We start from the raw sequence: 55,789 nt of genomic DNA, 5'->3' as shown, positions 1-55,789 counted from the left end.
GGCGACCTCGGCGACACCGCGATTGAAGTCTACGTGCACCGCGTGCGCAAAAAGCTCGAAAACTGCCGCGTCGAGATCGTCACGGTGCGTGGCTTCGGCTATCTGTTGCAGGAAATCCGTCAGGCCGCATAATGGCCATGAAGGTTGGGACCATGGCCGCCTGCAAGGCTGTTCTGGTCCGCTGACCTGACGGCGCCGGGGCCGGGATTGCGCATTCATCGCATGAATGCGCAATCCCGGCGTCCCGGCTTTTAGCGGTTCCCTTGCCGCTTCGCCTCTTTCTCGCGCGTTCGACCATGCCCCACCCGGCCGCGAATAGCCTGCGTCGCACGTTGCTGCGCCGCCTCGCTGCGCCCCTTTCCCTGCTCGCGCTGATGAGCGGCCTGATTGCGTACTGGCTTGCGTGGCAATACACGCAACACGTGGTCGACCGGTCGCTGGCCGACCTCGCCACCGCCATCTCCAAGCAGATCCAGATTGCCGGCACCGACGCGCCGATCACCGTGCCGCCGCTCGCCCAGGCGATGTTCTCGGACCCGGTCGAACATCTCGTCTATCGGATCAGCAATGGCGAAACTGAAATCGCGGGTGATCCGAAACTGCCGCTGCAAGGTACCAGCGTACGCCGCATGCATTATGCGTATGTGTTCGAGACTACCCATCAGGGTGTCACCGTGCGCGTCGCCCAGGTGCGGGTAGATCAACCAGTGGGCAATCCGATCGTCGTCGAGGTCGGTCAGCCGGTCCAGCACCGCTTCGAGATTGCCGCCGAGTTCCTGATTGCCATCATGCTGCCGCTGCTGCTGTTGCTGCTGGCAGGCTGGGTAATCGTGTGGCGCGTCGTGAACCAGCAGCTCAATCCGCTGACCGACCTTGCCGATTCGCTCAACCGGCAGACGCATACGTCACTGGAGCCCGTGGACGAGACTTATGTGCCGGTGGAAATCCGGCCGCTGACCGGCGCGCTGAACGCGTTGCTCGATCGTCTGAAGTCCGCACTGGATGCGCAACGCAAGTTCATCGCCGACGCGGCTCATCAATTGCGCACGCCGCTCACTGCCGTCAAGCTGCATGCCGAACAGGCAGCGACCGCTCGTGATCCGCAGCAAACGCTCGCGGCAGTGCGTGAACTGCGGGCAGCGGCTGATCGCGCCGTGCGGCTGTCGAACCAGTTGCTGTCGCTTGCGCGCGCGGAGCCTGGCGAGCAGGCCGCGCGCTTCGTGAACGTCGACATGGCTGCGCTCGCCTTCGAAACCGGCGCTGAATGGGTGCCGCGCGCACTCGGCGTGCGCGTGGACCTCGGCTTCCAGCGCCTCGACGACCCCGCCAATGACCGTCCGTTGATCGCGCGCGGCAACCCTGTGCTGCTGCACGAGGTCATCGCGAACCTGCTCGACAATGCGCTGAAGTACGTGCCGCCCTCGCGCTTCGACGGCGGCCGCATCACCGTGACGGTTTCACAAAGCCTGATCGAAGGTGTGCCGTTCGCAGAGATCATTGTTGAAGACAATGGCCCTGGCGTGCCGCTGGTGCAGCAGGCAGACCTCTTCAAACGCTTTTTCCGTGGCGACGGCCAGAGCGAAAGCGGCGTCGACAGCGGCGCGGGTCTCGGCCTTGCGATCGTTCACGACATCATGGTGCTGCACAAGGGCAGCGTGCATTACGAAGACTCGCCCGACGGCGGCGCACGTTTCATCGTGCGGGTTCCGCTCACTTCACTCGATACGCCGCGCGATACCAACCCACGCGACAGCCGGCGCGCGCCAAAGAAATCGGCGCACCAGGCGCCGATCGATATCTGATTCCGCAATGAGTCTGCCGGGCTGCCGGGATTCGACTCCCGCAGCCCGTGCGTTATTTCTTCTTCTTGCGTTTCTTTTCCGCCTTTTCGGGCGGCGCGAGCATCGTGCCGCGACACTTGCGCGCGCCGCAACGGCACTCGTATTCCTTCTGCAGCTTCCTGGTCTGGCGCGCGTCGATCACCAGACCGTAGTCGTAGAACAGTTCTTCGTCGGCCTCGATATCGCGCAACGCGTGAACGTAGACATGCCCGTCAATTTCCTCGGCTTCGCAGTTCGGCGCACACGAGTGGTTGATCCAGCGCGCGCTATTGCCGTTCACTTTGCCGTCGATCACTCCGCCTTCATCCAGGGCGAAATAAAACGTGTGATTCGGCTCTTTCGGATCGTGCGGATGACGTCGCAAAGCTTCCTTCCACGAGATCCGTTCGCCTTTATATTCGATCAGGCGCTCGCCGGCCGCAATCGGTTCGAGGGCAAACACGCCTTTGCCATGCACTCCCGAACGGCGCACGACGATCCTGCGTGAACTCATTGAATGAATCCTTGTGAAGAACTGGGGATGAACATCTCTGCTGTCGTCAAAATCCGTTTCATGCTGCCCGCCGGATTTCCTGACGCGAATAGCAAACGCGGCGCCTTGGGGGCGCCGCGTCAACTTGCAACGCGCGTGCGTCACAACCGGCATCGTACACGCTTGATATGGCTTCGTTCAACCGTCAAAAAGCCATCAGCGCGCGATGCGCATTAAAGCCGCGTAAAAGTCGCGTGCATGCCTAGCGTTGTCCGAATGAAATATCGCCGAACAGTGCCTTTTGCTCGCGGGGCTGGGAGCGCCAATACTGCGGCGGCGCTTCGACCGTCGCGCCCAGCTGGGCCGCTGCGTGCCACGGCCACCGCGGGTTGTACAGCAGCCCGCGAGCCAGCGCGATCAGATCGGCATCGCCCTCTTCGATCAATTGTTCCGCGTGCAACGGATCCGTGATGAGACCCACGGCGATCGTCACGAGACCCGTGGCCTTTTTCACCGCATGGGCGAACGGCACCTGATAGCCCGGTTCAAGCGGGATCTTTTGCAGCGGCGACACGCCGCCCGACGACACGTCGATCCAGTCGCAGCCGCGCTTCTTCAACTCCTGAGCGAAAGCAATCGTGTCCTCGAGCGTCCACCCACCGGCGACCCAGTCGGTCGCCGAGACACGCAGGCCTACCGGCTTGTCGGCCGGAAATGCCGCGCGCACGATTTCGAAGATCTCCAGCGGAAAACGCATGCGGTTCTCGCGCGAGCCGCCATATTCGTCGCTGCGCTGATTGGCAAGCGGCGACAAAAACTGATGCAGCAAATAGCCGTGTGCAGCATGGACTTCGAGCGCATCGATCCCGAGCCGCGCCGCACGCCGCGCCGACGCCGCGAAAGCTTCGCGGACCCGGTTGAGTCCGGCCGTGTCGAGTGCAAGCGGCGGCTCTTCGCCGGCTTTGTGCGGCAATCCCGATGGCGCATGCGGCAACCAGCCACCTTCAGCGACGGGAATCAGTTGACCGCCTTCCCAGGGCACATGGCTCGATGCCTTGCGGCCCGCATGCGCCAGTTGCATCGCGACGGGAATAGATGAATGTTTGCGAATAGCCGCGAGCACGGGCACGAGTGCGGCTTCTGTGACGTCGTCCCACAAGCCGAGGTCGCCGGGTGTGATGCGGCCTTCGGGCTCTACCGAGGTCGCTTCGATGCACAGCATGCCCGCGCCCGAAAGCGCCATGCTGCCCAGGTGGATCATGTGCCACGCGGTTGCCTCGCCGCGCTCGGCGGAGTACTGACACATTGGCGACACAACGATGCGATTGGCAAGCGTCACGCTACGCAGCGTGAGCGGAGAAAAAAGCGCGCTCATGGAAGAGGTCCAGGGAAGGCGGGGGAGCGAATGAGCATAGCACCGCGGATGGTCCGGTGCATGACAAGGCGTCGTGCGGGGCGGCCGGCTCCGGTCGCGTCATGCTTCACGCCAGACGGCGTAATGTTCGAAAGGATAGTCGTGCAGAGCTTTTTCGCGGACGCCGGGAAGCCTGCTTTTAGCTTGCTGATTGTCGTTCGCGCCGTTCTTGCGAAGCCGCCCTCGCCTGCTTATGGCTTCTTCTTTTCGACCTGGTCGAGCCACTCGCCGAACATCTGACGTGCGCCTTCTTCGAGGCGCGGACCGAAACGCGCGGTGTCCGCACGTAACTGACAGACGTCGATGCCATGCGCGACGAGCTCACCGGCATTGCCGATCAACCATGGCTCAAAGCGGTCGGCGCGGATTTCCGGATGACATTGCAGCCCCAGCACGTGGTCGCCCCACGTGAACGCCTGGTTTTCGCAGGCTGGCGTCGAGGCGAGGCGGGTTGCGCCGGCAGGCAGATCGAAGGTATCGCCGTGCCAGTGCAGCATGGAAGTAAGTGCGCCATCCAGATGACGCACGGGCGACGCGCGACCGGCATCGGTGAGCGTGAGCGGCGTCCAGCCCAGTTCCGTGTGGGCCGCCGGATAGACCCGTGCGCCCAGCACCCTTGCAATGATTTGCGCGCCGAGGCAAATGCCCAAGGTGGGCAAACCCGCCGCGATGCGCTTTTCGATCATGGATACCAGCGGCAGCAGCGTGGGGTAGCGCAAATCGTCTGTAGCACTAATCGGGCCGCCAAGCACCACCATCAAGGAAGGCGCGACGGGGTCCGGCGCCTCGATGCGCGCAAAGCCGACGTCAAGATAGCGCACTGGCCGGCTGCGCTCGCCCAGCACCAGCTCGAGGCTGCCCAGATCCTCGAAGTGCACATGGCGAATGGCCAGAACTTCGTGATTCATCGGCACAGCCCACCCTCACTTTGACAAAAGACACGCCGCCACACGCCACGGACCCGCCTCGCCGACGGCATACGCCGCCGGCCAGACCAGCCGTGCCGTGTAGCGGACGGCGCGTTACTGCGCGTAGATCTTCCAGATTTTCTTCTGAGTCGCGACGTCAGCGGTTTCGTGCACCGAGCAGTCGAGGCGCACATCCGTGTCGGACATCTTCAGTTCGAGCAGCTTGCAATGATGCGGCGTTTTCTTCGGATTCTTGCTCGGTTCGAAATGCACGCACGTCAGACACATCCGGTGCGGCGGAATATCGTCCTGCGCTTCGAGCTGACGCACAGTCTTCAGCAGCGTGCGGTAGAACACCGCCTGTTCGTCGTCGCGCAGCGTGCCGACCGCCTTCGCGAGGAAGTCCGGCCATTGCGCGGCGCGCTTGGCCGCCGTACGGCCGCGGGCCGTCAGACGCACCGCGAGTGCGCGGCCGTCGTCGAGCGCGCGGCGCTTTTCGACCAGGCCTTTGCTTTCGAGTGTGCTGACCGCATCGCTCGTGGTGGCGGCAGTCAACGCCGTTTCACGTGCGATTTCGCCCAGACGCATGGGACCCTTGCGTTGCATCAGCAACACCAGAATCTCGCCCTGGGTGGGCGTGAGACCCGCACCTTCCGCCCATTCCCATGCCTGGCTCCGCATGGCCGTGCTCAGTCGCAATAGGCTGTGGGTGACACGCCCGGTTGCCTGCTCTCCGTATACGCCTTCGCTCATAATCTTTCGTTGGTTATTGACAGCATGCCGCTGCTTAGCTGGCCGTCGGGCGTGAACACGCCGGCAGCCTGTGGGGGCAGCCTCGTCCAACATCGGACGGACTGAACTTCTATCTCGAAAATGTACCGCTTCACACGTCAGTTCTGACGCCTTCTACAACACTTTTTTGCGTGGCCCCATCATCGCCGCGTCCTGTGACACCGACCGGCAGCGCAACGACGTCGAAGCTGCGAAACCGACATTCTATGCGAGAGCGGAGAATCGTACAGCTAACTTATCCAACGCCCCCTGTGGATAACCGCGGGAAAAGGCCGCTGACTGGGTGTGCACCGATTCTTGATAAAGTGTATTGCCAATCTTGAAGCGCCATACTTATCCTGACTTCCCGGCTCCGATGCACCTCGGAACCGCCTACTTATAGTTTACGCAGGACTATGACTTTGCAGGGAATTATTCAGTTGTCCACAGGCGAGTGCAATGCTTGTTAACTACTACTACGTTTGTATACGTAAAATTTAGAAACCTTTAGGGAAGCCCGATCTGGAAACGGGACAACGAAAAAAAACCCGCAAAACCGAAGTTCAGCGGGTTCCTTTGCGGTAGGTGGGCCACGAAGTCAGTCGTAATCCCAGCGGCGGAGCATCAGGCGCGCCATTGCAGACACTGCTGCCGCACCGCTTCATGCAGCGACTTCTCATGTTCGAACACCGTGCGCACCCAGGTTGCGTCATTCACCTGACCACGCGCGATCGACCCCACCTCTGCCAGCGCCTTGCCTGAACCCAGCGCGTCCGCATGCGGCGCGATCCGTTCCAGCGTCTCCAGAATGTCTTCCGAAATCGTCTTGCGCTCCCCGCTCTGCGGATCGATACAGGTGCCGGCCAGCCCGAAGCGGCAGGCTTCAAAGCGGTTGAACGTGTAGACGAGGTAATCGTCTTCCTTCGGCGTGAGCGGTTTGTCGAGCAGCAAATGACGAGCGAGGGTCTGGATGTAGCAGGCAATCGCTGCGGCACGATCCACCGACAACGGCGTGTCCATCACGCGCACCTCGATGGTCCCGAAGCCAGGCTTTGGACGAATATCCCAGTAAAAATCCTTCATGCTGTTCACGACGCCCGTGTGCACCATCTTCGAAAAATATTCTTCGAAGCTGTCCCAGGTCAGCACGAACGGCGCGCGGCCGGAAAGCGGAAATGCAAAAACAGAATTGAGGCGCGCGGAATGAAAGCCCGTGTCGACACCCTGCACGAACGGTGACGATGCCGACAGCGCGATGAAGTGCGGAATAAAACGTGACATGGAATGCAGCAGGAACAGCGCGCTGTCTGCATCCGGACAGCCAATGTGCACGTGCTGCCCGAACACCGTGAACTGCTTCGCAAGGTAACCGTAGAGTTCGGACAGATACTGAAAGCGCGGCGTATCCACAATCTGGCGGTCGCTCCATTGCTGGAAGGCGTGCGTCCCTCCGCCGCACAAACCGACGTTCAGACGATCGGCCGCGGACACGAGCGTGTCGCGAATCGTGCGCAGGTCGGCAAGTGCCTGTTCATGCGACGTGCAGATGCCGGTCGAGAGCTCGATCATGCTTTCGGTGATTTCCGGCGTGATGTTGCCGGGGATTTTTTCATCCTTGATGAGCCGCAACAGATCGGATCCGGCTTTGGTCAGATCATAGTCATGGGTGTTGACGATCTGCATCTCGAGTTCGATACCGAAGGTGAACGGTTTCGAATCGACGAAGCGTTCGAGTGACATGGCGTCCCCTGATTCAAGTCGGCCGGACGAGTTCGATGCGTCCAGCCGTTTTCACTGTCAAATTCAATGTCGACGAGGCGTGCGGAGCGGACCAATCCGCTCACTCGCATGCTTCATTCGCGTCGCTCGCCGACCAGAGCGAGACTGCGATACACGAGCCATGGTCCGACGATCTGCAATACGACGATCGAGCACATCATGATGGCGCGCAGGCTCGGATCGAAGTTCGGATAGAGGCTGTAGGTGTCGTCGACGAGCAGATACGCGAGTGCCGACATCGGCGAGAGCGACAAGCCAAGCGCCACGCCCTGCTTCCAGTTCAGGCCGCTCGGTTTCGCAAATGCGAGCACGCCGATCAGCTTACCGGCGAGTCGCGCAACAATCAGACCCAGCGCGGCGAGTCCGCCTATGCCGATGTCTTTCCATTCGAACGTCGTCAGCGTCAGCACGAACAGGATCACCGTCAGCAGCCAGCCGGCCGTGCCGAAATGCTGCGGCCACAGTTGCGGGCGCGCTTCCAGATTTTTCACGATGATGCCCGCCGCCAGCAGACTGAGAATCGTCGAGAGTTTGAACAGATGCGCGATGGCGATGGCGAGCAGCACGAGACCAAACAGGGCGACGAAGGAATGTTCGTCTTGCATGTTCATGCGGCGATAGAAGAACGTGCAGGTGCGCGCAAGCGCATAGGCGAGAACCAGCGAGCCGATCAGCAGATAAAGCGGCTGCAGAATGGTCGCGAACACGTTGCCGTAAGCTTCCTGATGCAGCCAGCTGGACGCCAGCTTTTCAATGACGACGGCATACATGCTGTTGAGCGCGGTCAAGGTCATCAGGCGTTGCGTGACCTGGCCTTCTGCGCGCAACTCGGTTTTCAACTGAATCACCATTGCGGGCGATGTGGCCATGGCGATGGATGAAAGCACGAGTGCGACGATGGTTGGAACATGGAGAAACAACAGGACGGGCAACACGAACACGAAGGTCAGGGTGGCTTCCGCGATGCTCGAAAGAATCAGCCATGGGTTGCGGCGAATCCAGCGCAAATCGAGCCGGCTGCCGAGTTCGAACAGCAGCAGGCCGAGCGCGACATCGAGGAGGGGCCGGGCTGCCCTGGCCGAATCGGCATCGATCACGCCGAAACCTGCCGCACCGGCGACCAGACCGATCACTGCATAACCGGAAATACGAGGTAGACGCCATGCGCGGTAGCACAATTCGCCGCAGAGCCCGGCAACGAGCAGTGCGAGCCCTGCCCAGAATATGGCATCAGGGGAGAGCGGCCAGGCTGGAAAAAATGAAAACGCCGACTTCATCGGGATGAGATCTCCTTTGTCGACCGGAGTTGGCGCTTTAGCGCCTACTCCGGTCCCATGCAGTTGTAACGCGGTCGACCGGAGCTAGTGCTTCAGCGCTTACTCCGGTCCCATGCAGTTGTAACGCGGTCGACCGGAGTTAGCGCTTCAGCCGTCGACCATGCGAAGCCCTTACTCCAATCCCACTCAACATAGTCGCGCCCGGCAACAGCAGGCGACACGAACCGGCGAAAACACCGGCGACCACGCAAACGCACGATGGATTGTTTGCTGCGTTCACTTTGCGTCGACCAGCCTTGCGAACTGACAACGATCGGGTGAAAACTGAACGCGTCGGACCCACGCACTGTCACGCGGTGAATTCGAACGTGCTGCTGCAGCGCGACACGGGTGAAAGAACGCCGTCGACTTGAATCAGAGTCTGATGGACCGGCACCGTTCCGTTGGTACGTCAGCCCTTTGACGACAGGCATGACGCGGAAAGAACGGCGATTGTGCCATAGCTTTTCCGGTGTGATGGAAAACGCTCGAACTAGCCCGCGAAGCGGTAAAAATGGGCTTCTTTAGCCGAAGAAGAAGAAAAATCGACCGCTTCCGATCACTGCAGTATCGCTGTGACGGTTGCCGGCGATGGCGCATGTCCCGTCCGCTTCCCCTGCTTCACAGTGCTTTTGAATCCGGCTGTTTGCTTCATTGATGAACGTCGAGGCGCGACGGCCTTTCTGTTTATATGTTTACCTGTATGTATACGTAGTAGCAGTTAACAAGTCTGCCCCATTTCTGTGGATAACCCCGGTTTACCCAACCGAATCAGTGCGTTGCCGAACGCACAACCGACTGCACAGCGTGTGCGGCCACGGCTTGGATCCTTGGGTAACTTTTTGCTGTTTTGCCGCGCGGCAAAGTTACCCCGTTTACGTCCACATGCCGTCCACACGCGTTTCACTCGTAAACAGAGCGGTTATCCACAGAACGGCGTGGATAACTTTTATGCGTTTGACGTTTCGCGGATTTGACGGGGAGGTGTTTCAGCGAGCCGTACCCTGCCGCAGCGCGCGCAGGAGGAAACGCGCGGGGTCGAGATCTTCAGCCAGGTCGCGTTCAAGCGGCCACGGCTCCGCTTCGATCTGCGACGCAATCAGTTCGGCGCCCAGAGCGGCCCAGACGAGGCCGCGCGAGCCGTACGCAAAGGCGCCGTACAAGCCGGCAGCGCGAGGCAGATCGAGGGGCCACGCACCGCGCAGACGGTCGGCGTCGTGGATGGCGGAGGCTTCGTCGGCCAGTGCGCCGATCATCGGCAAGCGATCGCTCGTGACGCAGCGAAACGCGACACGCCCGGGCAGCGACGCAGCATGCTGCGTGTCGATGGTTCGAGTGAAAGCGGGCAGCATCCGCGCGATGCGCTCGAGATTTTCGATCTGCCCTGCGGTTTGAACTGAGCATTCAGGGTCGTCGATATCGTAGGTCGCGCCGGTCAGCGTGACGCCATCCGCCAGCGGTACGGCGTAACCTTCGCCGACCACCGGAACATTCAACGACGCCGGCGACGCCACGCTGTCCGCAGGCAGCAGAGTCAATTGGCCGCGCACGCTGCCGGTCGGGGCGTAGTTCAAACCGGCGACACGGGCAGCGTCATGTGCATTGGCAAAGATCACGACCGGCGCGCGAACGACCACTTCGCCGCTGAGATCCAACACGTTCCATTGATCACCAGCGCGTTCAATGCGCGCGGCTTCGACGCCGAAACGTCGCTCGAGCCGCTCCCCGGCGGCCGCGCATTGTGCAGCGCAAAGCGTGGCCGGATCGATCCAGCCTCCGTGCGGAAAAAACCAGCCGGCTTGCGCGACAGGCAAGTTCGCAATCCTCTGCGCTTCTGCGCGCGTAACCGGCGTGACGTAGTGCGCCGGATATGCGAAGGATGCCAAAGCAGTTGCCATCATGTCGGCCTCCTCTTCACTCGCGGCGAGCTGAAGCAAGCCTTCGCCACCGCGGGTGGGGTGATGTCCCGCCTGCGCGAGTGCTGCCCACCGCCGCAGCGCAAAGAGGAAGCCGGCACGTGTGATGCGCGAGGCCACGCTATCGTCGCGTGAGAGCATCGGATGAAACACGCCCGCTGGATTACCCGATGCATCGCGAGCGAGCGCCGCATGCCGTTCGAGCGACGTGATGCGCCACCCGCGTGCTGCGAGCCGTTCGATCACCGCACAGCCCGCGAGCCCGGTGCCGATCACCACTGCATGCCGCTCGTTCACCGCGAGCGCTGTCGGCGGCTCATGCCGGCGCACCCGCCAGCGCGGTGCAAAGCGGCCCGTCAGCATGGCGCGCTTCCAGCCGAAGCCGTCGACTTTACGGTATTCGAAACCGCACTGGGTCAGCGCGCGTTTGACCTCGCCCGCGCTCGTGTAGGTGGCGAAAGTCGCATCGTCGCCGGCAATGCGGGCGAGCGATCTGAAGATTGCCGGCGCCCACAGTTCGGGATTTTTCGCCGGCGCGAAGCCGTCCAGATAGAACGCGTCGGCACGCATCCAGAGCGTGGGGAGTGTTTGAGCGGCGTCGCCGAAGACGAGTGTTAGCGTGACGCGGCCGTCCTCGAATTCGAGCCGGTGCGTGCCGGGCACGAGCATCGGCCACGCGTCGGCGAGCGTGCGCCCGAGCTCGGCGATCGACTCATCCGTCATGGTCGCGGCGTAGGCCTTCAGCAGATCGGACCTTGTAAACGGGTGTTTTTCTGTCGAAACGAAGTGCAGGCGCTCGCAACGAGCAGGGTCCTGGCGCCATAGAGCCCAGGTCATCAGAAAGTTGATGCCCATGCCGAAGCCGGTTTCCAGCACCGTGAAAACGCGTCTGCCCTGCCACCGTCCGGGTAGGCCGTTGCCTTGCAAAAACACGTATTGCGCCTGGGCAAGACCGCCCACCGCGCTGTGATAGATGTCGTCGTAACGCGGTGAAAACGGCGTGCCGTTGTCGCGAAACGCGAGCGTCGCGGGGATCAGCGGATCGGTCATGCGCGGCAAAAAATCATCGGACGAGCGGGAAAAGGCTTGCCGGACGGGGCATGCCGGCCGTCGCGCCGAGGGCCTTCACGGGCTGATTCGTGCCGCGAACGTTGGCAAAAACCAACGCCAGCCTCCTGTAAAGCCCTGATTGGACGGGGAGTTCGAGTCCGGCAATGACAAAAATGGTAATTTCCCGAATAGCTCGGGCAAACAACCGCGTAATTCTTCGAAACCCTTGTCCTGCTTGGGTTTGCGCTGCGCTATCATAGCAAGCGCCGCGAAGCTAAGCGGCAGCACGACTGTCATGCAGCGACCTGCCCGACGTGTTGGTCCGGAATGCTCCGGAGCCGTTGCTGCTCGACGGCGCGGCCCGCGCACGTATAATCGGCGCGTTCGCGCTGTTCGTGTCAACCTAAACCAGAAAGGAACCTTAATGAACAAACAGGAACTGATCGACGCCGTCGCAGGTCAGACGGGCGCCAGCAAGGCTCAAACCGGCGAAACGCTGGACACGCTGCTCGAAGTGATCAAGAAGGCTGTGTCGAAGGGTGATGCGGTCCAGCTGATCGGTTTTGGTAGCTTCGGTTCGGGCAAGCGCGCAGCACGTACGGGCCGTAACCCGAAGACGGGCGAAACCATCAAGATCCCGGCCGCCAAGACTGTCAAGTTCACGGCTGGTAAGGCGTTCAAGGACGCCGTCAACAAGCGCTAAGCACATCACTGCTTGGTTGTTGACACCCGCCACAGGGCGGGTTTTTTTTCGCCTGGAGATTTTTCACTTCAGTGATGGCGATGGATGATTTCACCTTCGCCGTGATCGTGGTCATGATCGTGATCGTCTTCAGCGTCGAAATCCCATACCGGGAAGGGGTCCTTGAGATGCTCCCAGGCGTGCGGCCCCAGTGCGAATTCGTCGTCGTTCAGCAGACACGCATCGAACTTCGCGCGCCATGCGTCGGGATCGATACCGACACCGATCATCACCAGTTCCTGACGCCGATCGCCGATGCTGAAATCGTCGGCGTCGCCATACCAGTCCGCCGCGATTTCCGCTGACAGTTCGTCATCGCCCGCGGGCCATTCGCTGCGATCTTGCGCAGCCCACCACATGCCCGCCGGACCGTGGCGACAGGCACCGCCCGCTTGCGAAAGCGAGCCGGCAATGTCGTTGCGCGTGGCCAGCCAGAAGAAGCCTTTGCTGCGCAGCACGCCTTGCCATTCCTGATGCAGCAGCGCCCACAGACGCTCCGGATGAAACGGCCGGCGCGCCCGATAGATGAAATTGCCGATGCCGAACTCGTCGGCTTCGCCGCTGTGATCGTGTTCGTGATGCAGCGAGGTGAGCCAGCCCGGCGCGCTCGATGCCTCGTCGAAGTCGAAGCGGTTCGTGTCGAGCACTTCATCGAGCGGGACGACGCCAAAGCGGCTCACGACTTGCACCGCGCGCGGATTGATGCGCGCAAGAATGCGCTGCAAACGCGTGAGTTCTTCGGCGCTGACGAGATCGCTCTTGTTGACGACCAGCACGTCGCAAAACTCGATCTGTTCGATCAGCAGTTCAACCAGCGTGCGGTCGTCTTCTTCACTCGCGGCGATGCCGCGTTCGGCGAGCGCGTCGGCCGAGCCGTAGTCGCGCAGGAAATTGAACGCGTCGACCACGGTCACCATGGTGTCGAGGCGGGCCACGTCGGAGAGCGACACGCCGTCGTCATCGACGAAGGTGAAGGTCTCGGCGATCGGCATCGGTTCGGCAATACCGGTCGATTCGATCAGGATCGCGTCGAAACGCTGCTCGGCGGCAAGACGGCGGATTTCGGTCAACAGGTCGTCACGCAGCGTGCAGCAAATGCAGCCGTTCGACATCTCGACGAGCTGTTCCTCGACATGCGAGAGCGCCGCGGCATCGCGCACCAGGGTGGCGTCGATATTGACGGCGGCCAGATCGTTGACGATCACGGCGACGCGCAGCCCCGCACGGTTGGCGAGAATGTGGTTCAGGAGCGTGGTCTTGCCGGCGCCCAGAAAACCGGAGAGCACGGTGACGGGCAGTGGCGGCTGGTTCATTGCAGTACGGAAACGGAGAGGATTAGGAGGCGTGCCGGGCGAGGAGCCGGAAAGCTCAGGCAGCGGCAGCACGAAGCCGCATTGTGCATCAAACGGGCGTGGGCCGCGCGGAGGGCCGCTCAGGAACCGCTGGGGACGTATCGGTCAGCGTGAAGCCTGCAGCAGCTTCCACTTTTGCAGGATCGCCACGATTTGCTGCGCATACTGGTCGCGCAGCGCAGGCGTTTCAGAATGATACGCACCGACCGCCCGCCAGGTGTTGCCGTATTTGTTCATCTGCTGGCGCAGATGCCACGCGGCAATGTAGACGTTCTTGCACGGCTCCATCAGGGTGCCGCTCGAGATACCGTATTGTGCGAGGGTGGGCAGATGGACCGAATTGATCTGCATCAGGCCGTAGTCGGTCGAACCGTTGGCATTCTTGTGAAGCGCGTCCGGCCGGTTGTGCGACTCCTGCCAGGCGATGGCGCGCAGAATCAGCGGATTCACCTTCTGATACTTGGCAGCCTCATCGAAACAGTCGGCGTGTGCAGGCTGCGCGGCAAGCAGCGCGGCGAGTACGGCGGCGACAGTCGTGAGCTGGGTCGGTTTCATCGGTCAAGACGACTAAGCAAATGGCACGTGAAAGATCCGGTAAGGCAATTCGGCCCGGCAAGAATGCGCCGGAAAAAGGCTGGAAGCCCGCCAACACCGAGCGTGTGCCGGACATCGGGGAAAACCCGCGTAGGCCGTGCGCGTCCAGTGGAAGTAACCGCTCGTATCATACCGGCAGGTAGTAAAGCGGCAAAGTTGGCTAACCGACATAAGCGCGAAAGATTGCGGCCCTAGCGTCTGCACTTCGTACCCGATTTCTCCGAAAGCTTTCAAAACATTAACAATCTGCAGCGGTGATTAGAGTAATCGCACCGGAGCTGTTGTTTTGTGACAAATCCGACATGAAAAACTGTTACTGTTCATTTTTTTTGGACATAGCTTGGAAGGCAGACGGGATTGCTGGCGTCCGTGGGGATGCTGGCCGACCGAGGGAACTGCCCGCGTGCACTTATGTCCGCTGCGCTTGACAGTCGATTGCTTCGGCAATTGGCATCGACATCACACTCCATGAGAAGAAATCGTATGGCATTGCGTCGCGTCGCAACGGCGCTGCTGGTGGCTGGACTGATCACCGCGCAGATTGCACAAGCCCAGGTGACACTCAATTTCGTCAACGCCGACATTGATCAGGTGGCGCGAGCGATTGGCGCAGCAACCGGCAAAACGATCATCGTCGACCCGCGCGTGAAGGGTCAGCTGAATCTCGTTTCCGAGAACCCGGTGCCCGAAGACCAGGCGCTCAAGACCTTGCAGTCCGCCTTGCGGATGCAGGGCTTTGCGCTGGTGCAGGATCATGGCGTGCTGAAGGTGGTGCCCGAGGCCGACGCGAAGCTGCAGGGCGTGCCCACCTATATCGGCAATGCGCCGGTGGCGCGCGGCGACCAGGTGATCACCCAGGTCTTCCAGCTGAAGAACGAATCGGCCAACAACGTGCTGCCGGTGCTGCGTCCGCTGATCTCGCCGAACAATACGGTGGCCGCCTATCCGTCCAACAATACGATTGTCGTGACGGACTACGCCGACAACGTGCGCCGGATTGCGCAGATCATTGCCGGCATCGACACGGCGGCCGGCACCCAGGTTCGCGTGGTGCCGTTGCGCAATGCGAATGCACTCGACATCGCGCCGCAGCTGGCCAAGATGCTCGACCCGGGTGCGATCGGCGCCACCGACGCCACGCTCAAGGTCTCGGTCACCGCCGATCCGCGCACCAACTCGCTGCTGCTGCGCGCGTCGAATGGCGCGCGCCTCGCTTCGGCGGTTCAGCTTGCCCAGCAACTGGACGCGCCGACCAGCATGCCCGGCAACATCCACGTCGTGCCGCTGCGCAACGCGGACGCGGTGACGCTCGCGAAGACCCTGCGCGGGATGCTCGGCAAGGGCGGCGAGTCGGGCTCGTCGTCCGGCTCGAACGACGCCAATTCGTTCAACCAGAACGGCAGCGCAGGCGGTGGCGGCGGGCTAGGCAGCAATTCGACCGGTGCCTCGGGCACGCCGCCGCTGCCGTCGGGCGGCCTCGGCAGCGGTTCGACTTCGTCGCCGCTTGGCGGCAGCGGCGGAGCATACGGCTCGAGCGGCAATTCCGGCTCCAGCGAATTGCTCGGCGGCGACAAGAACAAGGACGACAACCAGCCGGGTGGCATGATCCAGGCGGACTCGGCCACCAACTCGCTGATCATCACGGCAGCCGAGCCGGTGTACCGCAACCTGCGGGCGGTGATCGACCAGCTCGACTCGCGGCGCGCGCAGGTTTATATCGAGGCGCTGATCGTCGAGCTGAACTCGAACACGGACGGCAATCTCGGCATCCAGTGGCAGATCGCGAACAATTCGCTGCTGGCCGGCACCAATCTGGCGGCCGGCACCGGCAACAGCATCGTCAATCTGACGGTGGCGGCCGCGGCAGCCGGCGCCACCGGGGCCACCGGAGGTCTCGCTGCGGGGATCGCGAACCAGGGTCTCCAGCAAGGGCTCAATGTCGGCTGGATTCACAACGTGTTCGGTGTGCAGGGGCTCGGTGCGTTGCTGCAGGCGCTGTCGCAGACTTCTGACGCGAATGTGCTGTCGACACCTAACCTCATCACGCTCGACAACGAGGAAGCCAAGATCGTGGTCGGTACCAACGTGCCGATCCAGACGGGTTCGTATTCGAACCTGACGAGCGGTACCACGAGCGCCGCGTTCAATACTTTCGATCGCGTCGACGTCGGTCTGACGCTGCACATCAAGCCGCAGATCACCGACGGCGGGATTCTCAAGCTGCAGCTCTACACGGAAGACTCGGCGATCGTGAACGGCACGACCAACGCCACGACCAATCCGGCTGGCCCGGAGTTCACCAAGCGTTCGATCCAGTCGACGGTGCTCGCCGATAACGGCGAGATCATCGTGCTGGGCGGCCTGATGCAGGACAACTACCAGGTCAGCAACAGCAAGGTGCCGCTGCTGGGCGACATCCCGTGGATCGGGCAGTTGTTCCGCTCGGAACAGAAGACCCGCAACAAGACTAACCTGATGGTGTTCCTGCGCCCCGTGATCATCAACGATCGCGCGACCGCGCAGGCCGTGACGGCGAACCGCTACGACTACATTCAGGGCGTGCAGGGTGCGTACAAGTCGGACAACAACGTGATGAAGGACAACGACGATCCGGTGGTTCCGCCAATGCCGATCGGTCCGAGCCAGGGCGGCTCGGCGGCCATGAACCTGTTCGATCTCGACAAGATGCGCCGTCAGCAGCAAACCCCGCCGCAAGCCGCGCCCGCTCCTGCTCCCACGGCGGCGCCGGTCACGAACGGCGCGGTTCAGAGCAACCCTGTACCGACGGCGCCGGCCACGGCGACGCCAGGAGCGCAGCCGTGAGCACGCCGTCTACGCCGCCGTCAGCTTCAGCGTCGTCGGCAGCGGCGCGTGCCACCGCGCAAGCCGGGCAGATTCCGCCTGCGGTCGTGACGGAGCATGCCGAGCGCGCGCCGTCGTCGGCGGTTGCGGCACGGCTCGTACCCTACGGCTTTGCTCGCAGCGGGCAGATTCTGGTCGCGCATCAGCACGCCGACAGTCTCGAAGTCTGGATCAGCGAGCGCACCAGCGACGCCGCACTGGCCGAAGTGGCGCGCAACTTCGGCGCGCTGACGGTGGTACGTTTGCCGGCGGACGAACTGGCGCTTGCCATCAACCAGGCTTACGCGCGCCACGATGGCAGCGCGGCGCAGGTGGTGGGCGAAGTGGAAGGCGAAGTCGATCTGTCGCGACTGATGCAGGAGATTCCGGAAGTCGAGGACCTGCTGGAGTCCGAAGACGATGCGCCGATCATCCGTATGATCAACGCCCTGCTCACCCAGGCTGCGCGCGAACAGGCTTCGGATATCCACATCGAGCCGTTCGAGAATGCGTCGGTGGTGCGGTTTCGCGTCGACGGCACGCTGCGCGACGTCGTGCGGCCGAAGAAGGCACTGCATGGCGCGCTGATCTCGCGCATCAAGATCATGGCGCAACTCGACATCGCCGAAAAACGTCTGCCGCAAGATGGCCGCATCACGCTGCGGGTGGGCGGCCGGCCGGTCGACGTGCGGGTCTCCACGTTGCCGACCGGGCACGGCGAACGCGCGGTGCTGCGTCTTCTGGAAAAGGACGCGTCGCGTCTGAATCTCGAAGCGCTGGGCATGGGCCCCGATACGCTCGTCAAATTCGACAAGCTGATCGGACGTCCGCACGGCATCGTGCTGGTAACGGGGCCGACCGGTTCGGGCAAGACGACCACGCTGTATGCGTCGATGTCGCGGCTCGAAACCGCCACGGCCAACATCATGACCGTCGAGGATCCGATCGAATACGACCTGTCGGGTATCGGTCAGACGCAGGTGAACGAACGCATCGGTATGACCTTTGCGCGGGCGCTGCGCTCGATTCTGCGGCAAGACCCGGACATCATCATGATCGGCGAAATCCGCGACCTCGAAACCGCTCAGATCGCCGTGCAGGCCTCGCTCACCGGTCACCTGGTGCTCGCCACGCTGCACACCAACGACGCGGCGTCGGCCGTCACGCGTCTGACGGATATGGGCGTCGAGCCGTATCTGCTGGCGTCGTCGTTGCTCGGCGTGCTGGCGCAGCGTCTCGTGCGCCGGCTGTGTCCGGTGTGCCGCGAACAGCGCACCGACGAGCACGGCCATGTGCAATGGCATCCGGTGGGCTGCGAGAAATGCGGCCACTCAGGTTATGCGGGACGGCGCGGCGTCTATGAGCTGCTGCTGATCGACGATACGATTCGCACGCTGGTGCACCGCAATGCCGCCGATGCCGAGATTCTCGCCGCCGGTCGTGCTCAAGGCATGCGTACGCTGCGTGAAGACTCGGAGCGTTGGCTCGCGAATGGCACCACGTCGCTCGAGGAAGTGATCCGCGTGACGGGCGGAGTGTAAGCGCATGCCAGCATTCCGTTTCGAAGCGATCGATGCGGCTGGCAAGGCGCAAAAGGGCGTGCTCGACGCGGACAGCGCACGCGGCGCACGCACGCATCTGCGCGGCCAGGGCCTGACGCCGCTGATCGTCGAGCCGGCTTCGACGCGCACGCGCGGTGAGCGCAATCAACGGCTCTCGCTGGGTCGACGTCTGTCGCAACGCGAGCAGGCCATTCTCACGCGCCAGCTCGCGAGCCTGCTGATCGCCGGTTTGCCGCTCGACGAAGCGCTCTCCGTGCTGACCGAACAATCGGAGCGCGACTACATCCGCGAACTGATGGCGTCGATTCGCGCGGAAGTGCTGGGCGGCCATTCGCTCGCGAATGCGCTGCAGCAGCACCCGCGTGACTTTCCCGAGATCTACCGCGCGCTGGTCGCGGCGGGCGAACACACCGGCAAGCTCGGGCTGGTGCTGTCGCGCCTCGCTGACTACATCGAACAGCGCAACGCGCTGAAGCAGAAGATCGTGCTGGCCTTCACGTATCCGACCATCGTGACGATCATCGCGTTTGGCATCGTGACGTTCCTGCTGAGCTACGTCGTGCCGCAAGTCGTGAATGTGTTCGCGAGCACCAAGCAGCAGTTGCCGGTTCTTACCATCATGATGATGGCGCTCTCCGGCTTCGTGCGGAAATGGTGGTGGGCGATGCTGATCGCCGTCGCGGCGGTCGCCTATGTGGTGCGATCGATTCTGGCGCAGCCCGGCCCACGACTCGCGTTCGATCGCTGGCTGCTGACCGCCCCGCTGCTCGGCAAGCTCGTGCGCGGCTACAACACGGTGCGCTTTGCCAGCACGCTCGGCATTCTAACGGCGGCGGGCGTGCCGATTCTGCGCGCGCTGCAGGCGGCAAGCGAAACGCTCAGCAATCGTGCGATGCGCGACAACATCGACGATGCAATCGTGCGGGTGCGCGAAGGCACGTCGCTATCGCGCGCGTTGGGCAATACGAAGACGTTTCCGCCGGTGCTGGTGCACCTGATCCGTTCGGGCGAGGCGACCGGCGACGTGACGACGATGCTCGACCGCGCCGCTGAAGGCGAAGCGAACGAACTCGAACGGCGCACAATGTTCCTGACGAGCCTGCTTGAGCCGTTGCTGATTCTGGCGATGGGGGGCGTGGTGCTGGTGATCGTGCTGGCGGTGATGCTGCCGATCATCGAATTGAACAACCTGGTGCAGTGAGAAACTGAACATGCCGAGGCGCTGGATCTGGCGCCTCGGCGCCTCACGGACGCCTCACGCAGGTTACCGCACGTAAATGGTCGGACCGGCGGGCGTAGCGGGCAGGAATATTTCGGAGTGGGCGCCGTTGCGGTCGATGATGATGGACCGGGGACGCACTTCATAGAGCCTGGTGCCTTGCATGATGCTGCTGCCGAGCGACACGGCGTGAGGCGGTTCTCCGCCGGTGCTGACGATGGCCGCGGCGCCTTCGCGCAGCGCGAGGATGCCGAACAGGCGCACGTCCTGGTTGGCGTTGCGCTGGAGCTGGCCGCCGAACAGCGTAGCCGCCTGGTCGATCGAGACCGGCGCATGCACGGCGGCAGCGGGCAACGGTCCGCCACGCAACGCGGTGAGCGTGACGATCCAGTAAGTGAGCGTCGCGCAGAACACGGCGAACAGTGCGAGCGACAGAAGGCGGATTTGAATGGCGTTCATGCGCATCATTGTACGGACTATTGTGAAATTTGCGTTGGGTTGAAGCCCTTCAACTGCGTGACATTAAAATGACCGGCCGGGCGTGTTTAATCGCGCACTGATCACAGCGTGCGTGACGCCCGCCGGTTCAAAATCTTCCTGAAAAGAGGTAGCAAGCTATGCAAATGTGGACCACTCGCCGTACTGACATCGCGGGTCTGCGCAACCGTCGCCAACGCGGTTTCACGCTGATCGAAATCATGGTGGTGATTGCGATTCTCGGCATCCTGGCCGCGCTGATTGTACCGAAGATCATGAGCCGTCCCGATGAGGCGCGCCGCGTTGCGGCGAAGCAGGACATCGGCACGATCATGCAGGCGCTCAAGCTGTACCGTCTCGACAATGGCCGTTATCCGAGTCAGGACCAGGGCCTGCATGCACTGGTCGAAAAGCCGACCACGGATCCGGTGCCCACCAACTGGAAGGACGGCGGCTACCTCGAACGTCTGCCGAACGATCCGTGGGGCAATGCATATCAGTATCTGAACCCGGGTGTGCACGGCGAGATCGACGTGTTCAGTTACGGCGCCGACGGCAAACCGGGCGGCGAAGGCAACGATGCCGACGTTGGCTCGTGGGATTGACCTGACGCTGCTAGCCAATCGATTCACGCCAGCGCCATGAGCCTGTCCGATCGTCTGTCCCGTGTGGGTGCTTCGCGTGCGGCCATGAAGCCGCGCGTGAAGCGAGGCGACGCGACGCGCGAGGCGGGTTTTACATTGCTGGAAATGCTGGTGGTGCTGGTGATAGCGGGGCTGCTGGTGTCGCTCGCCTCGCTGGCGATGACGCGCAATCCGCGCACGGATCTCAACGAAGAGGCACAACGTCTTGCACTGTTATTCGAATCGGCCGGTGACGAAGCGCAGGTACGGGCGCGGCCAATTGCATGGCAGCCGTACGACGGCGGCTTTCGTTTCGACATGCATACCGACGACGGCTGGCGTCCGCTGCGTGACGATCTGCTCGGACCGCGCCGCTGGGAAGGTGGCGTGACGAGCGTGGCGATCGGCTATCCGGGTTCGGACACGCATCCGTCGCGGATCGTGTTCGGCACGGAGAGCATTGATGTGCCGGTGCAGGTCACGCTGTATTCCTCGTCGGGTCAGGCGACGATTGTCGGCACCGGCAATGGCCGCTATGAGGTGCGCTGAGATGGCTCACCGGAAGGGTGGCAAGTATGCGGCGCGTGGGGTGCATGGCGGTCACACGCGGCAGCGCGGTTTTACGATGATCGAAGTGCTGGTGGCGCTGGCGATCATTGCGGTGGCACTGGCGGCGTCGCTGCGGGCGGTGGGGAGTCTTGCGAGCAGCGAGCTGGAATTGCATCAACGGCTGCTGGCCGGCTGGAGTGCGGATAACACGCTGGCGCAATTGAAGTTGGCGCATAGCTGGCCGGAGGTGGGTTCGAACAGTTTCGATTGTTCGCAGGGGAATTTGCAGCTGCTTTGCACGGAACGCGTGACGGCGACGCCGAATCCGGTGTTTCGTCGCGTGGAAGTGTCGGTGACGACACCGGGCCGCGCCGGCAATCTTGCCCAGATGGTGACGGTGGTGGCGAATGAAACTAACCGTTCGCTCTGAGCGCCGCGGCCGCCGTTCGTCGCGCGGTTTTACGCTGATTGAGCTGCTGGTCGCGATTGCGATTCTGGCGGTGATTGCGGTGTTGTCGTGGCGCGGGCTGGACCAGATCATCCGCGGGCGGCAGACCATTTCGAACGCGATGGAAGACGAGCGGGTGTTTGCGCAGTTGTTCGACCAGATGCGGATTGACGCGCGACAGGCCGCGACGGATGACGAAGCGGGTCAGGCGGCGGTCTCGGTGCAGGGGAATGTGCTGCAGATCGTGCGTGAGATGGATACACCGGGGACGGCGCCACGGCTGGAGGTGGTGCGTTATCGGGTGTCGTCGGGACGCGTGGTCCGGTTTGCTTCGCCGCCGCTCGCCAATGTCGGGGAGTTGCGGCGGGCGCTGCGCGGCGGCGAGGGGGATGACTGGAGCGAGGTGCCTTTGATGGGTGGGGTGGGGTCGATCGCTGCGAGGCTTTATGTGCCGAAGGTGGGGTGGACCATCCAGATGAAGGATGTGCAGGGGGCGATTACCGAGAATGACAATAATCTGAAGGTCCCGCAGCTTGGGAACGCGCCGTTGCCGCGGTCGGTTACCGGGCTTGAAGTTGTGGTTGGGGCGACTTCGCTGGCGCGGCCTGTTACGCGGGTTTTTCTCGTCGGAGAGTGATTCATGGTGGTTGAATTTTTATCGCTCCGGTTTTGTTCGTTTTATGCTGCGCATGCTGGATGGGGTTGGTCTGCTGGCGGCGCCTTTTGGCTATATGCCTACGGCGTTGGGCTTTCCTTGCTTTACTTTCGGTCTATTGGCTTCGCCCGTGTGCTGTATGCCTACGGCGTTGGCCTTTCCTTGTTTTGCTTTTGGTCTATTAGCTTCGCTGTCTGGTTGTTTGCCTGCGGCGTTGGCCTTTCCTTGTTTTGCTTTCGGTCTATTGGCTTCGCCCCTGTGCGGGGCGGCACTTACTTTCTTTGCCGCCGCAAAGAAAGTAAGCAAAGAAAGCGGGCTTCCAACCGTCAGCCAGTAGGTGTCTCCCTCGCCGCTCACGCGGCATTGGTCCGAGACAAGATCGTCTCTCGCGTCGCCCACGTTAGTGACAAGGCCGTCATGCGTTCCAGCGTGCGCTTCGCGCCCCGCCGTCGGGCACAACACCTTCTGCATGCCGCGGTGAGTCTCGCGCGCGCCGCGCGCCTGCGCGGCGGATGGACCCGACCGCTGTGCGCGCAGCGCACGAGCGGGATGAATGAGTGCTTTGTCACGAACGGGAAGTTTGCGGGGGACGGTCTCGTTTCGGACCAAGGCCGCGTGGGCGGCGCGGGGGACACCTACCTGGCTGGCGGTGTGAGCCCGCTTTCTTTGCTTACTTTCTTTGCGGCGGCAAAGAAAGTGAGTGCCGCCCCGCACAGGGGCGAAGCTAATAGACCGATAAGAATGCAAGGAAAGGCCAACGCCGCAGGCACACAGCAAAAGGGCAACGCCGTAGGCAAAACCAAAACCAAAACCAATCATCAATCCGGCGTAGCCATAATCAGCGCCTTACTAGTCGTAGCCCTATCAGCAATCCTGGTATCAGGCATCCTCTGGCGCCAGCAAGTCCAGATCCGAAGGATCGAAAACCAGCGCCTGCTCTCCCAAGCCCAATGGATCGCGCGAGGCGCATTAGACTGGACAAGACTGATCCTCCGCTCTGAAGGAGACACATCAGCAGGCATCACCTATCTAGGCGGGGTTTGGGGCGTCCCCATCGCCAAAACCCGCTTGTCGGACTTCCTGGGCCAGATAGGCGAGGTACGAGCCGAAGAAGGCGCTGCGACCTATCTCTCGGGCTCCATCGACGACGCACAAGCCAAATTCAATCTCCGCAATCTCGTCTCGAGCCCGGCCCCCGGCTTGCTGCAACTGAACGTGGAGCAGATCCAGGCATTCCAGCGCCTGCTCGCCCTGCTCAGCCTCAACAGCCAGCTGGCACAAAACACCGCCGTGCAGGTCCGTAATGGCCTCAGCCAGTCGGCCACCCGCTTCCAGCAGCAAACCTTGACCACCGGCAGCCCCTCAACCGCAGGCACAACCGCCGGCGTGGGCGCCGGGATGCAAGGCGGCGGCGCGGTCGGCAGCAGCAACTTCACGGATAAACCCGGCATCAGCGACGATGACGACAATCCCGCCGTCGCGCCCCTGCAAATGACCAGCGTCGATTCGCTGCTCGACGTACCCGGCTTCACGCCCGACATGGTCGAGCGCCTGCGCCCCTTCGTGACCGTGCTGCCGACCAACACGGCAGTCAACATGAACACGGCGCCGGCCGAAGTGATTGCCGCCGTCGTGCCGGGCATGAGCCTGTCGAATGCGCAATCGTTCGTCGCGAGCCGTCAAACGGTGTTCTTTCATAACGTTGGTGACGTACAGTTAGCACTGCAAGGTGTCGGCGTGACCCAGCTGGCCATCGATCCCAGCCTGTTCGACGTCAACTCCAGTTACTTTTTCATCCACGGCCGCGTACAGCACGAACGCGCGGAAGTGGACCGCACGACCCTCGTCTATCGCGATGCGCTGACACACACCACCCGCATCGTGCGCGTACAAGATCAACTATGAACAACGCTTTTTCCGGAGAGAGTGGCCTTTGAGCACGCTGATCGTCTTATTGCCGCCGCGTGACCCGGTGGTGCCATCGCAGGAATGGCTACTGCCGGAGTTGCCGTTCCTGCTGCTCGACAAGTCGGGCCGCACGCAGCGCGCCGGCCGCGCCACGCTCGCGCTACTGCCGCGCGCCTCGTCAACCGTGCTGATGGTGGCCGCGCGCGACCTGCTGATGATGCCGGCCACCCTGCCGCCATTGAAAGGCCCGCGCCTGCGCCAGGCATTGCCGAATGTGGTCGAGGATCAACTGATCCAGGATCCGCAAACCTGTCACATCGCGCTCGATCCGCAGCCGCTCGGTGGCGGCCGCCATCTGCTGGCGATCATCGACCGCGGCTGGTTCCGCTTCATCGTGGAAGCCTTCACCGCCGCCGGTCATCGTGGCATCCGCGCCGTGCCGGTAACGCGCTGCCTGCCGCCCTCAGTCGCTGTGCCGGCGCAACCGGAAGAACTGGAAGCGAGCGTCGCGTTAGCCGCCTCCTCTGCGTCCGGTTCAGCGGCTTCGTCCGCCACATCCGCCAGAGGCGCGGCCGGCGCGCTGACCGAGCCGCCCGTGCCGGTCGTCGCCGCCGTGCTGGGCGCCGTGGTGCCGACTGCGCCGGCCCTGCTTCTCGGGTCCGCGGCGGAGCCCGTCAGCACGATTACCCGCGTCGAACTTGCCATTGCGCGCGGTCTGCAAGGCGAAGGACTCGCGGTGTCCGCCTCGCAGGTCAATGCGACGCTCGATGCGCTCGCCGGCACGGCGCCGCGCACGCTGTACTTGCTGACGGACGTGCCGGGCGGCGAGCCGGGCATGGGCGGCGCGACCGCTCAAGCGCGGCTTGCCACGCAGGTGGGGGGCGCCCAGCCGTTGCCGTTCGAGAAGCTCGCCCGGCGCGCGCTCGAATGCCGCTTCGATCTGTGCCAGTTCGAGTTCGCCGTGCAGCCCTGGCGCCTCGACCGCGGCATGTTGCGGCGTCTGCGCCTGCCGGTGCTGCTGGCGGTGGGCGCCATTCTGGTCGCGATTATCGGTGCGAATGTGCAATGGCTGATGCTCTCGCGCCAACGCGATGCGATCAGCGCGCAGATGACCGAGACGCTGCTCAACACGTTCCCGAAAACGACGGTCGTGCTCGACGCGCCCGGTCAGATGACGCGGCAGATGCAGCAACTGCGGGTCGCGGCGGGCGAACTGTCGCCGGACGATTTCCTGACGCTCGCCGCGGGGCTCGCGCGTTCGCTCGGACCGCTGCCGGTCAACGGCCTCGCCGCGCTCGATTATCACGACCACCGCCTCGACGTGACCTTCAAACCGGAAATCAAGGTCGACTCCAGTTTCACGGGGCGTCTGGCGGCCAACGGCCTGAGCGGCGCGATCGACAGCAACACCGGCAAATGGACCATCAGGAGCGCACAATGAAAGCTGAACTTGCTCAAGCGTGGGCCGGATTCTGGGATGCGCGCAACGAGCGCGAGAAAACCCTGCTGATCTGGGGCGGTGCGGCCGTCGGTCTGGTGGTGGCCTGGTCAGTGCTGTGGGCGCCGGCGCAGGACGGGCGCGCGCACTTGCGGGAGAGCTTGCCGGCCATGCAGCGCCAGCTCGCGCAGATGACCGCGCAAGCCGAAGAGGCGCGTCGTCTGGCACCGGCGGCGCAGGGTGTCGCGCCCACGGGCGGCGCGCTCAAGGACGCGTTGACCGCTTCGCTCACGGATCATGGTTTGTCCGCGCTGCAGGTGCAACTGCTCGGCAACGCCGTGCAGATCCAGCTGAAGAACGCGTCGTTTCCCGCGTGGACCGCGTGGGTCGACGACGTACGGCGGCAGTTCAAGGTGCAGGTCTCCGAAGCGCACATCTCGGCGCTCAAGGAAGACGGCCAGGTCGACGTGACGGCATCGTTGCAACCGTCGACTGCCAAATGAAGGCGCAGCCACAGGATCTCGCATGAATTTCTGGATGCGGCGCCTGCGCGCTGCGCTACCGTGGCTCGTCGTCGCGGTGTTATCGAGCGGTGCCGTTTTGCTGGTGCTGTTGCCCGCTGCGTGGATTACGCCGCAGTTCACCAGAGCCACGGGCGGGCACGTCAATCTCGTCGATCCGTCCGGCTCGCTCTGGCACGGCTCGGCCACGCTGATGCTTGCCGCCGGCGCGGATACCGGCGCCGCGACGCTGCTGCCGGGGCAGCTTGAATGGCACACATCGTTCTGGCCGCTGTTCACGGGCCGGGTGCACATGAGCATGCTGCAAAGCGACGCAATGCCAACCCCAATCACGGTCGATGCCACGCGGCGCGGCGCGATCCTGTCGCAAGGCGCGCTGGCAGTCCCCGCGTCGTTGCTCACCGGTCTGGGCGCGCCGTTCAATACGCTCGATCTGCAAGGCGATGTGCGCCTCGCATGGAGCGACTGGCGCAGCTTCGGCAACGAGGCCTTCGGGCAGCTCTCCGTCACGCTGAACGATGCGAGTTCGCGGGTTTCGCTGGTGAAGCCGCTTGGTTCGTACCGGGTGCTGTTTCAGGCGGAGGGCAGTTCGTCGACCATCGATCTGTCGACACTCAAAGGGCCGCTGATACTAAGCGGTCACGGCATGATGAGCGCGGGTTCGACCTCATTCAACGGCACCGCGACGGCAGCGCCCGAAGCGCGTGAGAACCTCGCGGGACTGCTGAATCTGCTTGGGCGTCCGAGCGGACCGGATACCGTGGCGCTGACGTTCATCCACTGACGATTTGAGCGCGGCAGTCGGTCAGCGTTATTGCTGGACCACTGCCCCGTTTTGCACGGCACCCGCCGCGCCCGGCAGCGCGATGCCTGAAGCCGCAGCCGCAGCCGCAGCCGGCGCGGCAACCGTACCCGTTTCCCGGGCCATCTGCGATACATCCCAGCCGCCGCCCAGCGCCTTCACCAGACCCGCCGACGACACCATGCGTTGTCCCGCCAGGCTTTCGAGCTTCTGTTCCGCCGTGAACGCGGTGGTTTGCGCGGTCAGCACGCTCAGGTAGGCAACCGTGCCCGACTTGTACTGGTTCGTGACGATATCCAGCGCCTGGCGCGCCGACTCGACGGCCTGCTGCTGAACGACGATTTCCTGTTCGAGGATGCGCAGCGATGCCAGGCTGTCCTCGACATCCTGGAACGCGGCGAGCACCGTCTGCCGATAGACCGCCACGTCCTGATCGTAGGTGGCGCGGGCAGCGTTAGTCTGGGCGGCACGCAGGCCGCCGTCGAAGATCGTGCCGGCCAGTTGGGGGCCGAGCGTCCAGAAGCGCGACGGCACGGTCAGCAATTGCGACAGCACCGAACTCTGGTAGCCGCCGCTGGCCGATAGCGTCAGCGTCGGGAAGTACGCCGCGATGGCGACGCCGATCTGCTCATTGGCGGCCTTGGCGGCGCGCTCGGCGGCGGCGATATCGGGACGGCGTTCGAGCAGCGCCGAGGGCATCTGCGCCGGCACGGGCGGCGGCGTTGCGGTGAGCGGCGCCGGCGGAATCGAGAAGGTGGAGGCCGGTTCGCCGACCAGCACGGCAATCGCGTGCTCATCCTGGGCGCGGGCGATGCCGTTGTCGATGGCGGCAGCCTGCGCCGATTGCAATTGCGCTTGCGCCTGAATCACATCGGAGCGTGCGGCGACGCCTTGGGCGTACTGGTTCTGCGTGAGTTGCAGGGACTTTTGATACGCAAGCACGGTGTCGTCGAGCAGCTTCTGCATGGCGTCGAGCGAACGCAACGAGAAATACGTCTGAGCGAGCGTGCCTTGCGCCGAGAGCCGCGCGTTGGCAAGCGTCGCCGCAGCGCCCTGCTGGCTGGCTTCCTGCGCGCTCACGGTGCGGCTGATCTTGCCCCACAGATCCGGCTCCCAACTCGCGTCGAGTGCAACGCTGTAGGCGTTGTTGATGCCGTTGCGCGACGACGTGGAAGTGCTGCTGCTAAAGCCGCGTCCCGAGCGGGTCAGGCCTGCCGAACCGCTGATCACGGGAAAGTACGCGGCGCGCGCTTCGCCGACCAACGCGCGCGCCTGGCGATACGCCGCGGCCGATTGCGCGATGGTCTGGTTGGATGCGTTCAGCCGGTCTTCGAGCGCGTTGAGCTGCGGATCGTCATAGATGGTCCACCATGCGCCGCGGTCGTGCTGGTCGGCCGGCTGGGCCAGCTTCCAGCCCGGCGCCGCCTCTTTGTACGCGGCGGGGACGTCCGCGCTGGGCGTCTTATAGTCAGGGCCGACTGCGCAGCCCGCCAGCATCAGGGCGACGGCCGCGGCAACCGCGAGTGTCTGGGCGCGCGGTGCATCGGCTCGCGCGCGCGAGATTCGGTCAAACGGCATGCAATGGATTCCTGTCGATTCGGCCGACGCGAGATTCGAGGGATCAGCTTGCGTGGCATAGGACAACGCGAGACGGGACGTCGCGACGGTCCCGGAATGGTAGCGTACGCGCCGCGGCTGGCACGCAAAAAACGAAAGGGTAATGCGGAGGATGTGGCGGTTGTGTTACCGACGCGGTGCCGTCGATTACGCGCCGTTACGGCCGAGGCCGCCGCGTGGCGGCAGGCGTCTCTTGCAGAAACGCTCACCGAAGCTTAGCAGCGCGAATCAGCCGTGGTCTGGCGCGCCTGTTTTCCCGCTGCGGCACGGCACGCCGGGGCGTCGCCGCGAGGCTGGCAGACGGTGGCCACGCCGAGCGTTGCCGGCACCGCCGCGGCCGGAGCGATTGTGGTGCCCTTCGGCGCCGTCGCGCTGCTTACCAGCATTGCAGGTGCGGCCTGAGCGGGCGCTGCGGCGCGGCCATTACGCCGATGATCCACCCACGCAAAGAACAAGACCCCGAGCGATCCCCCCGGCAACACGAACATCACGATGTACGCCGCCAGTTTCCACCAGCGATACGGCCCCTGAAAGGAGCTGAGTGCGGAATCGTGAAGCGAGCGGCCCAGGCCGCCAAGGGTATTTTTCAGGTACAGCATGGAGGAATCCTCTGCGCACCGTTAAAGGTGAGGTGCGCCGCAAAACGGTCAGAACATGGTCTCGGGTGGCGCGGATCGCGCGTAACTCGTTGCCTAGAATAATATTGACTATGCAATTATATTTCAAGATACTTTGCGTCAAATCTGACCGCTGTGTTGTTTTTTGATCAGGGATGACCCCTAGCCGGTTCGGTTGACTTGTCTGCTTAGGCAGCTAAAATCCCACTGCTTTTCCGACGTTTCAGAGCGAATTTCGATGACCGACGGTCCCTACAATGCCGATCAGACTCATCTCGAATCGAGTCTGGGTTATTACCTGACCAAAGCGCGTAACGTGCTGGTCGAACGGACGGACCGCGCGGTCAAGCCGCTGGGTCTGACCGCGCAGCAGATCGGCGTGATTCTGATGCTGTCCTGCGGTCGTGCGAATACGCCGTATGAGCTGTCGCGCGCCATGTCGTATGACAGCGGTTCGATGACCCGTATGCTGGATCGTCTTGAAAAGAAAGGCTTCATCGCCCGTGCCCGCAGCGAGGTGGACCGCCGCATCGTCAAACTCGAACTGACGGCCCATGGGCGCGAGGTTTCCCAGCAGTTGCCGGGGCTGGCAGCCGCGGTGCTGAACGAACAGTTGCAGGGCTTCAGCGCTGCAGACGTCGACACGCTGATCGCATTGCTGGGTCGTGTAATTTCGAACGGCTCCGGCAGCGGTGACGATCCGTGCGGGGCTAACGCATCGGCGGCGGCGCAAGCAGACCGGTTGGCAGAAGACCTTGCGTCATCGGAGGACGACGAGCTGTAACCCCAACGCGCTATTCAAGCGTCCATGCTTAGACAATTATCTGTCTGGGCAGAAGGTGACGTTGCATGCATGACGCATCATTTGACCATGTCATATTCATGACACGTCAAGTTTCTGCCGGTTGAGGAGATTGGAACATGGCCGCTACGGCTTCTGCAGTTGCCGCACCCGTCGGTGAACCCGCCCCGTTGGCAGGCGGGACGTTGGCTTTGTTGACGGTCGGCCTCGCACTCGGCACGTTCATGGAAGTGCTCGACACGTCGATCGCGAATGTCGCGGTGCCGACCATTTCCGGCAGCCTCGGCGTGGCGACCAGCCAGGGCACCTGGGTGATTTCGTCGTATTCGGTCGCTTCGGCGATCGCCGTGCCGCTGACCGGCTGGCTGGCGCGCCGGGTCGGCGAAGTGCGTCTTTTCACGCTGTCCGTGCTGCTCTTCACGATTGCCTCGGCGCTGTGCGGCTTCGCGCAAAACTTCGAATCGCTGATCGCGTTCCGGCTGATCCAGGGTCTCGTGTCCGGTCCGATGGTGCCGCTGTCCCAGACCATCCTGATGCGCTCGTATCCGCCCGACAAGCGCGGCCTCGCACTCGGGTTGTGGGCGATGACGGTCATCGTCGCGCCGATCTTCGGACCGGTGATGGGCGGCTGGATCACCGACAACTACACATGGCCGTGGATTTTCTACATCAACGTGCCGATTGGTCTCTTCTCCGCCAGCTGCGCGTTCGTGCTGTTGCGCGGCCGCGAGACCAGAACCACGCAACAGCGGATTGACGCGATCGGTCTCGCGCTGCTGGTGATCGGCGTGTCGTGCCTGCAGATGATGCTCGACCTCGGCAAGGACCGCGACTGGTTCAACTCGAAGTTCATCGTCACGCTGGCGATCGTCGCGGTGATCTCGATCGCCTTCATGCTGGTCTGGGAGATGACCGAGAAGGAACCGGTGATCGACCTGTCGCTCTTCAAGGACCGCAACTTCGCGCTCGGCGTGCTGATCATCTCGTTCGGCTTTATGGCGTTCTTCGGTTCGGTGGTGATCTTCCCGCTCTGGCTGCAGACGGTGATGGGATACACCGCCGGCCTTGCCGGTCTTGCCACCGCGCCGGTCGGTTTGCTGGCGCTCGTGCTCTCGCCGATGATCGGCCGCAACATGCACCGGCTCAATCTGCGGGTGGTGGCGAGCTTTGCGTTCATCGTGTTTGCCTTCGTGTCGTTCTGGAATTCCACCTTCACGCTCGACGTGCCGTTCAATCATGTGATCTTGCCGCGTATCGTGCAGGGCATCGGCGTGGCCTGCTTCTTCGTGCCAATGACCACCATCACGCTGTCCAGCGTCTCTGACGAGCGCCTCGCGAGCGCGTCCGGCCTGTCGAACTTCTTCCGCACGCTTTCGGGTGCGATCGGCACGGCGGTCAGTACGACGTATTGGGAAAACGACACGATCTACCATCACGCGATCCTGACGGAATCGGTCAGCACCTACGCGCCGAACACGAACGCCTACAGCGACTCGCTGACGAGCCTCGGCTTCGCGGGGCAAGCCGTAACGGCACAGTTGAACCAGATCGTCACGCAGCAGGCGTACATGATGGCCACCAACGACTTCTTCCGGATCTCATGCGCCGCATTTATGGTGCTTGCCGTGCTCGTCTGGGTGACGAGGCCGCGCAAAGGCGCGGGCCCTTCAATGGGCCACTGAAGTCCCATTGCACCGGCAGGCGCACGTCAGCACGAAGCGGCGGCGCCGCGCTTGCACTTACTGCGACACGGGCGCGTCGCCAGGCGCGCTCGTCGACTGCGCGGGCTGGGCTTCGAGCGGCTGCGTGGATGACGGAGACGGCGGCGTCTGCGCCGCCGCGCCGGCGTTTGGCGGCACGCCGCCGGCCACCCCGTTTCTCACGAACTGCTTGAAATCCGCGCCGGCTTCCCAGGGATTCGGCTTGCATCCCAGCGAACTATCGCAATGCGCCGCAAAGCCGATGGTCGCCGTGCCGTCGTGATTCGGCGTTCTGGTGATCTGATAGGCGAGCGCGCGTTTGCCGCCGTCCGGGCCTGCGGTCTGGATCAGGGTATCCGTGGTGGCTTCGACCTTGTAGGTGGAATGGTCGGTCACCCAGCTTTGCGCGCGCTGCCACCATGCATTGCATTCGTTCGCGTTCGAGCACGTGAGCGGTGTGGTGGCGATCTGCATGATGTCGGGATTGACTTGCCCGCGCGTCGAGCATGCCGCCATCAGCACGCACATGGTTGCCAACAGAGCTCTTTTCATCGCGTCGATTCCTCCCTGCGGGGTGTGGGCCGGTTGCGCGCCGTGAACGCGCGGAAGGCCATCTGATGTAAGGGTTGGACCCGCGCAAGCGAACGACGTTTCATACGAACCTTGAAACGTGAAGCGCGCTGCATTTCTTGCCGATCGCGCATCCGCTTTGCCGGCCTGGATGTAGCCGTTACCGGAATAAAAAAGGCAGCCGTTAGGGGCTGCCTTGTCTGCATTGCACGTGCTGTACGGCGCACGCGAGCCGTGCGCCTAGACGCTGAAGCGGTTCAATGTATAAGCACGATAAGCGGCGACAAACGCGTCGAACGAACCCACCTCGTCGCGTTCCAGTTTCGCCTGTTCCGCGAGCGATTGCGCCGCGAGGTCGGTGAAGACTTTTACCTGTGCCGGATCGAGCGGCCGTGCGCGGAAGTACGCGGCATGCTGCTCGCTTTGTTCGAGGCCGAAGGCGAGGAAACTTTGCTGCTTCTCGCGCATGGTTTGCAGCACGCGCGCCGACGGCGTCAGCGAAGGGTCTGCGAGCTTCGCTCGTTGCGCCGCGACCGCGCGAGTGTGGACGTCATCGCCACGCAAGGCGTCGAGCGCTCTCGCCGCCTGGTCGATCTTCGCAAACAGTTCGTCGGCCCAGTCGAGCATTGCAACCGGCTGGCCGTCGCGTGTCAGTTCGAGGCCGGGCTTGCGCCCTTCCATCGTCACGCGGCCGAAGTTCTGGTTCGCTTCGCAGTACGCGTCCGGCGGCAGCAGCGGGCTGTCGTCCAGCGCGCATACCAGCAGATAGGCGTCGAGAAAACGCGACGTCTCCAGCGAGATGCCGGTCGGCTCGAACGGATCGATATCCATGCAGCGCACTTCGACATACTGCACGCCGCGCGCAGCCAGCGCGTGCAGCGGCCGCTCGCCAGGATACGTGATGCGCTTGGGACGGATGGTCGAATAGAACTCGTTTTCGATCTGCAGCACGTTCGTGTTGATTTGCACCCATTCGCCGTTGCGCTGCGTGCCGATGGCCTCGTACGGCGGATACGGCTGGCTTACCGCTTTCGCGAGTGCATCGAGATAGCCCGGCAGCGTGTCGTAGTCCGCCCGCAGGGCGGCCTGCGCGGTGGTGTTCGAATAGCCGAGATCGCTCATGCGCAAGCTGGTCGCATACGGGCGATACAGCGTGTCAGCGTCGAACGTGTCGAGCGTGTGTTTGCGATCGCGCAAAAAGCGCCGATCGAGCACCGGCGAAGCGCCGAACAGATACATCAGCAGCCAGTTGGTACGGCGAAAATTGCGGATCAGCGCGAGGTAGCGCTCGGACTGAAAGTCCACCGCGGTCGCCGTGGATTGCTGGTCTGCATGCAGCAGACGCCACACTTCTTCGTTGAGCGAATAGTTGTAGTGGATGCCGGCAATGGTTTGCATCGTGCGGCCGTAACGCAGCGCGAGACCCACGCGGTACACGTACTTCAGCTTGCCGATATTCGACGAGCCGTAGTGTGCGATCGGAATGCCGTCGTCGGTGTCGGGCAGGATGCCCGGCATCGAATTGTTCCACAGGATCTCGTCGCCGAGCACCGAGTAGACGAAACGATGCAGTTCATCGAGCTTGTCGAGCGTCAAGGAGACGTCGTGCTCCGCGGGCGTGATGAGTTCCAGCAGCGCTTCCGAATAGTCGGTGGTCAGCGACGGATGCGTGAGCGCCGAGCCGAGCGCGCGCGCATGCGGCGTCATCGCCAGACGGCCGTCGTGCGTCACGCGCAGGCTTTCCCGTTCGATGCCGCGCAGGCCCGTCGTCAGCGCGTCACGCTGCGGGCCGGAAGCCAGCAAGGAGAGGCGGTGCGACAGCAGGTCGGTCGTGCGGGAGGGTGTGGTGTTTGGCATTGAGGCGTGTCGGATGTCGTCGGCCGCCATGTGCCGCGTATGGAAGCGAAAGCGGCCATGTGCGGTCGACAACATCCGGCGGAATTTTCAGTAGCGGGCACTTTAACATCTCGCCACAACACCTGCTTGAGGCGCGCTCGGGCGGCCTTCAGCGGTGCTAAGCGGGCTTTTAACAAGACCCGCCAAGGTGCCTGCAAACAGCCTGCCGGTCGCCGCGCCAGGCTTCGCACCAGCGTGTGCGCGCTAACCGCCGCGCGCCGCTCCAGCGCGATCCGCCACCTCGTTCCACAGATGCATCGCCGCGTACGCGCGCCAGGGGCGCCACGCCTCGGTGCGGGCACGCTGCTGCGTCGGCCGCGTGAGCGTCGGATCTCGTGCTGCGATGGATTGCATCAGCACGAGATCCCAGGCGGGCCACGCGTCGGCGTCGCGCCATGCGCGCATCGCAACGTATTCGACCGTCCACGGACCGATGCCGGGCAATGCCAGCAACGCGGCGCGCAGGGCGGTGGCGTCGGCGACGTTGCTGTCGAGCGGCACCGCGCCCGACGCCACGGCGTGCGCGAAGCCTTGCAGTGCCGCCACGCGTTTGCCGGGCATACCGATCTGCGCCAGATCCGCCGTGGCCAGCGCGGCCGGCGTCGGAAAGCGCCACGCCGTGCGCTCGTGGGGGTAGTCTTCGATGCGCTGGCCGGCGCGCTGCACGAGCCGGCCAATGATGGTGGTGGCCGCCTTCACGCTGACCTGCTGACCGACGATGGCGCGCACCACCAGTTCGAAGCCCGACCACGCACCCGGCACGCGCAAGCCCGGCGCAGCTTCGATCAGCGGCGCGAGCCACGGATCCGCAGCGAAATGCGCGGCGATCGCCTTCGGGTCCGCGTGCAGATCGAACATCCGCGCAATCGGGGCCGCGAGCGCGTCGGCGTGGCGGTTGGCCGCACCGTCGATGGTCGCCACGATGCAGCGCTTGCGCGCATGCGGGCGAACCGTCAGTGTGCCGCTGTCGCCGTCCCAGTCGATGGCCCGACGGTACGCGCCCTCTTCCACCGCTTCGACGCCGGGCGTGGCGCGTCCCGAGAAGAAGCGCAGGATGCGCGGCCAGTCGAAGGGGGCTTTGAACGGAAGTTCGAGGGTGACGAGGTCCGAGGTTGTGCTCACTGTTTGACTCAAGCAACGCGATCCAGATGAGTGGGAGGGAGGGTCGGCGCAGCCTTGTGCTCCGTGCTGCCGACGGCCTTCGCTGCGGCGCCGGTGTCGACGCCCGTGTGTTGCGCTTCCGCGTCGAGCAGCGCCGCCTTGCGCGGCAGTCCCCAGCGATAACCGGCAAGCGCCCCGCCCTTTTGCACGACACGATGACACGGAATCGCCAGCGCGACGGGATTCGACGCGCAGGCGCTGGCAACGGCGCGTACCGCGCGCGGCGAGCCGACCGCTTCCGCTATCTCCGAATAGCTGCGCGTCTCGCCGTACGGAATGCGCCGCAAGGCGTCCCAGACGCGCTGCCGGAAGGCTGTCGCGGCGATATCGAGCGGCAGGTCGAAGCGCTGCCGTGTGCCGTGCAGATACGCCTCAACCTGCGCGATGAACGGTGCTAGCCGGGTCGCGTCTTCCACGCGCTCGGCATTGGCGAACTCGTCGTTCAGTTCTTCGACGAGCGCGCCGGCATCGTCACCGAAACCGATCTTGCAAATGCCCCTGGCGGTCGCGGCCACCAGCACGAAGCCAAGCGAGGTGCGCGCACTGGTGTAGTGGACCGTGAGGCCCGCGCCTTTGCGCCGGTACGCGGAGGGCGCCATGCCGAGCTCGGTGGACGCGGTTTCATACATGCGCGACGGCGAGCCGAAGCCGGCGTCCACGGTGGCGCGCGTCACGTCGGTGCCGCGCTGGAGCGCGTCGCGCAACGCCGCGCCGCGCTGCGCCGCCTGATACTGACGCGGCGAGACGCCCACCACGCGCTTGAAAAGGCGCTGCAGATGGAACGGGCTGACGTGCACGGCGTCGCTCAATTGCGCGAGCGTGAGACGCTGCAGCGGGTCGGCGTCGAGTGCCGCGCAGGCGCGCTTCACGATCTCCAGTTCGCGTGGCAGGCCGCCAGGCTGACAGCGCTTGCAATCGCGATAGCCGGCCGCGCGCGCGGCCTGTGCCGTGACGAAGAAATCGACGTTTTCGCGGCGCGGCTGGCGTGATGCGCACGACGGACGGCAAAACACGCGCGTCGTCCTGACGCCGTAGAAGAAGGCGCCGTCCGCGTCGGAGTCGCGTTGCGAGACGGCGTCCCATCGTTGGGCTTCGGTGGTCCAGGTGGTTGTCACAGTGGAGTTCATGGTGTCCTCGAAAAGACAGTTTCGATGGTCACCAATCTAGTTTGCATGTCGACACACTACGCTCCGGTTCTTGCTCTGTCATTGCGCGTGCCTCTTGGCCCGCCGCGCGGATGGAACTCGCAAAAGCGGGTCAGACCGGTATTTGGCGCGGGGTGCGACAGAACGCCGCCTCATCGGGTTTTCCCTTAAAAAGTTATTGCGTCGCACCAACCCCGTGTGTATAGTAGTTCCTGTCTCCTCCATGTCTCCTCCTGATATGGATTCAGCCTGCTCCCTGAGAGCGGGCTTTTTTTTGCCCGTCGTTCGAGGATCGCGCCCCGGTTTTGCGACCCCGCATCACCTGCGCGGCGCGCGCGGCGCAGGCCGCCTTGGCTCAACGCCTACCACTTGGCCGCCTTTCTCCTACACTCCCATTGATCGGTAGAGAACCGGCCAAGGGGCGTCTTTCATGAAGATCCATATTCGCGAGATCGACCACGTGGTGATCCGGGTCGCCGATCTCGATGCCGTTACCCGCTTCTATTGCGACGTGCTCGGCTGCAGCGTCGAGAAGGAACAGCGCGATCTCGGGCTGATCCAGTTGCGCGCGGGCCGCTCGCTGATCGATCTGCTGCAGGTCGGCGCGAAAATCGACCGTCCGGACAGCGGTACGCCCGGCGCCGGTCGCAATATGGACCACTTGTGTCTGCGTGTGGAAGCATTCGACGGCGAGGCGCTCAAGGCCCATCTGACGGAGCGTGGCGCGCGGGTCGGGGAAACAGGGGTTCGCTATGGCGCGGACGGGTTTGGGCCGTCGCTTTATCTATTCGATCCGGAAGGCAATATGGTCGAGCTGAAGGGACCGCCGGAAGCGGCGCGGACTACCGCGCTCTAGTCCCGTCTCGCGCTGCACCGTGCGAATCGCACTGCGGCCAGCGCGTCTTCCAGATCAACTTCATCAGGCGTTCGCCGGCGCCTTCAACACCGTCCATTCAATCGGTACGGGATCCGCATCCGCGCTGCCGAGCCATGCAGCGCCATCCTGCACCGTGCATTGCAGACGCATGGTCCGTTCGGCCAGCTGGCCGAGCGCTTGCGCCACGTCTTCGCCGAGCGTCCAGACCGTCACGTTGCGCAGCCGGTCCACCTTGTTGCGCACGCCTTGCCACCAGATTTCGGAAGTCCGGCCGCCGTATGCAATCACCACGACCTCGTTGGCGCGCCCGCTCGCCTTCGCGATGCGCCGCTCGTCCGGCTGTCCCACTTCGATCCAGGTTTCGATTGCACCGGTCAGATCCTTTTGCCACAGATCCGGTTCGTCGGTGTCCGACAAACCTTTGCAGAACTCGAGGCGCTCCTGCGCGAACAGCGCGAACGCCGCCACGCGCACCATCATGCGTTCGTCGGTTTCCGACGGATGGCGCGCAATTGTCAGCGCGTGATCACCGTAGTAATGCCGATCCATGTCGGCAATCTGCAGTTCCGCTTTGTAAATAGTCGATTTGAGAGCCATGCCGCACCAAGGGCCCGCGCTGGCGGACCGAACAGAAAAGGAATCGTCGACAGCGCGCTGTCGCTTACCGTGTTGTTTGTACATCGCCCGCTCCTCAAATACTGCGAGGACCGGCGCGATGCTGCCAGATGAAGATGACAGTGAATGTGCGCCGGTCAGGGAGCAGCAGCCGGAAGAGGACGAGGGCGGAAGATTAACCCGGAACGATCGCACGCATCGGCTGCTGTGTGCAGCGAGAGGAGCATTTAACGTGCCATGGCCGGGTCGAAGGCCGCACCATACACGTCGGCAGCCGCTGTGCGCAAGGCTTCCAGCACCACCGAGGCAGCCGGCGACAACAGATGCGACTGTCGCGTGATGATACCGAAAGCGTCCATTCTGCATGGCAAATCCAACGGTATTCGCTTCAACATGCCGTACTGTTGGTACTGGCGCGCCACTTCGTCGGGCAGAACGGCGAGCATGTCGCTCTGCAGAAGCAGGCTCGAAATGGCCAGAAAATTGTTGGTATTCACGACGTTTTGCGGCGGATTCAGCCCGATCTGCGAAAACATCAGATCAAAACGGTGGCGCAGCACGCTGCCAGGCGGATGCAGCACCCAGCTCGCATTGACGACGCCGCGCAGCGTCAGACCCGTCTCGTTTTCGAGAGGATGCCCGGGCCGGGCGACCACGCACAGCGGTTCGTCGGCGAGCGGCTCGTAGCGCACCTCGGTTTTCAGCTGATCCTGCCGCTCGAGCACGCGTCCAATCATGATATCGAGCTCGCCTTCCGCGACGCGCGGCAGCATCACGTCGGAGGTTTCGACCTGCACCCAGATCTGCAGCTGTGGATAGCGTTCCTTCACTTCGGCGATGGCGCGCGGCACCATCGTCGCGGCCGCCGCGGCGATCACGCCGATCCGCACCTGCCCCGATAGCCCGGAACGCAGCGCCGAGATCTCATCGTGTGCATGACTGAGGTTCGACAGCACCATGCGCGCGTGGCGGATCATCACTTCGCCGTACAGCGTGGCATGCATGCCGTGCGGCGTGCGGTCGAACAGGCTCACGCCCAGCATGTCCTCCAGCTCTTTCAGGAGCCGCGAGGCGGCGGGCTGCGTCATGCCGAGGACGTCCGCGGCGCGCCGCACGTTGCCCTCTTCCTCCATGGCCGCCAGCAACAGCAACTGCCGCGTCTTGAGCCTGGCGCGCACGAACCAGTTCGAGTAACTGCGTGTCATGTCTTGTCTCCATATCGCGGCTGAACACCGTCTAGATGGCGCGAGCTCCGATGATGCCATACCGGAATTGATATTGCGATAGCCCAAAAAGGGATTGGAAAGTTATCGCGACGGCTCATACCATGCGTGGACTTTCATGGATGCTGCATATCCGGCCCTTGTCCGGCCACGTTGATGAACCGCGATCCCATCATTCCGCTCGTGTCGACGCCGTTCCGCCATTACATCAATGGCGGCTGGGAAACGGGCGCAACGACGGGGTTGTCGCTGAATCCGTCGGATCTGGATGAGCCGGTGGGCGAATATATGCGCGCCGATGCCCGTCAGACCGACACGGCCATCGAAGCGGCCGGCGCCGCGTTTCGCGAATGGTCGCTGGGTTCGGCGCAGCGTCGCGCAGAAACGCTGGATGCGATCGGCCACGATCTGCTTGCCCGTCGCGACGAACTGAGCCGCCTGCTCGCGCGCGAGGTCGGCAAGACCCTGCCGGAGGCGCTGGCCGAAGTGACGCGCGCCGGGCAGCTTTTCAAGTTCTTTGCGGCGCAGGCGCTACGGGTCGTCGCCGAGGCGCTGGCGCCGGCGCGCCAGGGTATTGAGATCGATGTCACGCGTGAGCCGTTAGGGGTGGTCGGCGTCATCGGACCCTGGAGTGCGCCGCTTGCGAATCCGGCCGCGAAGATTGCCGCGGCGCTCGCCTACGGCAACTGCGTCGTCTTCAAGCCCGCCGAACTCGTGCCCGCATGTGCGTCGGCACTGGCGGCGATCATCAGCCGGGCAGGCTTGCCCGCCGGCGTGTTCAACCTGGTGATGGGCAGCGGCCGCCAGGTGGGCGCGCGCCTCGCCGCGCATCCGCTCGTCGCCGCGCTCTGCTTCGGCGGTTCCGCGACGACCGGCGCGCATCTGCTGCAAACCGCCGCGACTCGCGAAGCGCGCGTGCAGCTCGTGACGGGCGGCAATAACCCGCTGGTGGTGTTGAACGATGCGGATCTGAGCGGTGCCGTCGAAGCCGCATTAACCGGCGCGTACGGCGCGGCGGGCCAACGCGGCAGCGCGTCGGCACGGCTGATCGTCGAGCGTGGTGTGTTCGAGCCGTTCGTGGACGCGCTGAAGGCGAAGCTCGCCGCGCTCCACGTCGATCACGCGCTCAAACGCGGCACGGAGATGGGCCCGGTCGCCAATAGCGAGCAGCTCGAACGCGCGCTCGAGCGGGTACGCACGGCTCGCGAAGAAGGTGCGCAGCTGATTCACGGCGGTGTGCAGCTCGAACGTGCCACGCGCGGTTATTACTTCGAGCCTGCGCTGTTCGTCGCCGCGCCGGCGCGTCGGATCGTGCGCGAGGACATCTTCGGGCCCATCGCGGCCGTCGTGAGCGCCGACGACTACGAACACGCGCTGCATCTCGCGAACGATGTGCCGTCGGCGGTGTGCGCCGGTCTGTGGACCCGCTCGCTCAGTCACGTACGGCATTTCAGACGTCACGTGCAATGCGGCGCGGTGACGATCAACCTGCCGACCACCGCCGTCGAGCTTGACGGGCCGTCCGGCGCACGCAAGGGCCCGGTATACGGCACCCATGACGCGGCGTTCTGGACGGCGGTGAAAACGGCTTACAGCGCGGCATGAAAGAGCAGAGAAGTGTGTGAAGAACCGCTGCAACTAGTCGAAATCAATGCAGCTTTTATCAACCGCAGGAGACAGCAAAGATGACCAGCAAGCTTCGCCGTTTGACCCTCACCGCGATGGCCGCCGCCGTACTCGCCGCGCCCCTCGCCGTCCACCTTTCTGCCCAGGCCGATGAGCCGCTGAAGATCGGCTTCCTCGTGAAAATGCCGGAACAGGCATGGTTCATCAACGAACAGAAAGCCGCGACCGCGCTTGGTCAGAAGGGTGGCTTCTCGGTCGTCAACATCGGCACGCCGGATGGCGAAAAAGTCCTGGCCGCGATCGACAACCTCGGCGCGCAAGGCGCGAAGGGTTTCGTGATCTGCGCGCCGGACGTGCGCCTCGGACCGGCGATCGAAGCCCGCGCGAAGCGCTACAACATGAAGTTCGTCACCGTGGACGACCAGCTGGTGGATTCGACCGGCAAGCCGCTCGCGGATGTGCCGCACCTGGGCATGTCGGCGGTGAAGATCGGCAATCAGGTTGGTCAGGCCATCTCCGATGAAATGAAGCGCCGTGGCTGGAAGCCGGAAGAAGTCGGCGCGCTGCGCATCACCGACTACGAACTGCCGACCGCCAAGCAACGCACCGACGGCGCCACGCAGTCGCTGCTCGCCAGCGGCTTCAGGAAGGACAACATTTTCGACGCGCCGCAAAAGACGACTGATGACGAAGGTGGCTTCAACGCCGCATCGCCGGTGCTCGCGCAGCATCCGAACATCAAGAAGTGGGTGATCTTCGCGCTCAACGAAGAAACCGTGCTGGGCGGCGTGCGCGCGACCGAGCAACTGCATATTCCGGCAGCGGACGTGATCGGCGTCGGCATCAACGGTGCTGGCGAAGCCTTCGCCGAATTCCAGAAGAAGGAGCCGACCGGCTTCTACGGCACGATCGCCGTCAGCTCGACGAACCACGGCAAGGACAGCACGGAGAACCTCGTCGACTGGATCAAGACGGGCAAGCAGCCGCCCGCTGACACGCAGACCACCGGCAAGCTGATGGTTCGCAGCAACTGGCAGGACGTGCGCAAGGAACTCGGCATTTAAGCATGCACGGGTGAACTGAACACGCCCGGTGTGGGCCGATGACGCCACGTATCGGCCCACCTGCTGTGTCCATCTGCAAGAGGCATTCGATGACCGTTTCACACAACGAAGCCGCCCGCGAGGAAGCGCGTGCATCCTTCGATCCCGCGCGCGCCGATACCGATGCGTATCTCCAGCTCGACGGCATTACCGTGCGTTTTCCGGGAGTGCTGGCGCTCGACCGGGTGTCGCTCGGCGTAAGGCGCGGGGAAGTGCATGGCTTGATGGGCGAAAACGGCGCCGGTAAATCGACGCTGCTGAAAGTGCTCTCCGGCGTCAATCAGCCGGTGGCGGGCACGCTGGCGCTGAACGGCGTGACGCAACAGTTCACGACGACCAAGGCGGCCATCGAAGCCGGCATCGCGATCATTTATCAGGAACTGCACCTGGTGCCGGAACTGACGGTGGCGGAAAACCTGATGCTCGGCGCCCTGCCCAACCGCTTTGGCGTGCTCGACGAAAAGGCGCTGGTGGCGCGCGCCGTGCGCGAGCTGGAACGTCTCGGCGAGAAGATCGATCCGTCGCAACAGGTCAAGCATCTTTCCATCGGGCAGCGGCAGATGATCGAAATCGGCAAGGCGCTAATGCGCGATGCGCGCGTCATTGCCTTCGACGAGCCGACCAGTTCGCTGTCGTCGCGCGAGACCACGCAGCTGTTTCGCATCATCCGCGCGCTCAAGGCCGAGGGCCGCGCGATCATCTACGTGACGCACCGCATGGATGAAGTCTACGAACTGTGCGATCGCGTGACGGTGTTTCGCGATGGTCGCCATATCGATACGTTCGAGGCCGGCGCAGAACTCGATCGCGACCGTTTGATCAGCTGCTTGGTGGGCCGCTCGATTGCGGACGTGTATGGCTATCGTCCGCGTGCAACCGGCGACGTGCAGCTCGAAGTCAAGGAACTCATGGGACCGGGCCTGAAAGAGCCCGCCTCGTTTGCCGCGCGTGCCGGCGAGATTGTCGGCTTCTTCGGCCTCGTGGGCGCGGGCCGCTCCGAGTTGATGAAGCTGATCTACGGCGCCGTGAAATCCACCGGCGGCGAGATCGCGCTCAGGGGCCAGCGCGTGCGCTTTGCCACACCGCGCGATGCGGTGCGCGCCGGCGTGGCGTTGTGTCCGGAAGACCGCAAGCAGGAAGGCATCGTGTCGATTGCGTCCGTTGCGGACAACCTGAATATCAGTTGCCGGCGCCACTTCAGCCGCTTCAACGTGCTCAACGGCCGCAAGGAAGCGCAGACCGCGAAAGACTTCATCGCAAAGCTCGCCATCAAGACACGCAATGGCGAGACGCCGATCGGCACGCTCTCCGGCGGCAATCAGCAGAAGGTGATCCTGTCGCGCTGGCTCGCGGAAGAGATCGACGTGTTCCTGATGGATGAACCGACGCGCGGCATCGACGTCGGCGCGCGCAGTGAAATCTACAGCCTGCTGTACGGGCTGGCTGAAGCGGGCCGCACGGTGATCGTGGTGTCGAGCGATCTGGCCGAAGTGATCGGCGTGGCGGACCGCGTGCTGGTGATGAAGGAAGGTTGCATCGTCGGCGATCTGCCCAAGGCACAAGCGACGCCCGACGCGCTGATCAAGCTCGCCCTGCCCCGCTAGCTGCAAAGCGCCGCACAACACTGCATTGCGCAACTGATTTCGGACATGGAATCAAGCAAGGATTAGACAACATGCAAACCCAATCAACTGACTCCACCCCACCGGCCGTCTCGAGCGGCATCACGGCACGCGCGGCGCGCACGTGGGATCTGATCAACAGGTCCGGCATCGTGATGGTGTTCATCATCCTGTTTGCCGTGCTGTCGTTCACGGTGCCGGACTTCATCAGCTCGCGCAATATTCAGGGGCTGCTGCTGTCGGTGACGCTGATCGGCTCGATCTCCGTCACGATGATGTTCGTGCTGGCGCTAGGCGAAGTGGATCTGTCCGTCGCGTCGATCGTCGCCTTCGCGGGCGTCACCGCATCCACCTTGATCACCGCGACCCATAGCGTGATGCTGGGCGTCGTCGCCGGCGTTCTGGCGGGCGGCGCGGTCGGGCTCGTCAACGGCGTGCTGGTGGCGCGCTACAAGATCAATTCGCTGATCGTCACGCTGGCCATGATGGAAGTCGTGCGCGGCCTCGCCTTCATCACCTCCAACGGCGACGCGGTGATGATCTCCGAAGAACGCTTCTTCGATCTGGGCGGTGGTTCGTTCCTCGGCATTTCGTATCCGATCTGGAGCAACATCGTCGGCTTCGTGCTGTTCGGCTTTCTGCTGAAAAAGACGGTGTTCGGCAAAAACGTGCTGGCGGTCGGCGGCAACAGCGAAGCCGCCCTGCTCGCCGGCTTGCCCGTCACACGCATCAAGATCACCGTGTTCGTGCTGCAAGGTCTCGTCACCGGTTTTGCCGGCGTGATGCTGGCCTCGCGGATGAGCCTCGGCGACCCGAAGACTTCCGTAGGTCTCGAACTCGGCGTGATTTCCGCGTGCGTGCTGGGCGGCGTCTCGCTGACGGGCGGCGTCGCCACGATTTCCGGCGTGCTGGTGGGCGTGCTGATCATGGGCTCGGTGCAGGACGCCATGAGCCTGCTGAACGTGCCGACCTTTTACCAATACCTGATTCGCGGCGGTATTCTGCTGTTAGCGGTGCTGTTCGACCAGTACCGTCGCAGCAAACGCGTCCACTGAAACGGCCGCCCGCACCCTATTGATTTTTCGCAGCACCATTTTTCCTGGGACCGGAGTAAGCGCTTAAGCGCCAACTCGGGCGACCGCGATACAACCGCATGGGACAGGAGTAAGCGCAAAAGCGTCAACTCCGGCCAACATTGGAGACTCTAAATGGCAGATTCAAAACAGACCAAAAAGCCACTGCGCAGCCAGGCATGGTTTGGCCTGAAGGACCGCGATGGCTTTCTGCACCGCTCGTGGATGAAAAACCAGGGCATCCCGCACGACGAATTCGACGGCAGGCCGGTGATCGGCATCTGCAATACCTGGTCGGAATTGACGCCTTGCAATGCTCACTTCCGTGAACTCGCGGAATACGTGAAGAAAGGCGTCCACGAAGCGGGTGGCTTGCCGCTCGAATTCCCGGTGATGTCGCTCGGCGAAACCAATTTGCGCCCGACGGCCATGCTGTTCCGCAATCTGGCGTCGATGGACGTCGAAGAGTCGATTCGCGGCAATCCGATGGACGGCGTGATCCTGCTGGTGGGCTGCGACAAGACCACCCCGGCGCTGCTGATGGGCGCGGCGTCGTGCAATCTGCCCGCGCTGGCGGTCTCCGGCGGCCCGATGCTGAATGGCCGCTTTCGGGGTAAGAACATCGGCTCGGGCACGGGCGTCTGGCAGATGTCGGAGGAAGTGCGCGCCGGCACCATGACGCAGGAGGAATTCACCGAAGCCGAATCGTGCATGAACCGCTCGCGCGGCCATTGCATGACGATGGGCACGGCGTCGACGATGGCCTCGATGGTGGAATCGCTCGGCATGGGTCTGCCGCACAACGCGGCGATTCCGGCCGTCGACGCCCGCCGTCAGGTGCTCGCGCATCTGGCTGGCCGGCGCATCGTCGACATGGTTCGCGAGGACCTGACGATGGACAAGATCCTCACGCGCCAGGCGTTCGAAAACGCGATCCGCACGAATGCGGCAATTGGCGGTTCGACCAATGCCGTGGTGCACCTGATCGCGCTCGCCAAGCGCATTGGCGTGGAGCTGACGCTGGAAGACTGGGAGCTCGGTTCAAACGTGCCGTGCCTCGTGAATCTGCAGCCGTCCGGCGAATACCTGATGGAGGATTTCTATTACGCGGGCGGCTTGCCGGCGGTGCTCAAGCAGCTCGGCGAGCAAGGGCTGCTGCATCGCGACGCGCTGACGGTCAACGGCAAGACGATCTGGGACAACGTCAACAGCGCGCCGAACTACGACGAGAAGGTCATCACGACCTTCAAGGAGCCGTTCAAGCCGAAGGCGGGGATTGCGGTACTGAAGGGCAATCTGGCGCCGAACGGGGCGGTGATCAAGCCGTCGGCGGCTACGCCGCATCTGCTGAAGCATCGCGGTCGCGCGGTGGTGTTCGAGAACATCGAGGAGCTGCACGCGAAGGTCGACGACGACTCGCTCGACATCGACGAACACTGCATCATGGTGCTCAAGGGCGCGGGTCCGAAGGGTTATCCGGGCTTTGCGGAAGTGGGCAACATGCCGCTGCCGAAAAAGGTGCTGCAAAAAGGCATCACGGACATGGTGCGCATCTCCGATGGCCGCATGAGCGGCACGGCATACGGCGCGGTTGTGCTGCACGTGTCGCCGGAGGCGGCTGCAGGAGGGCCGCTCGCGCTGGTGCAGACGGGCGACATGATCGAGCTCGACGTGGAAGCGCGGCGCCTGCATCTGGAGGTGTCCGACGAAGAACTCGCTCGCCGCCGTGCCGCATGGCAGGCCCCCGAGGCGCCTGCACGCGGTTACTACAAGCTGTACGTGGAACATGTGCTGCAAGCGGACCAGGGCGCGGATCTCGACTTCCTGGTGGGATCGAGCGGCGCACCGGTGCCGCGCGATTCGCATTGAGCGCGCGCTGAGCACGCGGTTACGGTTTACTCCTGCGCTTTGCGAGAAGGCGTGAGGCCGATGTGGAGCAATCCGCATCGGCTTTTTTTATCCCGAACTTTCGACGCCGGGTTTAAAAACGAACAAATGAAAAACGGCCGGGCAAATGCCCAGCCGCTATTTATCTACGGACTGTCCGCGCGTAGATTTTGATTGCGCCCATTCACCAGCCGGCCCATTTCAAGACCGCAGCTTTCGATTCTGCCCGGCTTGAATACCGGGCGAAAACCGTATTACTGCTTGATGAACCGATCGCTTGCCCAGAGGCCTTCCGTATCGCTATTGCCGGAATTGACGAATTCGACGTCATGGCCGACCACGCGCACGACGCGGAAACTCGAATTCTCCGGCGTCGAGATGCACTGATAGCCCGAGAAGAATTCCTGCATTTGCTGTTGTTCGCCCGCCTGGGCGTGCTGATCGGCGGCGTCGAGTTTATCCTTCGACAGGCAGCCGTACGCGTTGGGCTTGAACTGAATGGTCTGCTGCGGCTTGATGACCACGTCCTGAGCCTGCACTGCGGACGCGCCGGCGATTCCCGCCATGGCGAACAGAAGAGCGATGCGCATTTTCATATTTTGCCTCCGTGCGGGTGAATACTCAGGTTAGCTATGTATTTAACTGCCAGTCGATACCCGCATCTTGCACTTTAGAAGAAGTTAGGCCACCTACAAGCACATCTTGTGTGCACTTGCAACAGCGACGAATCGTCGCACCCTCGGTTTGAATACCAGGGCGGACAGCGCGTGACCCGAACTGCTTGATTTATGAGGTATTCCTTGAAGCGGGGCAGAACGCAACGCTTTAAGTGGCAATGCTGTGCGACGTGTATGCGCGTAAACGCGCACACCTGATTAAGTGACTTAATACTTTGATTAAACGCGCTTGATGCGGCGCACACAAAGTCATTCAGCCGATAATTCGGAATGCGGCTTATATCGGGCTAATTGCAGAATAAAAACGGTGCCAGGTCTTGCGGGCGCGCCAACCGGAACGAAGCGTCCGCAAGTAAAAGGCGCTTGCACGCCACGAAAGTTCGTGGATAAATCAGGCGACTTTTGGAGACTCCTCATGACGCTTGCCCATTGGCTTCCCTTTGCGATCGCTTCGGCGATTCTGGTTGCAATCCCCGGTCCGACGGTATTGCTGGTCATCTCTTACGCACTTGGCCATGGCCGGCGTTTTGCGCTCGTCACGACGGCCGGCGTGGCGCTCGGCGATCTGACTTCAATGACGGCATCGATGCTCGGTCTTGGCGTGATTCTCGCCGCATCAGCAGCGTTATTCACGGCGTTGAAATGGCTGGGCGCCGCTTATCTGATCTATCTGGGCATCAAGTTATGGCGCGCGCCGGCGCGGGCCGAAGAGACGCCGGATACGGCGGAAACCCGTCCTGGCCGCATCTTTGCTCATGCCTACGCGGTGACGGCGCTCAATCCGAAAAGCATCATTTTCTTCGTGGCGTTCGTGCCGCAATTCATGGATCCGCACCTGGCCGCCGCATCGCAAATCGTCGTCTTCGAAGCGACGTTCGTGTTGCTCGGCACCTTGAACGCGTTTTTCTACGCGATGCTCGCCTCGGCCGCGCGGCGCGCGATTCGTAGCGCGCGAGTACAGCGCATCGTCAACCGCACGGGCGGAAGTTTGCTGATTGGCGCGGGAATCTTTGCTGCCACGTGGAAAAAAGCCTCGGCTGGATGATGAGCAGGCCGCGTACAGCGAGTCAGGGTAAGTCCTGTCATGCCCTTGGTACTTCGTAAGCTGCATGGTGGGCAATCGCGGCGCGGTGCCCGCTCGCCGTGATGCCCCGCGGGGTTTCGCGGGGACAGGACGGCGGCTTGCCGGAGATAGGGCGCGATGCCGTGCGTCGCTGCGCGCGCGGGGCCACATTACAGGCACGCGGAGTGCGTCTACAATGCAATCACGGACTTGGGCGATAGGAGGATGCTGTCATGGAGCACCTGATTCTAGGCGCGTTTCTGGTCGTGCCACTGCTGATAGTCGCATTCCTGTTCTCCGACGAACTGTGGCAGGAACATCTGCAGCGAGCGAACAAAGACCACCCGCGGCACATCGATTGGCGTCATCCTCTGCGCAGTTTGTGGCATCACCATTGATGCGGGTTCGGGCGGTCTTTGATTCCGCTGCAGGACGGGCGAAGCGCTCAGTGAGTGGTTACGCGCCAAGCTCGGCACGAATGCGTTGTGCGAGCGCTCCGAGGCTCGCCTGAGCGGCGATTTCGCGCGCGTGCATACGTAGCGGCAGGCCTTCCCAGCGCGGGATCACATGAAAATGCACATGCGCGACGGTCTGTCCCGCCGCTGCGCCGTTGAATTGCCCAATGAACACGCCGTCCGGCTGGAGTGCCGCACGCACAGCAATGGCAACACGCTGGGTCATGCGGATGCACGCCACAGTCGCCTCATCCGATAGTTCGAAAATCTCCGCGGCCGCTTCCTTCGGCACCACCAGCACATGTCCCTCGGATTGCGGCATCACGTCCATGAAGGCGAGTGTGGCGTCCGTTTCCGCGATCTTGATGCTGGGCAGCTCGCCACGCAGAATCCTCGCGAACGGGTTGTTGTCGTCGTAGCTCATTGAGATCCTCAAGCCGAAAGGTTATGGCAGGGCCGTTTTTGTATCCGTGCCGGCCCGATTTTCACTGCAGCATCATGAAGCGCGTCTCCGAAGCGTGCAAGCGGGCGCGCGCGCGTGCGATGAAATGCCTTGCTGGAAACTGTCGGCCAGGTCTTACAACCGTAATGCCCCGTTACCACTTGCAGCATCTATTTCTGTTGCTGGCCCCCACAATCCGCCGCATGTACTTACATGACGTCAAAGGGCGGAAAAAATGAGAAAAATCGCGGCGGTGTTCTTGGTGGCCGGCGGCTTGGCGGTCGCGGGTCAAGCGTCTGCGCATGACGGCGGGGACGTCGTCGGCGCCCTCATTGGCGGGGCGGTGATTGGTGCCGTGGTGAGTTCGGTGCTGAACCCGACGCCGGTTGTTGCGTATCAGGCACCGGTTTATGCGCCTGCCTATCAGACGCCGGTGTATCAGCAGGCGCCGGCCTACGCCGCGCCTGCCCCCGCGCCTGGATATTGCTACGACCCGTATCACGGAGCGTACGTTGCATGCGGTCCCGCGCCTGCTGGCCAATATGGTTATGCGCCGCCGCCGCCACCTCAGCAGGGATGGTAAGCGGCGCGGTTGCGGACCTCGAGGGCGCAATGGGGTCGCAAACGTTTGGCTTGTCGCGACCACTTAATTCTTCATAGGGTATGCCCGAATACTGCGCTCAAAACGCTCAAGTTTTGCGCAGCCCCGGCCGAAATCCTGGCTATGAACAACAACCAATTCGTGCCGTTTGGGCCGGGGTATCCGGCGTATCTCGAGGTACGCGCGCTAGCGTTGAGCGTCGCTGCGATCCGCAAAGCCCAAGGCAAGAAAAACCCTGCCGACTATGCGGTTGGTTCGCCCAACTGGGAAGCCGCCGATGAGGAATTTGCGCGCGATTTGCTGCGCATACTGAGCGGCGAATAGGCCGGCGGCGGACTTTTCGAGCCCTGCATGGCCGGGCGCGCGCCGAGCTTGTTGGCGCGCCGCGTCAGTGTCTGTGGCGCATCCAGTCGACGTGATGCGTGTCGAGCCAGCGCTCGCGGTGCTCGCCGCCGTGCCCGCTCTCGCCATCGCGTCGATAGTGGGACACTGCCCACAACGCAACGCCGACCACTGCCATCACGAATGGCCCCAGCAAATAAGCCACTACCGATTGACTCATGACACCCTCCGTCGAGGTCGCGACTATCGTCGCAGTTCATCGCTTCATTTTAGGCGATGCGTGAGCAAAATCAGGCGGCTTGTGTTTGAAACGACCTCACGCGCACGGCGCAATTTCATGGAACGCATAGGCGGCTTGGTCTGCCGCCGCACAGTCGGATTCGTCAGACCAGGTCAGAATGCGTTTGCGTGATACCGAACCCCGGTTCGCGTGTGGGATATAGGCAGAGACTTTCGGCCCGCCCTGTGCGGGCTTTCTTTTGCGACCTAAGATAAACATCACAGGCATACCGCGAAGGGGCAGCCATGGACGTGACCTGGGTTGGCGTCGCAATCGGTTGTTCGGCCTTGTTGATCGCCACGTTGTTCGTGGCCAGCCACTATCGGCGCGAGCGTCTTCGGCAGCGCATGATTCGCAGCATGCACGGGCATCGTTTATACGATTTCACGCGGCCAAAGCGCTAAATGCCATTTGCGGCGCAAGTCCGCAAACCGCGTCCCGGGAATGATTGGACCTGCTTCCTCGCGATCCTCTGCGCCATCATCTGAGGTTATGTTTCTCGAACCACTTAATGAGTCGCTCCCGGTTGGTGTGGGTCGCGCGTATCGCTGCGCCGAATACGACCAGGATGGTCGCCATCGAAATCGCCAACATTGACTCGGTCATGGCCGCCTCCTTCGCGCGTGCAAACCTTGTCTGCAGTTTAGTCATCCTGAGGCATTTTCGCGGGCGGCGAACCCGTCCATTTCGTGCGGATTTCGCGCAAAGAAAAAGGCCGCCAAAAAGGCGGCCAAAAAACGGTACTACATGCGCGGGGGATCACGCACGGGTCAGACTGTATGCCATCTACTCTGAGCGATGCGCTTAAGATGCCGCAGCAAACTTAGATTTGTCGGAATCGGACTGCATTGATTTTTCGCTCTCAAACGTTACGCCGCGAATGTTTTGTGATGCGAAATAGTTGGCAAAGCTAAAGGTCTGATGTAACGATTTGCGATTCAAAGCAAGTTGCTGCGGCTCGCGAATTGCGGTCGTGGGATCGAGTGAGCAATGTGCGCAAGGCTGAGCAGATGAGTACTTCGATTCGCGCTCGCCATGCAATTCTTCAGTGGGATTTTTTTAACCTCGAATGCGGCGTGAATTGTTTGCCATTAGCAATCATGCCGCTGACTTAAGCAGGCTTCTCCGATTTGATCGCCGGTGCAGATGTTCCAGATTGAATTGGTTAGCGGTTAATGTGATAACAGTTTGCCCAAGAATCGTAACCTAGTGAAAAACCTTCTCTTCATTTATGGTTAGCAGTTCAGGGCGGTTATCAAATTTTCTGTGTACCATCCAACCTCTATATCGTGGAAGGGCGGTTCCCGGCTAGGCCGCAGCAGGAGAACCGCTGCTACTGACGGCATGTCGGCCTTCCTCGATCTGCGCGTCTACGAAATTCGCCCATAACTGCAGTATCCCGCGCCGCTCGGCGGCGCAGGCGGCCGGGTCCATGGTGACCGCTGCGCTAGCTTCAGTGTTGCGCGCCAACACGTCCTCGATTATTTCCGCGGGTTGCCCCATCTCCTGCAAATGCGTCGTCGCCGTACGGCGAAAGTCGTGCAGGACGAAATGTTCTATGTCCAGCCCAAGTGCCTTCACGGCCTGGTTCAGCGTGCTCTTCGCGATGGGACGGTCCTCGCCTCTGACAGTCGGAAACACGAATGTGCGGCTGCTTTTGGCTTCGCGCAGTTCGCGCAACACGGCGACGGCCTGGCTCGGCAGATGGACCCAGTGCTCGCGGCCCGTCTTCATCCGCGTGGCCGGGATCTTCCATATTGCGGCCTTGAAATCGAATTCGGCCCACGTGGCCTCGATCAATTCAGACTTCCGAACCATCGTGAGCACGAGCAGATGCAACGCCAGCTTCAGCGGCCGGCGGATGCCCGAGGCGTAGATTGCGCGCAGCGTCGTGCCGATTTCCGCCGGCGAAAGGACGCGCGTACGGCTATCCGGCGTGGCGATCAGGCGCGCCGGCACGTCCGCCGCCGGGTTGCTCGTTGCAAGCTGCCGCTCGATCAGATACACGTAGAGCCGCTTGATCACGTTGCGCGTATGCAGCGCCATTTTGGGCGAGCCGCGCTTCTTGATCCGTTCGCAGATGGCGATCACGTCCTCCGGAGTCACCGAGCTAATCGGCTGGTTGCCGAGGGCGGGAAGCACGTCCTTTTCCAGCGCACGCCGGGTGGTGCGCTGATATTCGTCCGACTTGCGCACCATCGCCGTTGACAGATACAGCTCCGCGGCGTCGCGTAGGAGGTCGACGCGCTTTTCAGCACCGCGATCGCGCCGCGCGGTGCTGGCCGGCGAAACGCCTTGTGCGACCATCTCCGCGTATTTTCGCGCCCGTTCCCGTGCCACCCGCAGCGAGATCCTCCGGTAGTCGCCAATCGTGGCGAGCGGCTGACGCTTGCCGTTCAGCGAGTAGCGAAAGCGCCAGATTTTGGTGCCGGTCGTCATGACTTCCAGTATCAGACCATGGCCGTCGGCGACGGAGTAGCGCGTCTCACGCGGTTCCATTGCACGGACTTGTGATTCGCTAAGAGGTGGAACGGTTTTAGGCATGCTGGAGGTATTGGTACACAGAGCATGCCTACAAGAGAGATTGGCAATCTGTGTACCAAAAAAGCGCGTTCTGGAGTGGCCACAGTATAGCGACAGATTTGCCGATTTGATGCGTATATTAAGGCAGATTCTCGCGCCGCTTGCGCCCGGTCCGGAGGCTGGCTTACTTCCCGATACAAAACCGGCTGAAAATCACACCGAGTAGGTCGTCGGAAGTAAACTCGCCCGTGATCGAATTCAGTTGCTCCTGCGCAAGTCGCAATTCTTCGGCGAACAGATCGAGCGCCTGGGCGTTTTGATCGGCGTGCGCCGCGGCCGTGGCGAGATGTTCCTGCGCGGCGCGCAGTGCAATCAGGTGCCGTTCGCGCGCGAGGTACACGCTTTCCGCGCCGGCCTGCCAGCCGGCAACGCGCAGCAGTTCCGCGCGCAGCAAAGCGATGCCGTCGCCCTGTTTGGCCGACAGTCGGACCTCGCGCAGATCTGCGCCTGTGTTCTCATCAAGCGCATGTACGGCGGGCGCGAGATCGGTCAGGTCCGTCTTGTTCAGCACGCGCAGCACCGGCACGCCGGCCGGAAAGCGTCCGGCAATCACGACGTCTTCGTCATTCATGCCGGTGCGCGCATCCAGCAGATGCAGCACCACATCCGCCCGCTCGATCTCGCTCCACGTGCGCGCAATACCGATCTTTTCCACTTCATCCTCGGTTTCGCGCAGGCCGGCGGTGTCGATCACATGCAGCGGAATGCCTTCGATCTGGATGGTCTGCGCGACCTTATCGCGCGTCGTACCGGCGATCGGCGTCACGATCGCCAGCTCCGCACCCGCGAGCGCGTTCAGCAATGACGACTTGCCCACGTTCGGCTGACCGGCCAGCACGACCGATAACCCTTCGCGCAATAGCGCGCCCTGACGCGCTTCATTCAGTACGTGCGCGAGCTGTTCGCGGATCCGCGCGAGCTTGCCGCGCGCGTCCGCGGCCTCGAGGAAGTCGATTTCCTCTTCAGGAAAGTCGAGGGTTGCTTCGACCAGCATCCGCAGGGTGATCACCTCTTCGACCATGGCGTGGATGTCGCGCGAAAACGCGCCTTCCAGCGAGCGACCGGCCGAGCGAGCCGCCGCCTCGGTGCTCGCTTCAATCAGATCGGCCACGGCTTCGGCCTGGGCCAGATCGAGCTTGTCGTTGAGAAACGCGCGGCGCGTGAACTCGCCGGGTTCCGCGAGTCGCAGACCGATTGCGCGGCCGGCGTCGATGCAGCGCTGCAGTACGAGTTGCAACACGATCGGACCGCCGTGGCCTTGCAGCTCCAGCACGTGCTCGCCGGTGTACGAATTGGGCGCCGGAAAGTACAGCGCGATGCCGCGATCGAGCGCGTTGCCGGCGGCGTCCAGAAAGGGCACGTAACTCGCGTGGCGCGGCGCGAGCGTCTGCCCGGTGAGCGCGTGCATCAAGGGTTCGGCTGCGGTCGCGCCGGCTTTGCCGAACGAGATCCGCACTACGCCGATCCCGCCGCGACCGGGCGCGGTGGCAATGGCGACGATGGGATCGGAATCGGTGGCGAGCATGGAATTCGAGGAGTGGAAAGGAAGAAGTAGGGCGCCTTGAAGGGCGCGAAGCATTGTAACGCGGGGGCCCAAACGAACTTCGAGTGACGCGACCGATCGCAGGATCGTCGTTTCTTAAGATGAGTCAGGATTTATCTTAATTGCGATAAGATAAGTTTTCGGAACATTCGGACCGATTGCGGCAGCCGGCGAAACGACGAAGCTCCGATGCAAGAGGAAAATGGGACTTCCGATAAAATGGCTCAAGCCGTTATCTGGCGCTTATTTCAGGCTAAAAATAACCTATTTGCGTGAAATTATCGCCTAAACGGTTGTCCACTGAAGGCGTGCCGGATTGCACAATTTGGCCCATGCCGACCTCCAAAGAAAAACTAGCATTCGCCAAAAGGCTGGAAGACCAGATTGCCCGCAAGAACGTCAAGGGTGGGACCCAGCTCGCCAAGGCATTCAACCTTCTGCATCGCGGCGAGGCCCCCGTTTCGCCACAGACCGCTCACAAGTGGCTGACCGGGCGGACCATTCCCACGTCCGACAAACTGCAGACGCTCGCCGACTGGCTGGGCGTCAATGTGCATTGGCTGCATTACGGACCGCCGCCGCCAACGGTCGTCAAAACCAGGCCGCTGGCACCGGGTGAAAAGTATCCGCTGACGCCTGAAGCCATTGAGCTCGCTTCGAAAATCGAGGCGCTGGATCCGAAGGATCGCAACTTTCTCGAAGAATTTGTCGAACGGTTGTACGACGCCGGGAAAGAGTAAGCGCCGCGCGCCGCGCACCGCGCATGAAAAAAGCCGCCCGGTTTGCCAACCGGGCGGCTTTTTTGCAGCTTTGAGCAAGCTTTAGAAGCAGGGCGGCTGATGGGCCACCCGTTTTCAGCTTTCGATACCCGACGCTCAGGCCGCCTTGGTCTTCGACTGCCCCATCATCCGCGTGATGTAGTACTGCTGGGCAATCGACAGCACGTTGTTCACGACGTAGTACAGCACCAGACCGGCCGGGAAAAAGAAGAACATGACCGAGAAGGCGATCGGCATGAACATCATCATCTTGGCTTGCACCGGGTCCGGGGGTGTCGGGTTCAGGCGCGTT

Annotated in this window: 53 protein-coding genes (1 of these 53 cut by a window edge); 27 read left to right on the top strand and 26 right to left on the bottom strand. The window is 62.8% G+C overall.

The features are described 5' to 3' along the window. On the top strand, positions 1–132 hold the end of the coding sequence (locus VGH41_RS00740) for a response regulator transcription factor (protein WP_074262960.1). 555 nt of this gene lie to the left of the window's left edge; only the last 132 of its 687 coding nucleotides appear in the window; the start codon falls outside the window, past its left edge; its stop codon occupies positions 130–132. Positions 133–296: 164 nt separating this feature from the next. After that, positions 297–1,802 (top strand): sensor histidine kinase, encoded by a 1,506-nt coding sequence (locus VGH41_RS00735; protein WP_331595387.1) that lies wholly within the window; start codon positions 297–299, stop codon positions 1,800–1,802. Between the two features lie 52 nt (positions 1,803–1,854). Here the strand turns inward: VGH41_RS00735 and VGH41_RS00730 are convergent, their stop codons facing one another. The 8 genes from VGH41_RS00730 to VGH41_RS00695 form a co-directional block, all read right to left on the bottom strand. Further along, entirely contained in the window at positions 1,855–2,334 is a 480-nt protein-coding gene (locus tag VGH41_RS00730; protein WP_331595386.1) for an SET domain-containing protein, read from the bottom strand. A 241-nt stretch (positions 2,335–2,575) separates the two neighbouring features. Continuing rightward, positions 2,576–3,688, bottom strand: a complete 1,113-nt coding sequence (locus VGH41_RS00725) for an NADH:flavin oxidoreductase/NADH oxidase (protein ID WP_331595385.1) — start codon at positions 3,686–3,688, stop codon at positions 2,576–2,578. A 230-nt stretch (positions 3,689–3,918) separates the two neighbouring features. Continuing rightward, positions 3,919–4,635, bottom strand: coding sequence for a glutamine amidotransferase (locus tag VGH41_RS00720; protein WP_331595384.1), 717 nt, complete (start codon positions 4,633–4,635; stop codon positions 3,919–3,921). A 114-nt stretch (positions 4,636–4,749) separates the two neighbouring features. After that, entirely contained in the window at positions 4,750–5,388 is a 639-nt protein-coding gene (locus tag VGH41_RS00715) for a MarR family winged helix-turn-helix transcriptional regulator (RefSeq protein WP_331595383.1), read from the bottom strand. 642 nt (positions 5,389–6,030) lie between these two features. After that, positions 6,031–7,146 (bottom strand): YbdK family carboxylate-amine ligase, encoded by a 1,116-nt coding sequence (locus VGH41_RS00710; RefSeq protein WP_331595382.1) that lies wholly within the window; start codon positions 7,144–7,146, stop codon positions 6,031–6,033. A gap of 113 nt (positions 7,147–7,259) precedes the next feature. Then, positions 7,260–8,462, bottom strand: a complete 1,203-nt coding sequence (locus VGH41_RS00705) for a cation:proton antiporter (protein WP_331595381.1) — start codon at positions 8,460–8,462, stop codon at positions 7,260–7,262. A gap of 1,028 nt (positions 8,463–9,490) precedes the next feature. Continuing rightward, on the bottom strand, positions 9,491–11,467 hold the full coding sequence (gene mnmC / locus VGH41_RS00700) for a bifunctional tRNA (5-methylaminomethyl-2-thiouridine)(34)-methyltransferase MnmD/FAD-dependent 5-carboxymethylaminomethyl-2-thiouridine(34) oxidoreductase MnmC (protein WP_331595380.1): 1,977 nt from the start codon (positions 11,465–11,467) through the stop codon (positions 9,491–9,493). 75 nt (positions 11,468–11,542) lie between these two features. Continuing rightward, the gene (locus VGH41_RS00695; protein ID WP_331595379.1) at positions 11,543–11,764 is read right to left on the bottom strand and encodes a hypothetical protein; all 222 of its coding nucleotides are present in this window, start codon (positions 11,762–11,764) and stop codon (positions 11,543–11,545) included. Between the two features lie 127 nt (positions 11,765–11,891). Between VGH41_RS00695 and VGH41_RS00690 the strand changes: the two genes are divergently transcribed. Further along, on the top strand, positions 11,892–12,170 hold the full coding sequence (locus tag VGH41_RS00690; RefSeq protein WP_074262967.1) for an HU family DNA-binding protein: 279 nt from the start codon (positions 11,892–11,894) through the stop codon (positions 12,168–12,170). Positions 12,171–12,238: 68 nt separating this feature from the next. On the opposite strand, the gene zigA is transcribed toward VGH41_RS00690, so the two are convergent. Further along, the gene (gene zigA, locus VGH41_RS00685) at positions 12,239–13,522 is read right to left on the bottom strand and encodes a zinc metallochaperone GTPase ZigA (protein WP_331595378.1); all 1,284 of its coding nucleotides are present in this window, start codon (positions 13,520–13,522) and stop codon (positions 12,239–12,241) included. A gap of 144 nt (positions 13,523–13,666) precedes the next feature. After that, complete coding sequence (locus tag VGH41_RS00680; protein ID WP_331595377.1) at positions 13,667–14,116, bottom strand: lytic transglycosylase domain-containing protein; 450 nt, start codon at positions 14,114–14,116, stop codon at positions 13,667–13,669. 522 nt (positions 14,117–14,638) lie between these two features. Between VGH41_RS00680 and gspD the strand changes: the two genes are divergently transcribed. The 3 genes from gspD to gspF are packed head-to-tail and all read left to right on the top strand — an operon-like array spanning position 14,639 to position 19,759. Beyond that, a complete protein-coding gene (gene gspD, locus VGH41_RS00675) occupies positions 14,639–16,978 on the top strand; it encodes a type II secretion system secretin GspD (protein WP_331595376.1) in 2,340 nt (779 codons plus the stop codon). Next, positions 16,975–18,537, top strand: coding sequence for a type II secretion system ATPase GspE (gene gspE, locus VGH41_RS00670; RefSeq protein WP_331595375.1), 1,563 nt, complete (start codon positions 16,975–16,977; stop codon positions 18,535–18,537). The genes gspD and gspE overlap by 4 nt, the downstream gene beginning before the upstream one ends. A 4-nt stretch (positions 18,538–18,541) precedes the next feature. Then, the gene (gspF, locus tag VGH41_RS00665; RefSeq protein ID WP_331595374.1) at positions 18,542–19,759 is read left to right on the top strand and encodes a type II secretion system inner membrane protein GspF; all 1,218 of its coding nucleotides are present in this window, start codon (positions 18,542–18,544) and stop codon (positions 19,757–19,759) included. A gap of 63 nt (positions 19,760–19,822) precedes the next feature. Here gspF and VGH41_RS00660 read toward each other — a convergent pair whose 3' ends face one another. Continuing rightward, on the bottom strand, positions 19,823–20,236 hold the full coding sequence (locus VGH41_RS00660) for a type II secretion system protein N (RefSeq protein WP_331595373.1): 414 nt from the start codon (positions 20,234–20,236) through the stop codon (positions 19,823–19,825). A gap of 158 nt (positions 20,237–20,394) precedes the next feature. On the opposite strand from VGH41_RS00660, the gene gspG reads away from it, so the two are divergent. From gspG to VGH41_RS00620, 8 genes are all read left to right on the top strand, one after another. After that, a complete protein-coding gene (gene gspG / locus VGH41_RS00655; protein ID WP_331595372.1) occupies positions 20,395–20,859 on the top strand; it encodes a type II secretion system major pseudopilin GspG in 465 nt (154 codons plus the stop codon). Between the two features lie 84 nt (positions 20,860–20,943). Further along, positions 20,944–21,426: a GspH/FimT family pseudopilin gene (locus VGH41_RS00650; protein WP_331595393.1), complete on the top strand. Its 483-nt coding sequence runs from the start codon at positions 20,944–20,946 to the stop codon at positions 21,424–21,426. A gap of 1 nt (position 21,427) precedes the next feature. Next, positions 21,428–21,856 (top strand): type II secretion system minor pseudopilin GspI, encoded by a 429-nt coding sequence (gene gspI, locus VGH41_RS00645; RefSeq protein ID WP_331595371.1) that lies wholly within the window; start codon positions 21,428–21,430, stop codon positions 21,854–21,856. Continuing rightward, complete coding sequence (locus VGH41_RS00640; protein ID WP_331595370.1) at positions 21,834–22,511, top strand: PulJ/GspJ family protein; 678 nt, start codon at positions 21,834–21,836, stop codon at positions 22,509–22,511. Before gspI ends, VGH41_RS00640 begins: the two co-directional genes overlap by 23 nt. A gap of 759 nt (positions 22,512–23,270) precedes the next feature. Beyond that, a complete protein-coding gene (gspK, locus tag VGH41_RS00635; protein ID WP_414696556.1) occupies positions 23,271–24,434 on the top strand; it encodes a type II secretion system minor pseudopilin GspK in 1,164 nt (387 codons plus the stop codon). Between the two features lie 28 nt (positions 24,435–24,462). Continuing rightward, the gene (gspL, locus tag VGH41_RS00630; RefSeq protein WP_331595369.1) at positions 24,463–25,878 is read left to right on the top strand and encodes a type II secretion system protein GspL; all 1,416 of its coding nucleotides are present in this window, start codon (positions 24,463–24,465) and stop codon (positions 25,876–25,878) included. Further along, positions 25,875–26,378: a type II secretion system protein M gene (locus tag VGH41_RS00625; protein ID WP_331595368.1), complete on the top strand. Its 504-nt coding sequence runs from the start codon at positions 25,875–25,877 to the stop codon at positions 26,376–26,378. Before gspL ends, VGH41_RS00625 begins: the two co-directional genes overlap by 4 nt. A gap of 22 nt (positions 26,379–26,400) precedes the next feature. Next, the gene (locus VGH41_RS00620; protein WP_331595367.1) at positions 26,401–27,180 is read left to right on the top strand and encodes a type II secretion system protein N; all 780 of its coding nucleotides are present in this window, start codon (positions 26,401–26,403) and stop codon (positions 27,178–27,180) included. 27 nt (positions 27,181–27,207) lie between these two features. Here the strand turns inward: VGH41_RS00620 and VGH41_RS00615 are convergent, their stop codons facing one another. Both VGH41_RS00615 and VGH41_RS00610 read right to left on the bottom strand, forming a co-directional pair. Next, a complete protein-coding gene (locus VGH41_RS00615; RefSeq protein ID WP_331595366.1) occupies positions 27,208–28,776 on the bottom strand; it encodes an efflux transporter outer membrane subunit in 1,569 nt (522 codons plus the stop codon). A gap of 254 nt (positions 28,777–29,030) precedes the next feature. Further along, a complete protein-coding gene (locus VGH41_RS00610; RefSeq protein WP_331595365.1) occupies positions 29,031–29,414 on the bottom strand; it encodes a hypothetical protein in 384 nt (127 codons plus the stop codon). Positions 29,415–29,670: 256 nt separating this feature from the next. Between VGH41_RS00610 and VGH41_RS00605 the strand changes: the two genes are divergently transcribed. Together VGH41_RS00605 and VGH41_RS00600 are read left to right on the top strand one after the other, a co-directional pair. Next, positions 29,671–30,216 (top strand): MarR family transcriptional regulator, encoded by a 546-nt coding sequence (locus VGH41_RS00605; protein WP_331595364.1) that lies wholly within the window; start codon positions 29,671–29,673, stop codon positions 30,214–30,216. 137 nt (positions 30,217–30,353) lie between these two features. Beyond that, on the top strand, positions 30,354–31,916 hold the full coding sequence (locus VGH41_RS00600; RefSeq protein WP_331595363.1) for a DHA2 family efflux MFS transporter permease subunit: 1,563 nt from the start codon (positions 30,354–30,356) through the stop codon (positions 31,914–31,916). Between the two features lie 57 nt (positions 31,917–31,973). On the opposite strand, the gene VGH41_RS00595 is transcribed toward VGH41_RS00600, so the two are convergent. From VGH41_RS00595 to ada, 4 genes are all read right to left on the bottom strand, one after another. Beyond that, the gene (locus VGH41_RS00595; RefSeq protein WP_331595362.1) at positions 31,974–32,486 is read right to left on the bottom strand and encodes a hypothetical protein; all 513 of its coding nucleotides are present in this window, start codon (positions 32,484–32,486) and stop codon (positions 31,974–31,976) included. Positions 32,487–32,744: 258 nt separating this feature from the next. Beyond that, positions 32,745–34,361, bottom strand: a complete 1,617-nt coding sequence (gshA, locus tag VGH41_RS00590; protein WP_331595361.1) for a glutamate--cysteine ligase — start codon at positions 34,359–34,361, stop codon at positions 32,745–32,747. Between the two features lie 243 nt (positions 34,362–34,604). Then, the gene (locus VGH41_RS00585) at positions 34,605–35,522 is read right to left on the bottom strand and encodes a DNA-3-methyladenine glycosylase family protein (RefSeq protein WP_331595360.1); all 918 of its coding nucleotides are present in this window, start codon (positions 35,520–35,522) and stop codon (positions 34,605–34,607) included. A gap of 8 nt (positions 35,523–35,530) precedes the next feature. Continuing rightward, positions 35,531–36,688, bottom strand: a complete 1,158-nt coding sequence (ada, locus tag VGH41_RS00580) for a bifunctional DNA-binding transcriptional regulator/O6-methylguanine-DNA methyltransferase Ada (protein ID WP_331595359.1) — start codon at positions 36,686–36,688, stop codon at positions 35,531–35,533. Between the two features lie 448 nt (positions 36,689–37,136). On the opposite strand from ada, the gene VGH41_RS00575 reads away from it, so the two are divergent. Beyond that, a complete protein-coding gene (locus VGH41_RS00575; RefSeq protein WP_331595358.1) occupies positions 37,137–37,562 on the top strand; it encodes a VOC family protein in 426 nt (141 codons plus the stop codon). Between the two features lie 63 nt (positions 37,563–37,625). Here the strand turns inward: VGH41_RS00575 and VGH41_RS00570 are convergent, their stop codons facing one another. Continuing rightward, entirely contained in the window at positions 37,626–38,180 is a 555-nt protein-coding gene (locus tag VGH41_RS00570; protein WP_331595357.1) for a YaeQ family protein, read from the bottom strand. A gap of 245 nt (positions 38,181–38,425) precedes the next feature. Further along, positions 38,426–39,403 (bottom strand): LysR family transcriptional regulator, encoded by a 978-nt coding sequence (locus tag VGH41_RS00565; protein WP_331595356.1) that lies wholly within the window; start codon positions 39,401–39,403, stop codon positions 38,426–38,428. Positions 39,404–39,577: 174 nt separating this feature from the next. Here VGH41_RS00565 and VGH41_RS00560 point away from each other — a divergent pair, with 174 nt between their 5' ends. The 5 genes from VGH41_RS00560 to VGH41_RS00540 all read left to right on the top strand — a co-directional run bounded on the left by VGH41_RS00560 (position 39,578) and on the right by VGH41_RS00540 (position 46,714). Continuing rightward, a complete protein-coding gene (locus VGH41_RS00560) occupies positions 39,578–41,026 on the top strand; it encodes an aldehyde dehydrogenase family protein (protein ID WP_331595355.1) in 1,449 nt (482 codons plus the stop codon). An 80-nt stretch (positions 41,027–41,106) separates the two neighbouring features. Further along, entirely contained in the window at positions 41,107–42,111 is a 1,005-nt protein-coding gene (locus tag VGH41_RS00555) for an arabinose ABC transporter substrate-binding protein (protein WP_331595354.1), read from the top strand. An 89-nt stretch (positions 42,112–42,200) separates the two neighbouring features. Next, positions 42,201–43,754 (top strand): L-arabinose ABC transporter ATP-binding protein AraG, encoded by a 1,554-nt coding sequence (gene araG, locus VGH41_RS00550; RefSeq protein WP_331595353.1) that lies wholly within the window; start codon positions 42,201–42,203, stop codon positions 43,752–43,754. A gap of 71 nt (positions 43,755–43,825) precedes the next feature. Next, positions 43,826–44,827, top strand: coding sequence for an L-arabinose ABC transporter permease AraH (gene araH / locus VGH41_RS00545; protein ID WP_331595352.1), 1,002 nt, complete (start codon positions 43,826–43,828; stop codon positions 44,825–44,827). A gap of 153 nt (positions 44,828–44,980) precedes the next feature. Next, a complete protein-coding gene (locus VGH41_RS00540) occupies positions 44,981–46,714 on the top strand; it encodes an IlvD/Edd family dehydratase (RefSeq protein ID WP_331595351.1) in 1,734 nt (577 codons plus the stop codon). 272 nt (positions 46,715–46,986) lie between these two features. Here the strand turns inward: VGH41_RS00540 and sap1 are convergent, their stop codons facing one another. After that, positions 46,987–47,328: a surface attachment protein Sap1 gene (sap1, locus tag VGH41_RS00535; protein ID WP_331595350.1), complete on the bottom strand. Its 342-nt coding sequence runs from the start codon at positions 47,326–47,328 to the stop codon at positions 46,987–46,989. Positions 47,329–47,824: 496 nt separating this feature from the next. On the opposite strand from sap1, the gene VGH41_RS00530 reads away from it, so the two are divergent. Together VGH41_RS00530 and VGH41_RS00525 are read left to right on the top strand one after the other, a co-directional pair. Continuing rightward, on the top strand, positions 47,825–48,454 hold the full coding sequence (locus VGH41_RS00530; protein ID WP_331595349.1) for a LysE family translocator: 630 nt from the start codon (positions 47,825–47,827) through the stop codon (positions 48,452–48,454). Between the two features lie 251 nt (positions 48,455–48,705). Further along, positions 48,706–48,870, top strand: a complete 165-nt coding sequence (locus VGH41_RS00525; RefSeq protein ID WP_331595348.1) for a hypothetical protein — start codon at positions 48,706–48,708, stop codon at positions 48,868–48,870. A 58-nt stretch (positions 48,871–48,928) separates the two neighbouring features. Here the strand turns inward: VGH41_RS00525 and VGH41_RS00520 are convergent, their stop codons facing one another. After that, positions 48,929–49,351, bottom strand: coding sequence for an HIT family protein (locus tag VGH41_RS00520; protein WP_331595347.1), 423 nt, complete (start codon positions 49,349–49,351; stop codon positions 48,929–48,931). Between the two features lie 253 nt (positions 49,352–49,604). On the opposite strand from VGH41_RS00520, the gene VGH41_RS00515 reads away from it, so the two are divergent. Together VGH41_RS00515 and VGH41_RS00510 are read left to right on the top strand one after the other, a co-directional pair. After that, positions 49,605–49,952, top strand: a complete 348-nt coding sequence (locus VGH41_RS00515) for an ecotin precursor (protein WP_331595346.1) — start codon at positions 49,605–49,607, stop codon at positions 49,950–49,952. A 141-nt stretch (positions 49,953–50,093) separates the two neighbouring features. Beyond that, positions 50,094–50,294 (top strand): hypothetical protein, encoded by a 201-nt coding sequence (locus VGH41_RS00510; RefSeq protein ID WP_331595345.1) that lies wholly within the window; start codon positions 50,094–50,096, stop codon positions 50,292–50,294. Between the two features lie 64 nt (positions 50,295–50,358). Here VGH41_RS00510 and VGH41_RS00505 read toward each other — a convergent pair whose 3' ends face one another. The 4 genes from VGH41_RS00505 to mnmE all read right to left on the bottom strand — a co-directional run bounded on the left by VGH41_RS00505 (position 50,359) and on the right by mnmE (position 54,700). Beyond that, a complete protein-coding gene (locus VGH41_RS00505) occupies positions 50,359–50,532 on the bottom strand; it encodes a hypothetical protein (RefSeq protein ID WP_331595344.1) in 174 nt (57 codons plus the stop codon). A 540-nt stretch (positions 50,533–51,072) separates the two neighbouring features. Further along, on the bottom strand, positions 51,073–51,198 hold the full coding sequence (locus VGH41_RS00500) for a hypothetical protein (protein ID WP_331595343.1): 126 nt from the start codon (positions 51,196–51,198) through the stop codon (positions 51,073–51,075). A 702-nt stretch (positions 51,199–51,900) separates the two neighbouring features. Continuing rightward, positions 51,901–53,136 carry a tyrosine-type recombinase/integrase gene (locus VGH41_RS00495; protein WP_331595342.1) on the bottom strand — a complete coding sequence of 412 codons (1,236 nt, stop codon included), beginning with the start codon at positions 53,134–53,136 and terminating at the stop codon, positions 51,901–51,903. A 163-nt stretch (positions 53,137–53,299) separates the two neighbouring features. Then, on the bottom strand, positions 53,300–54,700 hold the full coding sequence (gene mnmE / locus VGH41_RS00490) for a tRNA uridine-5-carboxymethylaminomethyl(34) synthesis GTPase MnmE (RefSeq protein WP_331595341.1): 1,401 nt from the start codon (positions 54,698–54,700) through the stop codon (positions 53,300–53,302). 350 nt (positions 54,701–55,050) lie between these two features. On the opposite strand from mnmE, the gene VGH41_RS00485 reads away from it, so the two are divergent. Then, positions 55,051–55,458 (top strand): XRE family transcriptional regulator, encoded by a 408-nt coding sequence (locus VGH41_RS00485; protein WP_331595391.1) that lies wholly within the window; start codon positions 55,051–55,053, stop codon positions 55,456–55,458. 135 nt (positions 55,459–55,593) lie between these two features. Here VGH41_RS00485 and VGH41_RS00480 read toward each other — a convergent pair. Next, the coding region (locus VGH41_RS00480) for a YidC/Oxa1 family membrane protein insertase (protein WP_331595340.1) at positions 55,594–55,789 on the bottom strand (196 nt) is incomplete at its 5' end.

Source organism: Paraburkholderia sp. (genome assembly GCF_036488795.1).
In the GTDB taxonomy this organism is placed as follows: Bacteria; Pseudomonadota; Gammaproteobacteria; order Burkholderiales; family Burkholderiaceae; genus Paraburkholderia.
Note: the sequence above shows the minus strand (reverse complement) of the source record. Positions and strands in the feature narration are given on the sequence as shown.

Bases quoted from the DNA above. Each gene is read 5' to 3' on its own strand.
- gshA (WP_331595361.1), bottom strand. From the start codon at position 34,361: ATGCCAAACACCACACCCTCCCGCACGACCGACCTGCTGTCGCACCGC.
- sap1 (WP_331595350.1), bottom strand. From the start codon at position 47,328: ATGAAAATGCGCATCGCTCTTCTGTTCGCCATGGCGGGAATCGCCGGC.
- VGH41_RS00505 (WP_331595344.1), bottom strand. From the start codon at position 50,532: ATGAGTCAATCGGTAGTGGCTTATTTGCTGGGGCCATTCGTGATGGCA.
- VGH41_RS00640 (WP_331595370.1), top strand. From the start codon at position 21,834: ATGAAACTAACCGTTCGCTCTGAGCGCCGCGGCCGCCGTTCGTCGCGC.
- gspI (WP_331595371.1), top strand. From the start codon at position 21,428: ATGGCTCACCGGAAGGGTGGCAAGTATGCGGCGCGTGGGGTGCATGGC.
- gspK (WP_414696556.1), top strand. From the start codon at position 23,271: ATGCAAGGAAAGGCCAACGCCGCAGGCACACAGCAAAAGGGCAACGCC.
- VGH41_RS00690 (WP_074262967.1), top strand. From the start codon at position 11,892: ATGAACAAACAGGAACTGATCGACGCCGTCGCAGGTCAGACGGGCGCC.
- VGH41_RS00735 (WP_331595387.1), top strand. From the start codon at position 297: ATGCCCCACCCGGCCGCGAATAGCCTGCGTCGCACGTTGCTGCGCCGC.
- VGH41_RS00705 (WP_331595381.1), bottom strand. From the start codon at position 8,462: ATGAAGTCGGCGTTTTCATTTTTTCCAGCCTGGCCGCTCTCCCCTGAT.
- VGH41_RS00495 (WP_331595342.1), bottom strand. From the start codon at position 53,136: ATGCCTAAAACCGTTCCACCTCTTAGCGAATCACAAGTCCGTGCAATG.
- VGH41_RS00720 (WP_331595384.1), bottom strand. From the start codon at position 4,635: ATGAATCACGAAGTTCTGGCCATTCGCCATGTGCACTTCGAGGATCTG.
- VGH41_RS00620 (WP_331595367.1), top strand. From the start codon at position 26,401: ATGAATTTCTGGATGCGGCGCCTGCGCGCTGCGCTACCGTGGCTCGTC.
- VGH41_RS00600 (WP_331595363.1), top strand. From the start codon at position 30,354: ATGGCCGCTACGGCTTCTGCAGTTGCCGCACCCGTCGGTGAACCCGCC.
- VGH41_RS00515 (WP_331595346.1), top strand. From the start codon at position 49,605: ATGAGAAAAATCGCGGCGGTGTTCTTGGTGGCCGGCGGCTTGGCGGTC.
- VGH41_RS00555 (WP_331595354.1), top strand. From the start codon at position 41,107: ATGACCAGCAAGCTTCGCCGTTTGACCCTCACCGCGATGGCCGCCGCC.
- VGH41_RS00660 (WP_331595373.1), bottom strand. From the start codon at position 20,236: ATGAACGCCATTCAAATCCGCCTTCTGTCGCTCGCACTGTTCGCCGTG.
- gspD (WP_331595376.1), top strand. From the start codon at position 14,639: ATGGCATTGCGTCGCGTCGCAACGGCGCTGCTGGTGGCTGGACTGATC.
- VGH41_RS00560 (WP_331595355.1), top strand. From the start codon at position 39,578: ATGAACCGCGATCCCATCATTCCGCTCGTGTCGACGCCGTTCCGCCAT.
- gspF (WP_331595374.1), top strand. From the start codon at position 18,542: ATGCCAGCATTCCGTTTCGAAGCGATCGATGCGGCTGGCAAGGCGCAA.
- VGH41_RS00565 (WP_331595356.1), bottom strand. From the start codon at position 39,403: ATGACACGCAGTTACTCGAACTGGTTCGTGCGCGCCAGGCTCAAGACG.
- ada (WP_331595359.1), bottom strand. From the start codon at position 36,688: ATGAACTCCACTGTGACAACCACCTGGACCACCGAAGCCCAACGATGG.
- VGH41_RS00680 (WP_331595377.1), bottom strand. From the start codon at position 14,116: ATGAAACCGACCCAGCTCACGACTGTCGCCGCCGTACTCGCCGCGCTG.
- VGH41_RS00540 (WP_331595351.1), top strand. From the start codon at position 44,981: ATGGCAGATTCAAAACAGACCAAAAAGCCACTGCGCAGCCAGGCATGG.
- VGH41_RS00605 (WP_331595364.1), top strand. From the start codon at position 29,671: ATGACCGACGGTCCCTACAATGCCGATCAGACTCATCTCGAATCGAGT.
- mnmE (WP_331595341.1), bottom strand. From the start codon at position 54,700: ATGCTCGCCACCGATTCCGATCCCATCGTCGCCATTGCCACCGCGCCC.
- VGH41_RS00715 (WP_331595383.1), bottom strand. From the start codon at position 5,388: ATGAGCGAAGGCGTATACGGAGAGCAGGCAACCGGGCGTGTCACCCAC.
- VGH41_RS00725 (WP_331595385.1), bottom strand. From the start codon at position 3,688: ATGAGCGCGCTTTTTTCTCCGCTCACGCTGCGTAGCGTGACGCTTGCC.
- VGH41_RS00625 (WP_331595368.1), top strand. From the start codon at position 25,875: ATGAAAGCTGAACTTGCTCAAGCGTGGGCCGGATTCTGGGATGCGCGC.
- VGH41_RS00595 (WP_331595362.1), bottom strand. From the start codon at position 32,486: ATGAAAAGAGCTCTGTTGGCAACCATGTGCGTGCTGATGGCGGCATGC.
- araG (WP_331595353.1), top strand. From the start codon at position 42,201: ATGACCGTTTCACACAACGAAGCCGCCCGCGAGGAAGCGCGTGCATCC.
- VGH41_RS00510 (WP_331595345.1), top strand. From the start codon at position 50,094: ATGAACAACAACCAATTCGTGCCGTTTGGGCCGGGGTATCCGGCGTAT.
- VGH41_RS00730 (WP_331595386.1), bottom strand. From the start codon at position 2,334: ATGAGTTCACGCAGGATCGTCGTGCGCCGTTCGGGAGTGCATGGCAAA.
- VGH41_RS00520 (WP_331595347.1), bottom strand. From the start codon at position 49,351: ATGAGCTACGACGACAACAACCCGTTCGCGAGGATTCTGCGTGGCGAG.
- VGH41_RS00570 (WP_331595357.1), bottom strand. From the start codon at position 38,180: ATGGCTCTCAAATCGACTATTTACAAAGCGGAACTGCAGATTGCCGAC.
- araH (WP_331595352.1), top strand. From the start codon at position 43,826: ATGCAAACCCAATCAACTGACTCCACCCCACCGGCCGTCTCGAGCGGC.
- VGH41_RS00710 (WP_331595382.1), bottom strand. From the start codon at position 7,146: ATGTCACTCGAACGCTTCGTCGATTCGAAACCGTTCACCTTCGGTATC.
- VGH41_RS00650 (WP_331595393.1), top strand. From the start codon at position 20,944: ATGAAGCCGCGCGTGAAGCGAGGCGACGCGACGCGCGAGGCGGGTTTT.
- zigA (WP_331595378.1), bottom strand. From the start codon at position 13,522: ATGAACCAGCCGCCACTGCCCGTCACCGTGCTCTCCGGTTTTCTGGGC.
- VGH41_RS00610 (WP_331595365.1), bottom strand. From the start codon at position 29,414: ATGCTGTACCTGAAAAATACCCTTGGCGGCCTGGGCCGCTCGCTTCAC.
- VGH41_RS00500 (WP_331595343.1), bottom strand. From the start codon at position 51,198: ATGACCGAGTCAATGTTGGCGATTTCGATGGCGACCATCCTGGTCGTA.
- mnmC (WP_331595380.1), bottom strand. From the start codon at position 11,467: ATGACCGATCCGCTGATCCCCGCGACGCTCGCGTTTCGCGACAACGGC.
- VGH41_RS00525 (WP_331595348.1), top strand. From the start codon at position 48,706: ATGGAGCACCTGATTCTAGGCGCGTTTCTGGTCGTGCCACTGCTGATA.
- VGH41_RS00615 (WP_331595366.1), bottom strand. From the start codon at position 28,776: ATGCCGTTTGACCGAATCTCGCGCGCGCGAGCCGATGCACCGCGCGCC.
- gspG (WP_331595372.1), top strand. From the start codon at position 20,395: ATGCAAATGTGGACCACTCGCCGTACTGACATCGCGGGTCTGCGCAAC.
- VGH41_RS00695 (WP_331595379.1), bottom strand. From the start codon at position 11,764: ATGACAGTCGTGCTGCCGCTTAGCTTCGCGGCGCTTGCTATGATAGCG.
- VGH41_RS00530 (WP_331595349.1), top strand. From the start codon at position 47,825: ATGACGCTTGCCCATTGGCTTCCCTTTGCGATCGCTTCGGCGATTCTG.
- VGH41_RS00575 (WP_331595358.1), top strand. From the start codon at position 37,137: ATGAAGATCCATATTCGCGAGATCGACCACGTGGTGATCCGGGTCGCC.
- VGH41_RS00485 (WP_331595391.1), top strand. From the start codon at position 55,051: ATGCCGACCTCCAAAGAAAAACTAGCATTCGCCAAAAGGCTGGAAGAC.